Genomic DNA, 56,687 nt, shown 5'->3' on the forward strand with positions numbered 1-56,687 from the left:
TCGGCATCCGCTACGACTTCGGCGAAGGCCCCGACCTGCTCGGCCGTCGCCTGCGCGACATCGACGTGAAACAGGGCCACCTCTACGGTCTCCTGCATCGCGGCCGCGGCCTGCTGCTGGACCGCACCGAACGCCTGACCGTCGGCGGCTGGTCAGACCGGGTCGATTACCTCGCGGACCCCGCCGCGGTACTGGATGTTCCATGCGTCCTGCTACGCCCTGACGGCCACGTCGCCTGGATCGGCGACGATCAGCAGGACCTGGACGACCACCTATCCCGCTGGTTCGGCAAGCCCGCCAACTGATTCGGGGTGCTGTTCCTTTGCAGGGAGCTCTTCACTTGCGTGAACTGTTGACTCGCGGGTCTGTGTCCAGCCGTTCCGTCCCGCCGACCGAGCTTGGGAGACGGGCCAAGGAGGACATGGCGGTCGGCCTTGCCCCCGAACTCGATCGTTACCCGCGCCACGTGGCACGGCGGGCTCAGTGTGCCTTGCCCGAGCTTCCGTATCGGCAGCTCCCTGCAAAGGGGCCGCGCCTGGCAAAGGGACCACACCCTGCAAAGGGAGTACACCCTGCAAAGGGACGACACCATTGGAATTGACATGGCGCATTTATGGAATCGCGATGAGGTCCTTGCCGGTCTTGCTTCGCGCGAGGACTCTTACCTGCGGCCGCCGTTGCCGCTGGAGGACGCCCTCGCCTTTGAACGGCGCAACGGCATCATCCTGCCCGAGTCGTATCGCAGCTTCATCACCGAGGTCGGTGATGGAGGAGCCGGGCCCGAGAACGGTCTGTGGCCGCTTCATCGATCCGCCCGATGGACGGGCCGCGAGCCGGCTTACGGGCCCGGCTATCTTGCCAGGCCGTTTCCATACACCCGTCGCGTCTCCGCAGAGTCCTTCGAGGCCATGGACGATGTCGAAGACTACGAGGACGCGCTCACCGGGTCGTTGATCATCGCCGAGATCGGCTGCGGTGCATTCATTCGGCTGGTCGCGACCGGAGAGGCGAGTGGACAGGCCTGGCGCGACACGGTGGATCAGGGCGGTGCTTTGACGCCTGGGCCGGATTTTGGTGAGTGGTATTTGCGTTGGCTACGTCCAGGCGAGCGGACCACCGGCGGTCGCCAGAGGCTTGTCGGCTGGCATTCGCAGTCGCTTCGCTGGCAGGGCGGGAGTTCTGAGTAAGGGACAGCAGTGGCAATCCCTGCGGAGGGCTGTTTCTGCGGTTACGCTCCGGCCAGGGCAGTGTGGACATGGATTTCGGGGAGGCGGGTGCCGGTAAGGGTGCCGCCCGCCGGAGCACAGCCTCCCCGGGAGCCGACGAGGGCGCGGATGCGCAGGGAGTGGGGACCCCTGCCGCAAGAGGTCCGGGATGCCGTCACTGATCGGACCGGCCCTGTCCAGAGCGTCCAACCGGCTCCGCGCGGTAGTAACGCCGAGTTGGCCGCCACAGTGACCGGCTCGGCGGAGCTGTGTTCGTGAAGCCCGCCCCGAAGGCCGAGGACGGGCATGGCGGCCCCATCAGCTACTCGTTCTCCCTAACCGAGGACGTATTTCGCCCTGGACGCGCGGGCAGACGAGATCAACGCCACGACGGCGGCCAGGGCCTCCAGGGCCTCACCGCAGCATTCCCCCGTCACGCCATCTCCGCGTCACGCCATCCACACCCGCCATCCACTCCTTGTGATCAGGCGGATGCGTTCGGTAGTATTAGCTCATGTGTTCGAGCGTGGTCGATGTGGGGTCGCTGTCCACCGGGGAGTTGGTGGACGCAGCGGCGTCGATCGCGGCCGAACTGGCCCGCCGTGACACCCCCGAATCGGCTGCCGCCTGCATGGAGCAGGCCGAGACCCTGGTCCGTGCCGCCGACGTGCAGGAAAGGACTCTGGCCCGCCTGATCGCGGTGGTGGACGGCGCCGGTGAGATGCGCCGCTGGGGCTATCCGTCCGCTCAGGCGTGGCTGCGCTCCCGGCTGGGGATGCGTGATGCCCGCGCCAAGGAACGCGTCCTGCTCGCGCGCCAGCTGCCACGGTTGCCCGAGACCGCGGAACGGCTGGCCGACGGGACCCTGTCCTGCGGGCACGCGGTCGCGATCGTGCAATCGGTGGCCCGCCTCGACGATGAGGATTGCGCCAGGGCCGAGACGCTGCTGCTGGAGATGGCCGACGACGGGTTCTCCGCGGGGAAGGTCGCCGCGTTCGGGTCCCGGATCCGGGATGTGATCGCCGAACGCGACGGCACCGAGCAGGCTCCCGATGACGCCGCACGCGGCTACCGGCGTTCCTGGCTCACCTCGACGCGGTCGCTGGACGGCGGCCGGTATGTGAAGGGCTGGCTGAACGCCGAGGACGCCGCCGTCCTCGACGGCACCCTGGGGCCGCTGGCCAAGCCTGCCGGTCCCGAGGACCTGCGCGATCTGGCCGAACGCACCGCCGCCGCCCTCACCACCGTCCTGTCCGGCGGCCACCACACCACCAAGGTCACCCTGATCGTGGATCTGGACACCCTCACCGGCGGTGATACCCCCGCACGGCTGCCCGACGGCACCCCGATCCCGGCGGCACAGGCTCGCCGGATCGCGCTGTCGGCCGGAGTATCACCGCTGCTGCTGGGATCTGGTGGTCTCCCGCTGTACTTGGGGCGGCGGGCCCGGTTCGCCAGCCCGGCACAACGCCGCGTCCTGGAAGCCCTCTACCCCACCTGCGCCGTCCAAGGCTGCGAAGTCCCCGGCACGCTGTCTGAAGTCGACCACGTCGACGGATGGGCCCTAGACCAAGGCGCCACCAACATCGACCGCCTCACCCTGTGCTGCGGCTGGCACAACCGCTGGCGCCACACCAACCCCCACCAAACCCACATCCACAAAGACAACAACGGACGATTCATCTACCGACTCCTCCCTCCACCCGACCACCTAGGGAGACGCGCGGAGAATCCGGCATGGGAACAGAACACCGGCAGGCGAGGTCAGACTCGATCTGTCCCCTATCCGCTTGTTCCCGATCCACGCAGCTGCCCGGGCCAACGCAGCCAACCCAACTCCTGTGAACGCGATCCAAGGTCGGGCCACCGGCGTCCTTCCGACCAACGATCCCTAGGACCGTGACTGGTCCGTCAACACAGCCCGCCCGGCTGGATCGGCCAAGACGACCGCGCCGTGCAGATCGAGGACCCTTCCCCTGGGCTCGCAACGGGCCGGGTGGTCATGAGCGCGGCTGTTCGCGGCCGTCCTGCTGTCTGGAGGTGCGGTTCAGAGTGCAGGAGGCTGAATGCTCAACGCCGCTCGATCCTGCCTGACTTGGCAGGGGACCAGGGTGCGCCCGTCCCTGCTCGATCGAGCCAGACGAGATAGTCGACGGAGATCCCGGCGAGGGCGGTCAACTCCACACACCGCAGTCCAGCGGTACGCCGCAGCCTGACATCGAGAACCCGGCGTCGGACGGGCTCACGCGGTCTCGTCACGAGCGCAGCGCCCGGGCGAGCTCCCCGGTCGTCATGACGCCAGGATCGCACCCGGCCTCGTGACCACGGTGGCACTGCGGATACCTGGGACCTTCGACCGCATGCGGGATGGTGAAGGCATGCCGCCACCGGCCCCTGTCGCGACCGATCCTCGCCGCGCCCGACCTCTGCCGCGTCCGACCTCTGGCGCCACCGACCTCTGCCGCGTCCGACCCCTGCTGCCACCGACCTCTGCCGATTCCGAGTCGCCGACCATCGCGCGTCGCCCGTTCGTAGGAGTGGTCCGATGAGCGCACTCGCCGTCGTCACGGGCGCCGGCGGCGGGATCGGGGAGCAGATCGCGGCTGGTTTGGCGCGTACCCGCGCGACGGCCGTGCTCGTCGACCTCGACCGCACCCGGCTGGACCTGCGGGAGGACGTATCCACGATGCCGTTCCAGGAGCCGATCTGGAAACCGAGCCGGTCGACCTCACGGACCTCGCCGAGGTACAGCGGCTCGCGGAGGTAGGGGGCTTGCGGCGCGGATCGGCTCGGCTCGGCTCGCTTCGGCGCGGCGCGGCGCGGCGCGGCTCGCCCTCGGATCGGGGATTGGTGCTGCATCCCACCGGGACTGGCAGTTGGCAGGGGGCCGGTGTGCTGCGGATGGGGGATGCTCTCATCGCGAAGCCAGCGGGGCTGGGGCCGGACCCCGCTCGCTTCGGCGTGGCTCGGTGAGCGCATGCCGTCGACCGTCGTGGGCAATGCCGCGGTCATCATCGCTGCGCCCGACGACCGTACTCCCGACGGGTTCCACCGGTCGCTGGTGACGTACCATCTCGCCCCATACCTACTGCTGTGCCGCCTCGCGGAACGTTCGGCGGCCGAGCCCCGCCGGTCCGTCGTCGGCGGGTCCCCGCGCGGGCTCACACGCATGCCGGTCTATCTTCGACCTCAACCTCGCGCGCGGAGGCGAACTCGGCCGACCGGTCGGCTTCCGCCCCGGTCGCCGCCTGCGCACGCACCAAGGACATGAACGCGATGTTCGCGGGCGCCCTGGCGTCCAGGCTCGCCGGTACGGGCGCGACCGTGAACGGCGCGATCCGGGATCGTCAAGGGCGCCGTTTCGACCCGGCACGATGGTGGCGCGTTGAAGATGTTCGGTGTCAACTGCGGCCTGTTCGCAGCCGGGACCTTCGCCAGCGCCGACACTCCGCTGTGGCTGGCGACGGACGGTGAGATCGAGGCGTGACAGGCAGGTTCTTCCTCAAGCGCCGGCCGTCGAGACCGCACCGCACACCACCGCCCCGGGAGCGCGTGGAACGCCTGTGGCGCGAGAGCGCCCGATTCGTCGGTCCCTGTCCCACAGGCGCGGGTCAAGGGATGAGGGGCGACCGGTTAGGGGCACATACGGTCCGTGCTGGGTGTGGGACGCGATGGTGCGCGGTTGACCGGTCGCCGTAGGGCCTGGCCAACCACACTCACCGCACCCACGATCGTCACTGGACACACTTCGTCGGTGTCGCGAAGGAACGCAGACAACGTTGGTGCCGACACCCGGCCAACTCGGCGCCGACGCCCGCACCAATCCGGTCATCAGGATGCACCTCTGTCACCGACCTCGGCTGTCACCGACCTCGGCTGTTCCGGACCTTGGTCGTTATCGACCTTGGCGTCACCGTCTTCGGCGTCACCGTCCTCGGCGTCAACCTCTTGGCGTCACCGTTCTCGATCGTCACCGTCTTTGACCGGTGTTCATCGCTGCTCATCTACTACGACGATTCCGGTCAGGCGGTCTCGCCATGGGCGGCGTGGGCGGGTGATGAAGGTGCCGAGATCCGCCAGTACGGTGGCGACTCTCAGTGCACCGGGCTGGGCAGGTGGCAGCAGTTGCAGGCCGATCGTTCCGGCGAGCAGGTGGGCCCGTCCGGGGCGGGTTCCGTCGCGTGCGGTGACGGTTCGCAGGCCCATCACTCGCTGGCCGACGCTGCGGCCCCCTGTCATCGACGGGATGATCCCGTACCCGAGGATGATCAGGAGCCGCCATCGTTCGCGTGGTTCCTGGGGCAACGGGTTGCGCGGCATGACGAGCCACTTCAGCACCTCCCGGCCGCTCGGTAGTTGAGGGATGGAAGGCTCGGGGGCCGTTTCGTCCGCGTCGGTCCTGGCTCGTTCGTCCGCGTCGGTCCTGGCTCGGCGATGCTCGCGTATCCCGTTCCAGGCGTCGGGGGCCCAGAACGGCGCGGTCGCGATGAGAAGGATCGTCGTGTCGATCGTCTCTGCCGTGACCCACCGCCAGAAGGTGGTGGCAACGATCTCGTCCGCCATGATCCATGACACCACGGCGAGCACCTCTCGGTGAGGTCTCGTGACACAAACTCGTGCACAAGCTCGTGACACAGAAAGAGCCGTGACACAGAAAGAGCCGTGACACACGCAAAGAGACTCCTGACACAAGAGGTGCCGACCGGTACGCATGGACCTTCCCGAACGTGTAGGGCGTTACGTGGACGCATCAGACGTTCATGGGACGCATAAGACCTTCGCGGGACGCATGGGACGTTCCCGGGCGGCTGTCAGGATGGGGATCATGGGCGCGGGGGAGCTGTACGGGAGAAGGACCGAACAGGACGCGATCGCCGGGCTGCTGGCGGGAGCCCGGGCCGGCACAAGCTCGTCACTGGTGATGCGCGGGGAGGCGGGGATCGGCAAGACGGCGTTGCTCGACCATGCCGCCACGACGGCCGGGGGGATGCGGCTGGTCCGCGGTACGGGGGTCGAGTTCGAGGCGGAGCTGCCGTTCTCGGGGCTGCAGTTGCTGTTGCGCCCGGCGCTGGGATCACTTGCCGCGCTGCCCGGCCCGCAGTGCGAGGCTCTGGAGGGCGCGTTCGGGCTCGGGCCGGCCGCCGGCTCCGAACCGATGCTGGTGGGGCTGGCGGTGCTCTCCCTGCTGGCGGAGCACGCGGACGAGACGGGCCTGCTGTGCCTGGTCGACGACGCGCAGTGGCTTGACCGGGCGTCGCGGGACGCGTTGCTGTTCGCCGCCCGGCGCCTGCACGCCGAGGGCGTGGTCATGATCTTTGCCGCCCGGGACGGCGAGGGGTCCTTCCCGGCCCCCGGCCTTCCGGAGGCGCGCCTGTCCGGGCTGGTACCGGAGGCGGCCGCGGCCATACTCGACCGGCAGCCGCTCGCGCCCGCCGTGCGCTACCGCCTGCTCGCCGAGGCCGGTGGCAACCCGCTGGCCCTGCTGGAGCTGCCGATCGCCTTGGCGGCCGAAGGCGGCAGTACGTTCTCGCCGGGGGCGCTGCCCCTCACAGGCCGCCTGCAACTGGCTTTCCATGGCCAGGTCAGCCGGATGCCGGAGGCCTGCCAGAGCCTGCTCCTGGTGGCGGCGGCCGACGAGACCGGCGAGCTCGCGGTGATCCTGCGTGCCGCCGCCGCGCTGGGGGCGGACGTCGAGGATCTGGCCCCGGCCGAGCGGGCCGGGCTGGTGCTCCGCGGCGACGCCGACGGCACCACGATCCGCTTCCGCCATCCGCTGATCCGCGCCGCCGTCTACCAGCGGGCGCCGCTCGGGCAGCGCCTCGCCGTCCACCGCGCGCTCGCCGCCGCCCTCGGCTCACCCGAGCACGCCGACCGCCGGGCCTGGCACCTGGCGGCCGCCGCCACCGGAGCCGATGAGGAGGCGGCCGCCGCGCTGGAACGTACCGCCACCCGCGCCCGCGAGCGCAGCGGCCACGAGGCGGCCGCGGCGGCATACGAACGGGCCGCCCGCCTGAGCGCCGACCCCGCAGCCAGGGCTCACCGCGAGGCCCTGGCTGCGGAGGCGGCGCTGGAGGCGGGCGATCTGGAGCGTGCAAGAGCCTTCGGGAGCCGCGCGGCCCGCCTGCTGGACCAGGCCCCGGCGGTGAACGCGCGGATCGCCCAGGTGCGAGCGCTCGCGGACTTCTGGCAGGGCGCCTACCCCGCCGCCCACCGGTCGCTGCTCGACGGCGCCGCACTCGTCCGCGACACCGATCCGGGCCAGGCCGCCGAGTTGCTGGTCCAGGCCGTCCACACCTCCTGGTACCTCGGGGAGCGGCAGCTCGCGGCGACGCTGGACCGGCTGGCGGCGCTGCCACTGAACGACGCGGATCCGCTCGCGCCGGTGGGGCCCTTCCTCGTCCACCTCGACCGGGGCCGTACCGAGCGGCCGCCGCCACTGGGCGAGACCCTCGCGGCGGTACGGCGGCGGGGACGGGCCCCCGACCAGGTACTGATGATCCTCTGCGGAGCGGCACTCGCGCTGGGCCAGGACGCCGACGCCTACGAACTCGCGACCGCGCTCGCCGCCGAGCACCGCGCCCGGGGCGGCGCCGGACGGCTGCCGACGGTGCTGTTCTTCATGGTCGAGGGCGAGGTGTTCACCGGACGGCACCTGGACGCGCTCGGCACTGCGACCGAGGCCCTGGGACTCGCCCGCGACACCGGCCAGCGGCAGTGGGTCAGCCAGTTCAGCAGCGTGCTCGCCTACCTCGACGCCGCCAAGGGGGAGGAGGCCGCCTGCCGGCGCAACGCCGAGGAGGGGCTGGCGGGGGCGACCGCCGGGGCCGCCTCCCCCGGCGCGCCGTGGGCGCACTGGTCGCTCGGGCTGCTGGACCTCGGCCTCGGTCGCGCCGAGACGGCGCTCGCCCGCTTCGAGCGCCTGACCCGCGAACCGATGCGCCATCACATCTGCGCCACCCGTTCCACTCCTGATCTGGTGGAGTCGGCCGTACGAACAAGGGCGCCGGAACGCGCCGCCGAGCCCCTGGCGCGCTTCGAACGGTTTGCGGGGTCGGTCCGGCAGCCGTGGGCCGACGCGCTCGTGCAGCGCTGCCACGGGCTGCTCGCTCCCGACGACCAGGCCGAGGCGTTCTACACGGCGGCCCTCGAATTGCACGACCAGGACGGCCGTGCGTTGGAGTACGCCAGAACCGCTCTGCTCTACGGCGAATGGCTGCGCAGGGCCCGTCGGAAGGCCGAGGCGCGCGGGCCGTTGAACGACGCCCTGGAGGTCTTCGACCGGCTCGGGATGCGGCCGTGGGCCGAACGCACCCGCGGCGAGCTGACCGCGACCGGCGCCCCGGACCAGGGCCCCCGGCCCGCCGAGGGCGCGGCCGCCGCTCTCACCCCGCAGGAGCTGCAGATCGCCCGGCTCGCCGTGCAGGGCCTGTCCAACCGCGACATCGCCGCCCAGCTCTTCCTCAGCCACCGGACGGTCGGCTACCACCTCTACAAGGCCTATCCCAAGCTCGGCGTCGCCTCCCGGAGCGAGCTGAAGGATTCCGCCGAACGGCTGGGGCTGTGAGATCTTGGCCCGATGGCCACTCCGGAACAGGTGCTATCGGGACAGCAGGCGCTATCTGGTCAACAGGTGCTATCTGGTCAACAGGCGCTATCGGGGGAGCAGGCGCTTCCTGGGCAGCAGGTGCTGCCTGGACAGATACTCCCGGTCGACGTCGATGAGGTTTCGCCGGTCGAGTTGGGTCCCGGTGTCCTTGTACGAACACTCCCGGGCATGCCGGGGATCAGGACGTGGGTGATCGATCTCGCTCCGGGCGCCGAATGGCCGGACCTCGACGTCCATGAGACCTACGGCGAGGCGTACTACGTCGTGAGCGGCGAGATCATCGAGGGCGACCGCACCCACGGCCCGGGCACCTACGTCGCCTTCGGCCCGAAGACCAGCCACCGGCCCCGTTCAGAGACCGGTGCGCGCGCCTTCGGCTTCAACTACGACGTCACCGACTCCGAGGGCTAGACGTCACCGACTCTGAGGGCTGGACGTCACCGACTCCGAGGGCTACTCGGCGGGCAGCGCATCTCGCATCGCCTTGGCGGAGGTCGCCGGGTCGTAGTCCTCGGGGACGCCCTGGACCAGGATGATGTCGCCCTTGATGTTCCGCGAGCGCAGCGGTGCGATCTCCTGGTACGCGGGCGAGTCCCACCAGGCCCGCGCCTCGGCCATGCCGGGGAAGCCGATCATTACGACGTCCTCGGGCCAGTCGCCCTCCATCACCTCATGCGGCGTGGCGTGTACGAGGAAGCGACCGCCGTACGGCTCGAAGGTACCGGCGATGCGTTCGATGTACTCGGCGACCTCCGGGTGCGGGGCGGCGTCATGCAGGCGGGCGATCGCGTAGGCGGTCATGGTTCCTCCTGGTTGTTCTTGGGAGCTGTTCTTGGGAGTTGTTCCAAGGGCGACCGGGGCGGACCGGCCCAGCGGTCCGCCCCGAGGTGGTCAGGCGCCGGCCGGCACCTTGTCGAGGAAGCCGAGCACCTGGCTGATCCGCCCGTCGGCACCGATCTTCGCGACATCGAAGCCGATGACGACCGGCTCGGCGCCCTCGGGCCCCAGGTGCCAGGTGAACCGAGCGATGTCGTGGTGGGTGTCCACGGCGCCGCCGAGGCTGAAGACCAGCCCGCCGAACTGCCCCTGGACCGCCGCGATGGTGGCGTCGAGCCCGTCCCTGCCCTGAACGGAGACCAGCGGGTCGATGTACACCGCGTCGTCGGCGAAGACCTCCGCCAGAACGGCCTGCCGAGCGGCGGCGTCGGTCTCGTTCCAGGCGGCGAGGTAGCGCTGGACCAGCTCGTTCATGTCGCTCATGTCTTTCTCCTCCGTCGTCGTGCTCTCTTGTGACCACCAAATTAGGGAGCCTGGAACGACGAGGAATCTGACGTGCTTAAGTACTTCCGCCCACCCCTTCAGGTACCCGCCACTGCCCTCCGGGGCGAGGGCGGCGGGCATGAGATCGATCGTTCCGGCCCAGGCAACCGCCGATCCACGTCGCGCCGAGGCAGCCGACCACGTCGTGGCGTTCCAGCGGGTGCCGCCGAGTGCTGCCGTGTCCAAGTCGAGCGCGGTATCTGGAGGTACGTTCCTGATTGCAGGAGACTGAACGCTCAAGGCCGCCCGGGATCCTCTCCAGTGACCGCTCGGTCCTCTCCAGCGACGGGGTGTGAAGGATGCGTCATGCCGACTGGGGCGCGGTGTCCGCGCGGTGGGCCGGGATCCGTAGTGAGGAGATCGACGTCTGCGGCACCGGCGTCCACTACCTGAGCGCCGGCGCGGGCCGGGCGGGTCCGGTTCAGCTACTGGTCCATCCGATGGCGGGCAGCGCTTCGATGTGGCTGGACGTCATCGCGCCGCTGAGCGCGCTCGGGCCGGTCGTCGCGCCCGATCTGCCGGGAACGCTGTTCGGCCACACCGGCACGCCCCATCCCCGGGCGGCCAGGGCCGAGCCGAACGCGCGCTTCCTGCGGGCCTTCGCCGCCCGGCTGGGCATCCGGGACGCGGTCGTCCACGGCTGGTCCATGGGCGCGCTCGTGTCCGTGCTGTTCGCCGAGGCGGCGCCGGAACGGGTCGGGCGCCTTGTGCTGGCGGCCCCCGCGCTGCCCGGTCCATTGCCCGCCGACGAGGTGCTGTTCTGGCGCGTTCTGGGCAGGCCGCTGCTGGCCGCCGGACCACCGGTCGTACGGACCGTGCTGCGCCTGGCCGGTCGGCGGATGCTCGAACTCAAGGGGCGGATGTACGCCGACCCGGACAATTGGCGGGGGAGTATCGCCGGTGACCTGTCGGGGGTGTCGCCGGACATGGTCGCGCTGCTGGCCGGTGAACTGCGCGGCGCGCGGCCGCGGCGGCTCGGCGACGCCGTCACGGCCTTCGCCTCGGTGATGTCGGCGCTGTACGTCGATCGGCGCTCCATCGACCGGGCGATCGACGGAGCGCGCGCACCCGCGCTGGTCCTCTGGGGCGGACAGGACGGCCTGATCACCCGGGGCACCGTCGACGAACTGGTCGAACGCCGGCCCGACTGGGAGTTGTGCGTCTTCGAGACGGCCGGGCACCTGCTGCCGCTGGAAGCACCGGACGACTACGTCCGGGCCGTGGGCCGGTGAGTCGCCCCTCGGACTCCGGGACTTCCGGACTCCCGGACTCCCGGACTCCCGGACTCACTGAGCTTTACGGACGTGCGGGCCTGGCCGGAGTGCGGGCCTGGGTGGACGTGCGGGCCTGGGCCGGTGGGACGCGGCCCGCACGTACCCGAGTTCGCCCCGGCCCCTGTGGACTATCGAAGCCGGGGTGGCTTGTAGTGGCGTTTGTGCATGGGGACGAGCGAGATGCCGTCAGATGCGTTCCAGGACGACCACGGGGATGACGCGGCGGGTTCTGGCCTCGTAGGTGTGGTAAACGGGAGCCAGGTCGGTCATCAGTTTCCAGAGTCGCTCCCGTTCCGGCCCTGTGGCCGTGTGGGCGCGCACGGTGAACTTCTCCGCGAGTATCTGCACCTGGACCTCCGGATTGGCCGCCACGTTGAGATACCAGGCGGGATGGGTGTGGGTGATGGCAGAGCCCGAGGCCACCAGAACGTAGCGGTCGCCGTCCGCTCCGAAGAAAAGGCCGGTGCGGTAGAACTTGCCGGATTTACGGCCCTGATGGGTGAGGACAAGATTGGTCGACCCACCCTCCATGTATCCGCTCTGGCCATTGGTAGCGATATAGCGGCGAACGTGTTCCGCGACCGATGCATCGGGGCTGTCTGTCACTTCTTCGCGAGTATTGAGGTCTGACATTTCCGTTTCCCTTTCTGGGGTTGGAGGCCGCCGTCCCCGGTCGCGTCTTGGCCGGTACGGTGCGTTCTCCGGGACCGGGACCGGGGACGGCGGCCGTGCAGATCACGCCGCGGCGAGACCCTGCGCGAAACCGCCGTCGACCGGTAGTTCGACATTGGTGGTAAAGGTCGCGTCGGCGGCAAGTCCCTGATCGGCCATATCACTGGGCCATACTGCCTAGCCATATCGCCGGGGCATACTGCTCAGCCATATTGCTCGGCCATATCACTTAGCGATACTGCCCGTCGTACCCGCCGATTTCTGCTGACGCGTTTTCTGCTGACGAGGACGAGTCTGCGGGCCGGCGCTTGCGATCGGCTGATGGTCTGCTTGGGGTCGGCCGCTACCAGGCCCCGGTTACCTTGCGCCCATGCGTTTCGGGTACGGGCCCGGTGGCCGTCTGGTCGGACGGCGACGAGCCCGTGGCGCAGGCCAGGGGCCGAGACCTAGTGGTCCGTCGCTCGCCGGGCATCTGCTGCGGGTACTGCACGACGCGGTAGACGTCGGCGTGTTCGCGGCCCTGCCCGCGCCCGCTCGGCGGCGTGTGGCGCGATCTGCTCGGCCTCGTGGGCGACCCGGATCTCTGGGGCGCGCGGCGGCCCGAGGGGTCAGCTGCGGTAGTGCCTGCGGAGGGCTATTCCTGCGGCTACGCCTCCGGCCAGGGCGCCGGCGCCGGCGGCGGCGGGGAGGGCGACCATGGTGACCTTGCGGCCGGTACGGAAGTCGTGGATCGGCCAGCCGTTGTCCTTGGCGTGGTCGCGAAGGTCGGAGTCGGGGTTGACCGCGTGCGGGTTGCCGACGGCGGTGAGCATCGGGAGGTCGTTGACCGAGTCGCTGTACGCGGAGCAGCGCGAGAGGTCGAGGCCTTCGCGCTGCGCCAGGGCCCGTACCGCCTCGGACTTGGCGGGACCGTGCAGGAGGTTGCCGACCAGGCGGCCGGTGTAGACGCCGTCCTGGGTCTCGGCGACGGTGCCGAGGGCGCCGGTGAGGCCGAGGCGGCGGGCGATCGTACGGGCCACCTCGACGGGGGTGGCGGTGACGAGCCAGACCTGCTGGCCGGCGTCCAGGTGCTGGAGGGCGAGGGAGCGGGTGCCGTGCCAGATCCGGTCGGCCATCACCTCGTCGTAGATCTCCTCGCTGAGCTGGACGAGGTCGTCGATCTTCTGACCGGCCACGAAGGCGAGCGCGGCCTCGCGGGCGCTGTGGATGTGCTCGGTGTTCTCGGTGCCGCGGAAGCGGAACGCGGCCTGGCCCCAGGCGAACATCGCCAGGTCGCGCATGGTGAACAGCTTGCGCGAGGCGAGGCCGCGGGCGAAGTAGTAGATCGACGCGCCGCGCATCATCGTGTTGTCCACGTCGAAGAACGCCGCCGCCGTCGGGTCGGGTTCGGGGAGCGGGCTCGGTTCGGCGGCGGCGGCCGCGGCCACCTCGCCCGCGGTCACGTGATCTTCGGTCCGGTCACGTTGCCAGAATCGACGCATGCCCCCGACCTTAGTCAACCGGGCCGGTACGGCTCCTCCTCCGGACGGAATTGCGAGGGTCCTCACCTCGGCTGGTGGCCGCGGCCACCAGCCGTTCACGCAGTTCGGCGCGGAAGCCGGGATCGGGGGTGGTCCCCCGAATCCGGAGCCGCTCCAGTGACGCGGTCTTGATTGACGCGGTCTTGATCCGCCTCGTTCTCATGGCAGCCCCCCAGAGAATGCGGTCTCGTTCCGCAAAACGAGGGGTGGGCGCGCGGGTTACGGCCGCGCGAGTGAGAATCTCATCTCAGGTCGGGCAGCTCAGGTCGGGCAGCTGAGGTCGTCGGGGAGCATTCGGGCGAGCGACCGTACGGCGCGGTACTGCAGGGCCTTGATCGCCCCGGTCTTCCTGCCCATGATCAGTGCCGTCTCGGCGACCGAGAGGCCGTGCAGGAAGCGCAGCACCACGCATTCCTGCTGGTCCGAGCCCAGCAGGCGGACGGCTTCCAAGAGCGTCCGGTTGGTCATCGCGGTCAGGACCGCCTGCTCGGGGCCCTCCTGGGTACGGCCCGGCTCCAGGAGTTCGGCGGTGCAGATCTCCAGCCGGTAGCGGCCCGACTTGAAGTGGTCGGTGATCAGGTTGCGGGCGATGGTGACCAGCCAGGCGCCGAAGTCCTTGCCCTGCCAGCTGAACGTGGACATCCGCCGGAGCGCGCGCAGGAACGTCTCGCTGGTGAGGTCCTCGGCCAGGGGGTGGGCGCCGACCCGGTAGTAGACGTACCGGTAGACGAGGTCCACGTAGTGGTCGTACAGGAGGCCGAACGCCTCGGCGTCGCCGTCGCGGGCCCGCAGGACGAGGTCCTTCATCGGGACGGCCGGACTCGCGTCGGCCGGACTCGCCTCGGTCGAATCCGGGGCGCCCGGACCCGGGGCGCCCGGACTCGCGTCGGCCGGACTCGGGTCGGCCGGGCTCGGGAACGCCCGAGGAAGCGGTGCTGTTCGGACATCGAGGGTCAAGCTGCTCATGCAGTTCTCCTCGGGGCGTACGCGGCCTCCGGCGTGAAATGCCACTGTAGGTACTCACTACGACACGCGGCAATGGTGTCCACTGCGCAAACTGGGGCGCTGTGCCCGTTCACAGAGGTGGACTCTCGCCTCCACAGAGTCTCCGGCGGAGACTTCGGCAGAGACTTCGGGTCTCCGGCGGGGACTTCGGCAGAGTCTTCGGCCTAAGGCGGTTACCCGTCTCAGCCCCGCATCGGGCACCATGGGGCGCGATGGTCTCAGCACTTCTTGCGTTGCCGGCGACCCTGGGTGCCTTAGTGGCCACCGGGTTGCTCGTCATGCGCGCCTACAAGGACCGGCTGCTCTACCTGATCGCCTGGTCGACGACGCAGGTCGGACTGTCGCTGGCGCTGATCGGGATGACGCTCGGCTTCGTCATCGGCTTCAACGGCCCGCTGTTCCGGGTGATCCAGCTGGGCGCCGCGCTGCTCGCGCCGGTCTGGCTGGCACTGGGGATGATCGAGCTGATCGCCCGGTACGTCCAGGTGCGCTTCGGCGCCTGGCTGTTCGCGATCTCCTACACGGTCGTCGCGATGGTCATCATCATGGTCGACCCGGTGCGCGGCACGTTCAGCAAGACGCTGCCCAACCCGCGCGCGACGTACGACGCGCTGCCGCTGCTGCTGATCGACGGCGCGCACGTGCTGGCCGTCATCGCGCTGGTGGCGTGCCTGGCGGTGACCGCGGTGCTGGCGAGCAAGCAGGACCGCGAGTCCGCCGAGCTGCTGATCCCGATCGCCCTGGTCGCGCTGGCCGGAGTGCTGGTCGTCAGCGGTACGCGTGGCTTCCTGCCCGGCCCGCTGGCGGCGATCGCCCTCGCGGGCGCGGCGGGACTGGTCTGGTACGGCGGGATGCGCACGCTCCCGGTGTACGACGATGACGACTACGACGACGGCTATAACGACGGCTATGGCGATGGGCATGGCGATGGGTACCGAGACGACCCCGCCACCGGCTACGAAGAGCAGGGCTACAGCGAGCAGGGTTACGCCGAGCAGGGCTACAGCGCGCCGCGTCCGCCCGAGCCCAGGCCCGAGCCGCAGCAGCAGCGGGGCGGCAAGCACAGCGGTGGCCTGCGGTTCCCCGATCCCGCCCCGGAGGAGCCGGTCCGCTATCCGGACCAGCCCGCCGCGGCGACCGTGATGGACGACGTGCGCAAGCTCGTCCCGGAAGCGGCACCGGTGCCCCCGAGCATGCCGGCGGCACCGCCCGGCGGGGCCGACATGTCGGCGGGCTGCGGCCAGATCACCGTCTACACGCTCCTGGACGGCCGCGAGGAGGCGTTCGACCGGCTGGCCGAGGAACTGGTCCAGGCCGCCCGCGCCGCCGAGCCGGAGACGCTGATCTTCGCCTGCCACGAGGTGGTGAACGCGCCCACCCAGCGGATCTTCTACCGGCTGTTCCGGGACCAGGCCGGCTTCGCGGCGCACGAGCGGCAGGCGCACCTGCGCCGGTTCGCGGCCGAGTCCCGGACGCACGTGATCGCGACCAACGTGATCGACCTCAGGCTGGGCGCCGCCAAGCTGCCCCCGATGCGGCCCGGCCGCGGCGTACCGCAGGCGCCCGCGTCCGAGCGCCCGCTGCGGTGAGCCCGGTGGACGCGGTGAGCCCCGTGGACATCTTGATCACGCTGTACGGCAAGCCCGGCTGCCACCTGTGCGAGGAGGCCCGCGCGGTGATCGAGCGGGTGGCCGGCGACCTCGGCGTGCGCTGGGAGGAACGCGACATCACGCAGTCGGAGGAGGACACCCGGCTGTACTGGGAGCAGATCCCGGTCACCATGATCAACGGAGTCCAGCACGACTTCTGGCGGGTGGACGAGGACCGGCTCCGGAACGCCATCGCGGAACTGCGCGCGACCTGAGCGGTCTTACCCGGCTCGACCTCGGATCTCGGCCCAGCCCTCTTCTTCGGCAGAGAGCTCTTCTACGGCACAGCGGTTTTGGTCGGCGCAGCGGTTTTGGTCGACACAGCCTTGTTTCGCGGCAACTGGAATGTTCCGTCGATCACACCGGCTTCGCACGTGAGTCCCCTTCCCGGCCACTGCCGAACACCGCAAAGCCCCTGGTGGCCAGGGGTTCGGCGGGCGGCTGCGCGGATCCGGCGGAACGGCTTGACCGGGGGCGACTTTGTGCGCGTATTCACAAAGGCTTAACCTGACAGATACGCCCTGGGGGCCTCGACCGTGGCCGTCGCGGCCGGGTCTCGGCCGCACCGGGGCGAGGGGTTCTCGGGCCCCGCCCCCAGCGTCGAGCCCCGAAGAGCAGGCCGTGACACCTCGCCAGAACCGCAACCGCGATCGCGCCGAACGCGGCATCCCCGATGCCACGGTGGCGCGGCTGCCCATCTACCTGCGTGCCCTGCACAGCCTGCAGGACCGCGGCGTGGCCACCGTCTCGTCCGAGGAGCTCGCCGCCGCCGCCGGGGTCAACTCCGCCAAGCTCCGCAAGGACCTGTCCCATCTCGGCTCGTACGGCACCCGCGGGGTGGGGTACGAGGTCGAGTACCTCGTCTACCAGATCTCCCGTGAGCTGGGACTCACCCAGGATTGGGTGGTCGCCATCATCGGGCTCGGTAACCTGGGCCGGGCACTGGCCGGCTACGGCGGCTTCGCGTCCCGCGGCTTCCGGGTGGCGGGACTGCTGGACGCCGACGACGGCATCGTCGGGCAGGAGATCTCCGGGATGACGGTGGAGCACATCGACCGGCTGGAGGACCTCATCGCCGGGCACGGCGTGTCGATCGCCGTCATCGCCACTCCGGCCGGCGCCGCGCAGGGCGTGTGCGACCGGGTGGTCGCGGCCGGTGTGACGAGCGTGCTCAACTTCGCGCCCGTGGTCCTTTCGGTGCCCGAGGGCGTCGATGTGCGTAAAGTCGATCTGTCGATCGAACTGCAGATCCTCGCGTTCCACGAGCAGCGCAAGGCGGGCGGGCCGAACGACCACGTACCACTGCCGGGTGCCGCCGGAACCCCGGGCACGGAGCAGTACGTAGAGACGGTAGAGGCATGAGCGAGTCGGAGGCACGCGGCGCCGTCCGGGCCGAGCACCGCGGCGACCAGGGAAGGCGGTGCCTTCTCGGCGTGTTGGTGACGAGCGGGCGTCACAGCGGTCTTCTACGGCACAGCGGTCTTCTACGGCACAGCGGTCTTCTACGGCAGAGCGGCATGAGCGGGCGGCAGAGCGGCGGGATGAGCGGGATGAGCGGACGGGAATTCGCGCGATGAGCGTCTTGGTGGTGGGGCTCAGCCATCGGAGCGCTCCGGTGGCCCTGCTCGAGCGGGCGGCGATCACCGGGGACGACCTGGTCAAGCTGCTGCACGAGGTACACGACTGCGCGCACGTGGGCGAGGCGGCGATCGTGTCGACCTGCAACCGGGTCGAGATCTACGCCGTCGTCGACAAGTTCCACGGCGGCGTCTCGGCCATCTCCGAGCTGCTGGCCCGCCACTCGGGGATCACGCTCGACGAGCTGTCCCGCAACCTGTACGTGCACTACGAGGACCGGGCCATCCAGCACGCGTTCGCGGTGGCCTGCGGGCTCGACTCGATGGTCGTGGGCGAGGGGCAGATCCTCGGCCAGCTGCGGCAGGCGTTCCGGCTCGGCCAGGACGAGGGCACGCTGGGCCGCGAGCTGCACGACGTCCTGCAGCAGGCGCTGCGGGTCGGCAAGCGCGCCCACCACGAGACCGGGATCGACAAGGCCGGCGCCTCGCTGGTCAGCGTGGGCCTGGACGTGGCGGCGGCGCACCTTGGACCGCTTGAACGGGTCCGGGCGCTGGTCGTCGGGGCCGGTTCGATGAGCGGCCTGGCGGTCGCGACGCTGGCGCGGGCGGGGGCCCGCGAGATCGTGGTGGCCAACCGTACGTACGAGCGCGCGGTACGGCTCGCCGAGTCGGCGGGCGTGCCCGCGCGCGCGATCGAGCTGTCCGGCCTGGACGCCGAGCTGGCGGGCGCCGACCTGGTCATCTCCTGCACCGGAGCGGGACGGGTGCTGACCGTTCCGCAGCTGGAGGCCCAGGGCGTCGGGACCGACGGGCGGCGCCGGTTCTTTCTCGACCTGGCGCTGCCGCACGACATCGACCCGGGGGTACGGGACCTGCCCGGTGCCGTGCTGGCGGGGCTCGACGACCTGCGTACCGCCGAGGAGGCCGCCCACGCGATCGGCCCGGAGGCGATCGAGGCCGTCCGCCGGATCGTAGGCGACGAGGTGGCGGTGTTCCTGGGCGCGGCGCGTGCCGCGGCCGTGGCACCGACCGTCGTGGCGCTGCGCAGCAAGGCCGCCGAGGTCGTCGACGCTGAGCTGGCCCGGCTGTCCGGCCGGCTGCCCGAGCTGGACGACCGGGCCCGCAAGGAGATCACCCAGACCGTACGGCGCGTGGTGGACAAGCTGCTGCACGCGCCGACAGTACGGGTCAAGGAGCTGGCTTCGGCGCCGGGCGGCGACGCCTACGCGGACGCGCTGCGCGAGCTCTTCGACCTCGATCCCAAGGCCCCCGCGGCCGTGGCGCACGCTGACATGGCGCCGGACGATGCCCGTGCCGGGGAGACCCGAGCCGGGGAGACCACCGCTGGGGAGAACAGAGGAGCCTGAGCTGTGACCGCACTGAAGTTGGGGACGCGCAAGAGCCTGATGGCGACGACGCAGTCGCGTCTGGTCGCCGACGCGTTGACCCAGCGTACGGGGCATGCCGTGGAGCTGGTCGGGGTAACGACCGAGGGTGATGTCTCCAAGGCCCTGCTCGCCCAGATGGGGGGCACCGGCGTCTTCGTCAGTGCCCTGCGCGACCGGCTGCTGTCCGGTGAGGTGGACTTCGCCGTGCACTCGCTGAAGGACCTGCCGACCGGGCCCGCCGAGGGGATCGCGTTGGCCGCGACACCGCTGCGGGACGACCCGCGCGACGCGCTGTGCGGCCCCGCCAAGCTGGCCGACCTGCGCCGCGGCGCCAGGGTGGGCACCGGCTCGCCGCGCCGGGTGGCGCAGCTGAAGGCGCTGCGGCCCGATCTCGATGTGGTCCCGATCCGCGGCAACGCCGACACCCGGCTGGGCAAGGTGTCCGGCGGCGAGCTGGACGCGGTGGTGCTGGCGTACGCGGGGCTGACCCGGATCGGCCGGGTGGACGAGATCGCCGAGGTCTTCGACCCGGACCAGATGCTGCCCGCCCCTGGCCAGGGGGCGCTGGCGCTGGAGTGCCGCGCCGACCGCACCGACCTGGTCGAGCTGCTCGGCACCGTCGACGACCAGGCCACCCGCGCCGCCGTCACCGCCGAGCGCATGGTGCTCGCGGTGCTGGAGGCGGGATGCTCGGCGCCTGTGGGAGCATACGCTGCCGAGATAGATCAAAAGCTGCATCTTACGGCCGCCGTCGTCGGCTTCGACGGGAGCCGGCAGATCCGGTTGTCCGCCAGCGGCCACCCCGATGAGGCCGAGCGGATCGGACGCGGGCTCGCGACCGAACTGCTCGACCGGGGGGCCGACCAGTTGATGGGGGAGCGCGAGTGAGCCCCGCGAAGCAGTCCCAGACAGGGCAGTCCGAGACAGGGCGGTCCCAGGCCGGGCAGGCACAGGCCGGGCAGTCCCAGGCCGGGCAGAGAGCCGCCGAGACGAGGGCCGAACAGCCGGCCGACCGGGAGGAGCGTCCGGCCGGCGGCCGGGGTCGGCCGGGTCGCGCTCGTCGGGATGGGCCCGGGTGACCCGGGCCTGCTGACGCTGCGCGCCGCCGAGGCGCTCGGGCGCGCCGACACCGTCGTCGTCGACCGCGAGTCCTGCCACGCCGAGGTCCTGTCGCACTGCCGTCCGGACGTCGAGATCCTCGACACCGCCGAGGGCGACGCGGCCAAGCTGACCGGGCGGGCCGCCAAGTCGGGCCGGCGCGTCGTCCGGCTGTTCCAGGGCGACCCCGGGCTGGCCTGCAACCTGGCCGCCGAGGGCGCCGCGCTGGACAAGGCCGGCATCCCGTTCGAGGTGGTGCCGGGCGTGTCCGCCGTGACCGGTGTTCCCGGGTACGCGGGCATCCCGCTGACCGACGCCAAGCACCGCGAGGTGCGGGTGATCGACGCCGGCGACGGCGGGGTCGACTGGGAGAGGTTCTCCTCGCCCGACGCCACGCTGGTGATCCTGGGCGCCGAGAACGCCGTGGCGGAGGTCTGCAAGGGCCTGATGGCGGTGGGCCGTCCCGACACCACGCCGGCCGCGATGACGACCCTCGGCACGACCACCGAGCAGGAGACCGTGGTCTCCACGCTGCACCGGCTGGCCGCCGACACCAAGGGCATGGAGGTCCCGGCGCTGATCATCGTCGGGGACGTGGTCGGCTGGCGCGACCGGCTGTCGTGGTTCGAGACCAAGCCGCTGTTCGGCTGGCGGGTCCTGGTGCCGCGTACGAAGGAGCAGGCCGCCTCGCTGTCGGAGCAGCTGCGCGAGTACGGCGCCGTACCGGACGAGGTGCCCACCATCTCGGTCGAGCCGCCGCGTACCCCGCAGCAGATGGAACGGGCCGTGAAGGGCCTGGTCACCGGCCGGTTCGAGTGGGTCGTCTTCACCTCCACCAACGCGGTCAAGGCCGTCCGCGAGAAGTTCGACGACTACGGCCTGGACGCCCGCGCGTTCGCGGGGCTGAAGGTCGCGGCCGTCGGCGAGCAGACGGCGGCGGCGCTGGTGGAGTTCGGCGTCCAGCCCGATCTGATGCCGACCGGCCAGCAGTCCGGCGAGGGCCTGGTGGAGGTCTGGCCGCCGTACGACGAGGACCTCGACCCGATCAACCGGGTGCTGCTGCCGCGCGCCGACATCGCCACCGACACCCTCATCGCCGGGCTGACCGACCTGGGCTGGGAGTGCGAGGACGTCACCGCGTACCGCACCGTACGGGCCGCGCCGCCGCCCGCCCCGATCCGCGAGGCGATCAAGGGCGGCGGGTTCGACGCGGTGCTGTTCACCTCCTCGTCCACGGTCAAGAACCTGATCGGGATCGCCGGCAAGCCGCACAACGTGACGGTGATCGCCTGCATCGGGCCGCAGACCGCGCGGACCGCCGAGGAGTACGGGCTGCGGGTCGATGTGCTGGCCGACAAACCGTCGGTATCGGAGCTCGCCGAGGCCCTGGCGGAGTACGGTGCGAAGCGGCGGGCGGCCCAGGTCGAGGCGGGCGACCCGCTGCGCAAGCCGAGCCAGATGCGACGCGGGGCCCGCCGGCGCAAATAAGCAGGGCCCGCCGACGCAAAGAAGCGGGGTCCGCCGGCGCAAGTAAGCAGGGCCACGCACCGGTACCGAAAGAGGGATCATGCCTGCTCAGTTTCCCGTGGCGCGGCCCCGGCGGCTGCGGCGCACTCCGGCGCTGCGCCGCCTGGTCGCCGAGACCCGGCTCGCCCCGGCCGATCTGATCCTGCCGATGTTCGTCAAGGAGGGCATCGGCGAGCCGAACCCGATCGGCTCGATGCCGGGCGTGTACCAGCACACCCGCGACAGCCTGCGCAAGGCCGCGCACGACGCGGTCGAGGCGGGCGTCGGCGGGCTGATGCTGTTCGGGATCCCGGCGGTCAAGGACGGCGCCGGCTCGGGTGCCGACGACCCGGCCGGCGTGGTGCAGACCGCGCTGCGCGACCTGACCGCCGATCTGGGCGACGCGGCCGTGGTCATGACGGATCTGTGCCTGGACGAGTTCACCGATCACGGGCACTGCGGCATCCTCACCCCCGGCGGCGAGATCGACAACGACGCGACCCTGGAGCGGTACGCGTCGATCGCCATCGCGCAGGCGGCGGCGGGCGCGGCCGTGGTCGCGCCGAGCGGGATGATGGACGGCCAGGTCCGCGCGATCCGTACCGCACTGGACGGCGCGGGCTACCAGGACGTGGCGATCCTGGCCTACTCCGCCAAGTACTCCTCGGCCTACTACGGCCCGTTCCGCGAGGCCGCGGAGTGCGCGCCGCAGTTCGGTGACCGGTCCACCCACCAGCAGGACCCGGCCAACGCCGCCGAGTCGCTGCGTGAGGTGTTCCTGGACCTGGACGAGGGCGCGGACATGGTCATGGTCAAGCCGGCCGGGCCGTACCTCGACATCGTCCGCCAGGTCCGCGACTCGGTGGACGTGCCGGTCGCGGCGTACCAGGTCAGCGGCGAGTACGCGATGATCGAGGCGGCGGCGGCCAGCGGCTGGCTGGACCGCGATCGCACGATCATGGAGTCGCTCACCTCGATCCGCCGGGCCGGTGCCGACATCGTGCTGACCTACTGGGCCACCGAGGTGGCTCGCGCCCTGACCCGTACTCGGCCCTGACCCGTACTCAGCCCGGACTCGTACTCAGCACGGCTGAGCCCTTGCCCCGCAGGGGGACGCGCCGAAGTGATCTTCTTTGGTGATCACTTCGCGCTAGTCACTTAGAGTCGTTTTCCGGGGGGCGCCGTGCCCCGGCTTCCGGCGCACCGGCATCATCGTGTCCAAGAGCTCGTGTCCGTTCAGGAGCCGTTTCGGCCCTTGGCGGTCCAGCGGGCCGGCGTACAGCGACTGGGGGGCGATGATGCTGGCGGTCTCGGGGAACAAACGGCAACGGGCGGCCCGCGACCGGATGGCGGCGGCCGCCCGGTCCTATGCGGAGCTGGGCTGGCCCTGCGTACCGGGGGCGCATCCGCCCGCCGGCGGTGACCGAGCGTGCTCGTGCGACCGGCTCGGCTGTCCCGATCCCGCCGCGCATCCGGTGTCGGGGGCCTGGGCGCTGCATGCCAGCGTCGATCCCGAGCTGCTCGACCGCTGGTGGACCAAGTGGCCCGACGCCAACGTCATCCTGCCGACCGGCAGCGTCTTCGACGTCTTCGACGTACCGGCGGCGGCGGGCCAGGCGGCGCTGGCCCGGCTCGACCGCGAGGGCCTGCCGATCGGTCCGGTCGCGTCCGTGGGCGGCGAGCGCTACCTGTTCTTCGTCGCCACCCGTGGCGCCCCGGTCGACGAGGACGAGTGGTGGTCCTGCCATCTCGACTGCTCGCCCGAGAAGGTCGTCGAGACGCCCGGGATGCGGTGGCACTGCCGCGACAGTTACGTACTGGCGCCGCCCTCGGTGCTCCCGAACGGCCGTGAGGTGGCCTGGATCCGCTCGCCCGAGGGCCGGTCGCTCCCTGACCCGCTGCACCTCCTGGAGGTCCTCTCCGACAGCTGTGAGGCTGTGTCGTAGCGGCGCGGTGTCGTAGCGGCCCGCCCGGCCTTACGGTCGCTCGCCTGGCGGCTCGCGGTGCAGCGCGTGGCGTCAGGGAGTGGCGTCAGCGCGGGGTGCCAGGGGCGGTGATGGCGACCTTGCGCCCCCATCCGCTGTAGGTGGTCGAGACGGTCTGGGCATGGGCCTTGTCCGTCCCCTGGATCTTGAACCACAGGTGCACGGGACGGTTCGCGCGGTCGACCTTGAGGGCGAACGCGACCTTCTGGGCGCCCGTCGCCTGCGCGAGCTGCGCGTACAACGCTCCAACCGCCGGGACCTGCGCGAGGTCGCCGGTCGGCGCCGTCCCCCGGTAGACCCCGCCCGCCTCCTTGAACGTGTCGCTCGACCGCAGCAGTGCCGTGACGTTGGCGACGGTGCTGCTCCAGCGCGCGTGCGCGATCAGGCCAGGGAAGCCCGGGGCCTGCCCGTCGACCGGCGCCTGGGTCCACTTCTTGCCCACCATGATGTGGGCGGTCTCGCCCACGATCACGGCCCGGGTGGCGCGCCGGGTGTCGCCCGTGCCGGAGATCGTCATGTTGTACGAGGGGGAGCCTTCGGGCACCACCTTGAGCAGGCCCTTGCCGCTGGCCGCACCGCCGCAGCAGCCCGAGCGCCTGTAGGCGAACGAGGCGCCCGGTGTCCGCGCGGTCGCCTGGGTGATGCCGTCCGCCAGGGCGGCGGCGGCCGGGTCCGTGGGGTCGGGCGGGATGGCGGGCGTGGGCGTACCGCTGGTCGCGGGCGTGGCCGGGGCGGGGTCCCCGTCGCCGCCCAGGTACAGCGCGGCCCCTGCCGTGCCCCCGGCGATGAGCAGGACGGCCACGGCGGCGGCCGCGACGGCCTTGCCACGGCCACGCTCGGGCGCACTGGGGGAGGATGCCACCGGCGCCGGGCCCGCGACCGAGCCGGGGCCTGGGGGCGCGGGAGGCGGTGCCGGTGCGTGGTTCTTGGACGGCTTGGGTGCCTTCCCCGCCTTAGGGGCCTTGGCCGGTACGGGCTCGGGCCGCTGGGCGGTGTCGGCCGTCAGCTCGATGAGGCGGCCGCGTCCCTGCGCGAGCCAGGACGGCCCGTACGCGTCGACCGCGGCGTCCTCCACGGCGCCGAGGAAGTCGGCGGCCGAGGCGGGCCGTGCGGCCGGGTCCTTGGCCAGCCCCTGCCCGACCAGGCCGCGCAGCGGTTCGGGGATCGCCTCCAGCGGGATCGGGGCCTCGCGGTGCGCCTTGCCGATCGCCGACTGGTTGCGGCCGGTGTACGGCTGCGTCCCGGTCAGGCACTCGTAGAAGATCGCGGTGGCGGCGTACATGTCGGTGCCGCTGTTGGCGGGTGTGCCGCCGCCCCACAGCTCGGGCGCGGTGTACGCCGGCGCGGTCCGGGCCTCGGTGCCCACTGGGGCGAGCCCGAAGTCGACCAGCCGGCAGTTGCCGTCGTCGTCGAGCAGGATCTCCGACGGGCGCAGGGCGCCGTGCACGACGCCCTTGCCGTGCGCGGCCGCCAGCCCGAGCAGCGTCCCGCTGAGGATCGCCAGCGCGGCCAGCGGGCCGGTGGAGCCCTGCGTGGCGATCAGGCGCCGCAGGCCGAAGCCGTCGACGCGTTCCATCACGATGGCGGTGCCCTCGGGAGATTCCACCAGCTCGTAGAAGTCCACCACGTTGGGGTCCTCGAGCTGCGACAGGCTGCGGGCGATGCCGCGCAGCCTCGACAGGAACGCCTCGTCGACGTCCAGCCGCGGGTCGAGATACTTGATCGCGACCTTGGTCTGGGTGAGGTCGTCGAGGGCGAGCAGCACACGATTCGGCGTGCTGCCGCCGCCCAGCTCCTGGACGTGGGTGAATCCCGGGACCGTCCAGCCGTCAACCACGATGCGAGCCATCCCTCCGATACGGCCGGCGCCGGATACGAGTACCTACAGAACGCGTACGCGAACGGCACGGGCGCGAACAGACACGAGTGCGAACAGACACGAGTGCGAACAGACACGAGCGCGAACAGCACGAGCGCGAACGCACGAGCGCGAGCAGAACGAGTACGAACAGATGAGCGAGTACGAACCGACCTGAGCGGCGTCCTGGGAGACGCCGAGTTTTTTGTGTACTTGGTGGAATATCGGCCGCTTAGCGCCCTGGTCAAGGGCAGTCGCCAAACTGCAACTGTCAGACTGGACCGGTGACCGATTTCGAAGTCTCCCAGCAGCTGTTCAATAGGGCGAATCGGGTGGTTCCGGGTGGAGTGAACTCGCCGGTGCGGGCCTTCCGCGCGGTCGGCGGTACGCCGCCGTTCATGACCGCCGGGCGCGGGCCGTACCTCACCGACGCCGACGGCAACGAGTTCGTGGACCTGATCTGCTCCTGGGGCCCGATGATCCTGGGGCACGCCCATCCGGCCGTGGTCGAGGCCGTCCAGTCCGCCGCCGCGCGCGGCACCTCGTACGGCGCGCCGACCCCCGGCGAGGTGGAGCTGGCCGAGGAGATCACGGCCCGCGCCCCGGTCGAGAAGGTCCGGCTGGTCAACTCCGGTACCGAGGCCACGATGTCGGCGATCCGGCTGGCCCGCGGTTTCACCGGCCGTACCAAGATCGTGAAGTTCGCCGGCTGCTACCACGGCCATGTCGACGCGCTGCTGGCCGCCGCCGGCTCCGGGGTGGCCACGCTGGCGCTGCCCGACACTCCCGGCGTGACCGGTGCGACGACCGCCGACACGCTGGTGCTGCCGTACAACGACGTCGCCGCCGCCGAGGAGGTCTTCGCCGAGCACGGCCACGAGATCGCCTGCGTGATCACCGAGGCGGTGCCCTGCAACATGGGCGTGGTGCCGCCGCTGCCCGACTTCAACCGGCTGCTGAAGTCGCTGTGCGAGCGCACCGGCGCGCTGCTGATCATCGACGAGGTGCTCACCGGCTTCCGCGCCTCCGCCGCCGGCTGGTACGGGATCGAGGGCGTCGCCGGTGACCTGGTGACGTTCGGCAAGGTGATGGGCGGCGGGCTGCCGGCCGCGGCGTTCGGCGGCCGGGCCGAGATCATGGACCGGCTGGCACCGGCCGGGCCCGTCTACCAGGCCGGCACGCTGTCGGGTAACCCGCTGGCCACCGCCGCCGGTCTGGCCACGCTGCGCAACGCCACGCCCGAGGTGTACGAGGCGATCGACCGTTCGGCGGCGCTGGTCGGGCAGGCCGCGTCCGAGGCGCTGGCCAAGGAGGGCGTCGCGCACCGCCTGCAGACCGCCGGCAACCTGTTCTCGATCTTCTTCACCGACGAACCGGTCGGCGACTTCGCCGCCGCGCAGCGCCAGGACGGCAAGGCGTACGCCGCGTTCTTCCACGCGGCCCTGGAGCGCGGGGTCTACCTGCCTCCGTCGGCCTACGAGGTCTGGTTCCTGTCGGCGGCCCACGACGAGACGGCCCTGGAACGCATCACCGACGCCCTCCCGTACGCCGCCCGCGCCGCCGCTCAGGCCCAGGCCTAGGCGCTAGAGGACGGCGCGCAGGCTGGAGAGGGCCCGGGCCACGGGCTCGGGCCCTGGTGGCCGCAGGGGCGCCCGTACGGACGGGTCGTCGATCAGGCCGAGCTCCGCCAGCGCGGCCTTCAGCACGGCCGGTGCGGGCTCGCTGAAGAGCGCGTTCACCATCGGCAGGAGCGCGTTGTGGAACGCCAGCGCGCGCGCCGCGTTGCCCGTACGCGATGCCTCCGCCATCGCGGCGAACGCCTGGGGCGCGAGGCAGGCCGAGGCGGTGACCGCTCCGGCGGCACCCAGTTGCAGCATCGGGTAGATGTACGGGTCGTCCCCGCACAGGACGGACTTGCCCGCAGGGGCACCCGACAGCACGCCCAAGGCGTCGTGGTCGATCGCCCCAGGGCAGTACTTCATGCCCGCGACGCAGTCGAGCTCCAGTAGCCGCAGCACGGTCTCGACCGTGAGCCGCTTACCCGTCCGGTAGGGGATGTCGTACGGCAGCACCGGTACGTCCACGGCGGCGCCCACAGTGGCGAAGTGCTCGATGACGCCTTCGTCCGAGGGGCGCAGGTAGTACGGGACGACCACCAGCAGGGCGTCCGCCCAGCGCGCGCGCTCGCGGGCCTGCCGGACCGTGTCCTCGGTCCCCATCGATCCGGCACCGACCGTTAACGGTGTGCCGTGTTCCAGGGAGACTCCTCGGCAGACCTCCAGGACGGTCTGCTGCTCCGCCCCGTTCAGCAGCGCGCCCTCACCGGTGGTGGCGAGCGCGACCAGGCCCGCGGCGCCGCCTTCGAGGCAGTGCCGGGCGAGCCGTTCGAGCGACTTGACGTCGATCCCGCCGGCACCCGTGAACGGCGTGACCAGCGGGACATGGATTCCGTTCGGCCTCATGACTCGATGCTCGCCCCGGGAATGTTTTAGGACAATCTAGAACTCCTACCGAACACGCTTTAGAGTTACTAACATGCTGGATCTCGAACGGCTGCGGGCCCTGCACTCCGTGGCGACCTACGGCTCGGTGAGCGCCGCCGCCGACGTGCTGCACGTCACGACCTCCGCCGTCTCCCAGCAACTGGCCAAGCTGGAGCGGGAGACCGGCCAGAAGCTGCTCGAACGCAACGGCCGCGGCGTGCGGCTGACCGACGCCGCCGAGCTGCTGGTCGAGCACGCCGGCCGGATCCTGTCGCTGGTCGAGCAGGCCCAGTCCGACCTGGAGGCGCATCGCGGCTCGGTGGTCGGCCAGCTGTCGCTGGCGGCGTTCCCCACCGCGATCAGGGGGCTGATACCGGTCACGCTGCGCGGGCTCCGCGCCGACCATCCCGATCTGCGCGTCCTCGTCCGCGAGGAGGACCCGATGCGCAGCATGCCGCTGGTCGCCAGGGGCGATCTCGACATGGCCGTCGTCCAGGACTGGAACAACGAGCCGCTGCCGCTGCCCGAGGGCCTGCACAAGGGCATCATCTGCGACGACGTCGCCGACGTCGCGCTGCCGCCCGACCACCCGCTGGCCGGCCGGGACGAGGTCGACCTCAAGGAGCTGGCCGGCGACCCGTGGATCAGCTCCTCGCCCGACAGCATCTGCTGCGACTGGCTGCTGCGTACCCTGCGCTCGGTCGACGCCGAGCCCCGGATCGATCACATGGCCTACGAGTTCGCCACCCAGCTGTCCCTGGTCGGCGCCGGGCTGGGCAACGTGATCCTGCCCCGGATGGGCCGCTGCGACGTCCCCGCCGAGGTCCGCGTCGTACCGCTGCGCTCGCCGCTCAGTCGCCGGATCTACGCCGTGTGGCGCGAGGAGGCGGCCCGCCGCCCCGCCATCCGCGCCGCCGTGGACGCGCTCCGTACCGCCTCGGAAGCGCCCCCGCTGGAGCGCGCCATGGCGGCCGCCCACAGCTGAACGGGAGCCCCGGCTGATCGTCTGGAATCCTGGACGCATGACGCACGAGGTCCCCGGCCGGCACGAGGTCCCCGGCCAGCACGAACTGCCTGACCAGCACGAACTGCCTGACCAGCACGAGCTGGCCGTCTGGCGCGAGCCGGAGCCGATCACGGCGGATCAGGCCGCGGCCAAGGCGCGCGACCAGATCCCGCCGGACCCCTCCGTGGAGGCGTTCGCCCGCGACCTCGCCGCGGCGTTCCCGGATGCCGAGGCCGACCCGCACGGGTCCCGGTACGCCACCGTCCGGATGCCGCCCGAGCATGCCGACGAGATCTCCAACCAGGTGTACGCGCTGGCCAGGGAGCACGGGCTCATCTGCTTCGACCCGTACCGGCGGCTCGTCCACAACCTCTCGCCCACGGGCGCCCATCCCGAGACCCAGCTCCACACCGGCGACGGCATGATCGTGACCGATCCCGATCTCGGGCTCGTACGGGACGTCCTCGGACGGCTCTCGCCCCGGAACCCGTTCGCCGCCCTGGTCCTTTTCGGGCGGCATTTCCTCCAGGTTGCTCCTGAGCCTGGCGGGTACGAGCTGGAATACAAGGACAGCCCTGCCCGCAGGCTCTACCGCACCCACGTCGGCGATCTCGGCGAGGTCCGCCGGGCCTTCCAGGAGTACGCGACCGATGATCGGGCCTTCCTCGACCGGCATCGGTGGGAAGGGTGACCTGGCGGCGCGGGTAACCTGACGACGCGATGACTGACAAGACGATCGTTCACCTGCTGCGGCACGGTGAGGTGCACAATCCCGAGGGCGTCCTGTACGGCCGGCTGCCGGGTTACCGCCTGAGCGAGGACGGGGTCCTCATGGCCAAGGCGGCGGCCAGGTGGTTCGGCGACCGGGACATCGCCGCGCTGTTCTCCTCGCCGATGCAGCGGGCCGTGGAGACGGCCGCGCCGATGGCCGAGGCGTTCGACCTGCCGGTGACGGTGGACGACGGGCTGCTGGAGGCCGACAACCACTTCGAGGGCATGACCTTCGGCGTGGGCAAGGGCTCGCTGCGCCGCCCCGAGCACTGGCGCTACCTGGTCAACCCGTTCCGGCCGTCCTGGGGCGAGCCGTACAACGAGATCGCGGCGCGGATGCGCGCGGCGGTGATCCGGGCCCGCGACGCCGCGCGCGGCCACGAGGCGGTCTGCGTCAGCCACCAGCTGCCGATCTGGATCCTGCGCCTGCACGCCGAGCACCGCCGGCTCTGGCACCACCCGATCAAGCGCGAGTGCGGCCTGGCCAGCGTCACCAGCCTGGCGTTCGAGGGCACCCGCCTGGTCGAGGTCGCCTACTGCGAGCCCGCCTCCGGCATCGCCAGAGGCCCCAGTGTCGCGGGCGCCTGAGGCGCCCACTAGGTTAAGTACTACGTCTTGTAGTAGGAGGGTCCCGTTGAGCCCCCGTGTGTCACGCACCCGTGTGTCGCGTGCCCGTGCGATCGTCGGCGCCGTCGCGGTATCCGCGCTGGTCGCCGGCTGCGCCGGCAACACCGCGCAGAGCGGGCCCGGCGGCAGCGACAACCGCTTCATCGCGGGGGACGGCAACGTCCAGGAGATCAAGCCCGCCGACCGCAAGGGACCGCCCAAGGTCACCGGCACCACGTTGGACGGCAAGCAGCTGTCGCTGGCGGACTTCAGGGGCAAGGTCACGGTCGTCAACTTCTGGGCCTCCTGGTGCGCCCCCTGCCGCGGCGAGGCACCGTCCCTTGAGCAGGTCCACAACGAGACCAAGGCCAAGGGCGTCCAGTTCGTCGGCGTCGCCTTCAAGGACGGCAAGGAGAACGCCCAGGCCTTCGAGCGCAAGTTCAAGGTCACGTACCCGAGCCTGTTCGACGCCAGCGGCCAGATCACCCTCGCCTTCCGCGAGGTGCCGCCCAACGCGATCCCGACCACCCTGGTCCTCGACCGCGAGGGCCGCGTCGCCGCCCGCGTCATCGGCGCCACCACGTACTCCAAGCTGACCCCCCTCATCAACGACACCCTCGCCGGACGCTGATTCACGTGGATCCAGCCAGCACTGTCGTTAGCGGGTCGCTGTTGCTTGCGGCGCCGCTGGCGGCCTTGGCGGGGCTGGTCTCCTTCGTTTCGCCGTGCGTGCTGCCGCTGGTGCCGGGCTACCTGTCGTACGTGACGGGGATGTCGGGCGCGGATCTGGGCGAGCAGCGGCGCGGCCGGCTGCTGGCGGGCGCGGCGCTGTTCATCGCGGGCTTCACCGTGGTGTTCGTGACGGCCGGGCTGGCGTTCGGCGGGCTCGGACGGTGGCTGCTGGAGTACCAGGATCCGATCACGCGGGTGCTGGGTGCGCTGACGATCGTGTTCGGGCTGGCGTTCATGGGGTTCGTCCCGGGGCTGCAGCGGACGATGAAGTCGGGACGGCTGCCGGCCGCCGGGCTGGCCGGGGCGCCGCTGCTGGGCGTGCTGTTCGGGCTCGGCTGGACGCCGTGCATCGGGCCGACGCTGGCGGCGGTGCAGGCACTGTCGTTCACCGAGGCGAGCGCGGGGCGGGGCGCACTGCTGTCGCTGGCGTACTGTCTGGGGCTCGGCCTGCCGTTCGTCGTCACCGCGCTGGCGTACCGGCGGGCGCTCGGTGCCTTCGGCGCGGTGAAGCGGCACTACGCGCTGGTCATGCGGATCGGCGGGGGGATGCTCGTCGCCATCGGCGTGCTGCTGGTGACCGGGCTGTGGAGCGATCTGACGATCCAGTTGAAGTCGTGGATCAGCGGCTTCGAGATGGTGATTTGAGTGATGGCGAAGATTCCGGAGACCGATGTGCCGCCGGAGAACGAGGCGGCGACCAAGGCGGCGGGCACCGAGGCGGCGAGCGAGCCGGCGGGCACCGAGGCGGGCACCGAGGCGGGCACCGAGGCTGGGACTGAGGCACCGGCCGCGCGGCAGGCTCCCAAGGAGGTGCCGCGGACCAAGGGGATGGGCCCGCTGGGCTGGCTCCGGTGGGGCTGGCGGCAGCTCACCACGATGCGCACGGCGCTGATCCTGCTGTTCCTGGTGGCGCTGGGCGCGGTGCCCGGGTCGGTCCTGCCGCAGCGCGGGCAGGCCCCCGAGAAGGTCGCCGAGTACGTCGAGAAGCACGAGACGCTCGCCCCCTGGCTGGACCGGCTCTCGCTGTTCGACGTGTTCGCGGCGCCGTGGTTCGCGGCGATCTATCTGCTGCTGTTCGTGTCGCTGGCGGGCTGCGTGATCCCGCGCGCGTTCGTGCACTACAAGTCGATGCGCGCGCGCCCTCCCGCGGCGCCGCGCAACCTGCTCCGGCTGCCGCAGTCCGCCTCGTACGAGACGGATGCCTCGCCCGAGGAGGTGCTCGCGGAGGCCCGCAAGACGCTGCGCAAGCGCCGCTTCCGGGTCGACGCGGGCGACGGCGCGACCGGCCGAGTGCCCGGAGGGCGGTCGCGCGGCACTTCCGGGAGGTCTGGGGGGTCGTCCCCCCAGAGTGACTCGATCGCCTCGGAGAAGGGCTACCTGGGCGAGACCGGCAACCTGGTCTTCCACCTGGCGCTGCTGGCACTGCTGTTCGCGCTGGGGATGGGCAACTCCTTCGGCTACCGGGGCAACGTGCTGCTCACCGAGGGCAAGTCGTTCGCGAATGCGCTCGCGCAGTACGACCAGTTCGAGCCTGGACGGCAGTTCGACAGCGACGACCTGCCGCCGTTCTCGCTGTCGATGGACGACTTCACGGCCAAGTACCAGACCGACGGCCCGCAGCGCGGTCAGGCGACCGACTACCAGGCCAAGATGCGCTACCGGGAGACGCCGTCGTCCCCGGAGAAGCCGTACAACCTGCGGGTCAACCATCCGCTCGACGTGGGCGGCGCCAAGGTCTACCTGATCAACCACGGGTACGCGCCGGTGTTCACCGTCCGCGACGCGGAGGGGAACATCGCCTACAAGGACGCGGTGCCGTTCCTGCCGATGGACCAGCGCACCTACACGTCCGAGGGCGTCATCAAGGCCCCGGACGCGGCGCCCGAGCAGCTCGCGTTCTACGCCATCCTGTGGCCGACCGCGATGGCGGCCGAGGACGGCAAGCAGATCGTCTCCGCGTTCCCGGCCCCGGTCCGCCCGATGGTGAGCGTCTCCTCGTTCAAGGGCGACATCGGCCTGGACTCCGGCAACCCGCAGTCGGTCTACAAGCTCGAAGGCCTCGGCAAGACCCTGCACCCCATCAAGGACGGGCAGAAGCTGCTGGAGCCGGGGGAGTCGTTCACGCTTCCGGGCAACGCCGGGACCGTCACGTTCGACGGGCTGCGCGAGTGGACCGCGCTGACGGTCAACCACGACCCCGGCCGGGTGCCCGCGCTGGTCGCGGCCGTCCTGGCGATCATCGGGATCGTGGCCTCGTTCATGGTCCGGCGCCGCCGGGTGTGGGTCCGTGCGCGGGCCGGAGAGGGCGGGCGTACGGTGGTCGAGGTCGGGGGGCTCACGCTCGGGCACCCGACCCCGGAGTTCGACGAGATCGTGGCCGCGCTGCGCGGCCCGCAGGAGCCCGGGACCGGTGAACGGCCCGAGCAGCACGACGAGGCCGATTCCGCCGCCCCGTCGGCGACCGAAAATAAGGAGTGACGAGGGTGGGGACGACCGACCTCGCGAACTTGAGCGACAAGCTCATGCTGACGACCGTCGTGCTGTACATCATCGCCATGGTGGCGTACGCCGCCGATCTGGGCTTCGGCCGCCGCCGTGCCGCCACGACGGCGGACGCCGAGGCCGAGGCGAACACCGAGGCGAACACCGAGGCGAAGACCAAGGCGAACGCTGAAGCGAAGGCCGGCGCCAAGGTGCTCGTCGGCGCCGGTGCCTCGGCCAAGGCGGATGACGACGCCCCGGCCGGCGCGAAGCCGGACGAGATTACGGCCGGGAGTGACGAGCCCGCACGCCGCCAGATGGAATGGGGCCGGCTGGCGATCCTGCTGAACGTGGTCGGCTGGCTCGCGCACGGAGGCATGCTCACCACCCGCGGGATGGCCGCCGACCGCTGGCCGTGGGCGAACATGTACGAGTTCCTCACCGCCATCGCGTTCGCCGCCGTTACCGCCTACCTGGTGGTGCTGTGGCGCTTCAAGGCGCGCTTCCTCGGCGCGTTCGTCAGCCTTGCCGCGGTCGTCGCGCTCGGCGTGGCCAACATCTGGCTCTACAGCTCGATCGGCCCGGTCGTTCCGGCGCTCAACTCGTACTGGATCGCCATCCACGTCTCGGCCGCCATCATCGCGACCGGCGCGTTCACCGTCGGCGGTGCCTCGACGCTGCTCTACCTGTTCAAGGCCCGGCAGGAGGCCAAGGAGGCCGCCGGGGGCAGCAGCGCCCTGACGCACCTGCCCGGCGCCGACGCGCTCGACCGGCTGTCGCTGCGGGTCACGATGTTCGCGTTCCCGATCTGGACCGCCGCGATCATCATGGGCGCCATCTGGGCGGACGAGGCGTGGGGCCGGTACTGGGGCTGGGACCCCAAGGAGATCTGGTCGTTCGTCACCTGGATCGTGTACGCGGCGTACCTGCACGCCCGCGCCACGGCCGGCTGGAAGGGCCGCAAGGCCGCGATCCTGTCGCTGATCGGCTTCGCCGCGCTGATGTTCAACTTCTTCGGCGTGAACTACCTGTTCTCCGGCCTGCACTCGTACGCCTGACCAACTCGTACGCCTGACCAACTCGCACGCCTGACCACGGCCGCGTAACCATCACCGCGTCGCGGCCTCACGTTGACTCGTGGCGAGTTCGCCTTCAAGGCCGACGCCAGGGGCGAACTCGCCACGAGTCAACCTAGCCATGAGCCAAGCAGGGCGTGCAGGGTGCGCCGGGAGGCGGCCCGCTAGTCGCCCTCCTGGAGGCGGCGCTCCAGATCGCGCAGGAACGCCGGATCGTCATCGGGCCCCTTCGGGGGCTCGGCGGACGGTCCGGGCGAGCCGGGCGCGCCGGCCGAAGGCCCCGCGACCTGCCGTCCCTCCGGGCCGCGCACCCGGCCGAGTGCGAGCCACAGCAGGGCCCCGGGCAGCAGCCCGAGCAGCACGACCAGGAACCAGCCGAACTTGGGCAGGTGGCGGACGCCTGACTCGTCGGTGGTGAGCACGTCGAAGAGCGCGAACACCCACACTCCGATCAGGATGAGCGAGAGCAGCACATACGCCATGCCCCGAGGGTAGACGGTGACAGATGGGGATGACGCGGTGTCGGCTCACGGCTTACTCTGCTGCGAGGGTCCTGACGCTCGATGGGATACGGGCCCGCTGACAGAGGAGCCCGATGCGCTTCAAAGGCATCCACCGCCGGCCGCGCGACATGAGGGACGACGCGTACGCGCCCTCGCCGCCCGAATCCGGGCAGCGGCCGGAGCGGCGGCGGTTGCGGCCGCGCATGGGCAGGCCGCGCGACCGGTTCGGCCGGTTCCGCCGGGTGGGGCGCGACGACCTCCCCGCGCCACGCAGAGGCTCCGACGCGCACAGTGGTTCCGACACACGCACGGACGGCGACATCGTGCCGAGCGTTCCCGATGGCCGGCACAGGCGTCCCGGAGCGCGGCCCGACGCCCCTCGTGCGCGCGACTACTCCTGGCGTGACTTCGAGCTGGACGACGATCCGCTGCGCGCGGAGCCCCGTCCGCCGGACGCACCCTACGTGGCCGACGGGCTGCGCAACTGTGGCGTCCTGGAGGACGTCCTGCACCGGCAGTGGGACGCCCGGCAGGGCCCGCCGCCACCCGAGGTCGTCCGCGCCGTCGACAGCCTGGCCGCGCTGCCCGAGCAGCTGAAGGAGAAGCTGGCGAGCGGCCTGGAGGGCGTGTACGTCGGCCCCGGCGGCGTACCCCAGCTCGATGACATGGGGCACCTGCGCGACCGTCCGCTGCCCTCCGGCCGCGCCACCTGGGACATCTGCGCCGGCGCGTACGGCGACGGCAAGATCGTGGTGGGCGACCGGCCGTCGCCGACCCCGGACGTGATGATGCACGAGGTCGGGCACGCGCTCGACGACATCGACGGCGGGGACGGCGAGTGGCAGTCCGACAGCGTCGTGTTCCAGGCGCTGTACGACCAGTGCCGGCCCTTCCTCGCCAGCGAGTTCCACAAGCAGCCGGACGCGCTCGGCCGCCGGGAGTTCTTCGCCGACGCGTTCGCCGCGATCTCCGCCCGGCAGCGGCCCGCACTGGTCGATATGCTCGCGGGCAACATCCGGGTCGCGCTCGACGTGATGCTGTTCTTCAACCGCAGGTACGGAATCTGATGCGGGCCGGCGACCGAGACGCGACGGCGCCCGCCGGGCGGGGGCCGCGGGGGCCGGGGGCGGGTCCCCCGGAAGGTTCGAGGACGACCAGCACCGAAGGTGATCGACGATGTACGTGATCCGGCTACCCGACGGGACGCTCCGGGTCCCCCACAGCGTCCTGGCCGGCTCCGTGACGGGCACGGAAGCGGCGGGCACGGATGTGGCGGGGGATGTGGCGGCCACGGAGCCGACGGGTGCGGAGGAGGGGCTGATCATCGCCCAGGCCTACGTGGAGCTCCGGCCCGGCGATCCCGACTACGAGCGCTACCTCGACGGGTCCGTCACCGAGGAGGAGATGGCCGCCAAGCGGCGCCGGTGGCGGGACGAGGACGAGGACCTGGCCCGGGTGTTCGAGGAGTACAAGGCGGGCGAGGAGCACAAGGCGGGTAAGAGCGACGATTGACCGGGCGGATGACAGCGACCGGACGGATGACGCTGACCTGATGGATGACAGCGACCGGACCGATGACGCTGACCGGCGGGTGACCGAAATGAGCAGCCGGGGGGATGGCTGACCGGAGGACCTCCGGCGGGAGTGGGAAGCGGCTCAGCGCGCGGAGTGCTCGGCGACCGGCTCTTCCCCGCGCAGCAGCGCGTGCACCTCGGACTCGCGGAAGCGGCGGTGCCCACCTGGAGTACGAATGCTGCTGATCCGGCCGGCCGCGGCCCAGCGCGTGACCGTCTTCGGATCGACCCGGAAGAGGGCGGCGACCTCTCCGGGGGTCAGCAGGCGCTCGCTGGTGCTCTCCACTGTTTTCTCTCCCCCTTTGTCCCGCTCTCGGTGCGGGTGGACTGTTTCATAGTGTGGCGGGTCAAGACCGATTTCTCCCTTGTTTTCGGAAAAGATCACCGACCGTAGTGCCGCGAGCAGGGGAGATGACGCGAAGTTAACACCGTCTGCGACCCACTTGTCCCATTCGTCCCGGTAATGATCTCCCGTACCGGCCCCGAACGCCCGCCTGACGGCCAGCCGGACGGCCCGGACGGCCCGGACGAGACCTTCCACCGGCCCCTCCGCTCGGCACCGGCGGCCGGGACCGCATAGGCTCCTGACATGCCCGATCTTGTGTCGCTCGCGGAGATCGAGAAGGCGGCGGAGCGCCTGGCCGGGGTCGCGATCCGTACCCCGCTGGTGCCCTTCCCGCAGACGGACCCGGACCGCGAGCCCCTCCTGCTGGTGAAGGCGGAGTCGCTCCAGCCCATCGGCGCGTTCAAGCTGCGCGGCGCGTACGCGACGATGGCGGCGCTGCCACCGGAGGTGCGCGCACGCGGAGTCGTCGCGCACTCCAGCGGCAACCACGCGCAGGCCGTCGCGTACACGGCGCGCGCCCTCGGCGTACGGGCCGTCCTGGTCATCCCGCACACCACGCCCGCGGTGAAGGTCGACGCGTGCATCGCGCTCGGCGCCGAGGTCGTGTACGTGGAGCCGACGATGGAGGCCAGGACCGGGACCGCCGAGAAGCTCGCCGAGGCGCACGGCTTCACGCTGGTCCCGCCGTTCGACGACCCCCGGATCATCGCCGGCCAGGGCACCGTCGGGCTGGAGATCGTCCAGGACCGCCCGGACACCGAGGTGATCCTGGTCCCGATCAGCGGCGGCGGCCTGATCGCCGGGATCGCGGCGGCGGCCAAGCGGGTGAACCCGCTCATCAAGGTGATCGGGGTGGAGCCCGAGCTGGCCGCCGACGCCCGCGCTTCGCTGCTGGCCGGCCGCCCGGTGGCCTGGCCCGCCGAGGACACCGCCCGTACGAGCGCCGACGCCCTGCGCGCGCAGCGGGTCGGCGACCTGACGTTCGCGCACATCCGCGAGCTGGTGGACGACATCATCACGGTGAGCGAGGACGAGATCCAGCAGGCGGTGGGGCGGCTGGCCCGTGAGGTACGCCTCGTCGCCGAGCCGGGCGGCGCGGTCGCCACGGCGGCCTTCCTCTATCGCGGCGCCGAACTGCCGCCCGCGCGCACCTATGTCTCCATCCTGTCCGGCGGCAATGTGGACCCGTCGGTCCTGGCCCGGATCCTCACGGCTCAGACCAGCGGCTCCACGACTCAGCCCGGCGGCCCCACGGCTCAGACCGGCGGATAGACTCGAGGCGCCATGCGTTCCGTACTCTTCTACACCGCAGCGCGGTTCCTGATCTTCCTGGTCACGGCCGCGATCCTCGCCCTGTTCGGTGCCCGCGGGCTGCTGCTGCTCGCGCTGGCCGTGCTCATCAGCGGCGTCGTCAGCTTCGTCCTGCTCACGGGACAGCGCGACGCCATGTCGTCGGCGGTCGTCTCCGGTGTACGGTCACGCCGCGGCAAGTTCCAGCGCACCCGTACCAAGGAAGACGGCTAGAGCTCCGCCAGGTTCGAGCCCCATGCCAGGCACGACGGCCTAAGCTCCACGCCGTGTCGGGCCCGCCTCCACCGGACTCTTAGGGTGGGGGCATGACCCGCGCCTCTCTCGACAAGCAGCCCGCCGACGTCGCGGCAATGTTCGACCGCACCGCCGAGCGCTACGACCTGCTCAACAGCCTGATGACCGGTGCGCAGGACCGGCGCTGGCGCAAGGCGGTCGTACGGGCGGTGGACGCCAGGCCCGGCGAGCGGATCCTCGATCTCGCGGCCGGCACCGGGACCTCGTCGGTGCCGTTCGCCGAAGCCGGGGCCGACACCGTGGCCTGCGACTTCTCCCTCGGCATGCTGCGCGTCGGGGTGCGCAGGCAGGAGGGTGTGCGGCGGCTGAACTTCGTCGCCGGTGACGCGCTGCGGCTGCCGTTCGCGGACGGCTCGTTCGACGCGGTGACCATCTCCTTCGGGCTGCGGAACGTGTCCGACACCGAGGCCGCGCTGCGCGAGCTGCGCCGGGTCGCCAAGCCGGGCGGGCGGCTGCTGATCTGCGAGGTCAGCCATCCGCACAACGCGCTGCTGCGCGCCGGGCACCGCGCCCACCTGAAGGTGGGGCTGCCGACGCTGGCCCGGGTCAGCTCCAACCCCGACTCCTACACCTATCTCGCCGAGTCGACGCTCGCCTGGCCCGACCAGGCGACGCTGGCGCGGCGGATCCAGGCCGCCGGCTGGGACAGGGTGCGCTGGCGCGATCTCACGTTCGGGGTGGTGGCGCTGCATCACGCCGTCAATCCGGGCTGACCCCCAGGCGGCCGGTGCCGAACCCCCATTTCGGACCGGTCCAAAACCGAGGTGGTCGAGAGGTATCCAGAAACGGCCAAGAAGGAATAGACTCCCCTCCGGATCCTTGTGAAGTGCTTCACAAGCGAACGAGCTAAAGAGGAAAGCAGTGAGTGACACCACCCGGCAGGCCGACGTCATCGTCGTCGGGGCCGGACCCGCCGGGGCCTCCACCGCCTACTGGCTGGCCCAGTCCGGACTCAACGTCCTGCTGCTGGAGAAGGCCACCTTCCCGCGCGACAAGATCTGCGGCGACGGGCTGACCCCGCGCGCCGTCCGCGCCCTGATCTCCATGGGCGTCGACATCAACGCCCCCGGCTGGGCCCGCAACAAGGGGCTGCGCATCTACGGCGGCGGCGTCAAGGTCGAACTGCCCTGGCCCGAGCTGGCGAGCTTCCCCGACTACGGCCTGGTCCGTACCCGGATGGACCTCGACAGCCTGCTCGCCGAGCACGCCGCCAAGGCCGGCGCCCACCTGCTGCAGGGTTGCAACGTCACCGCCCCGATCCTGGACGCCCGGACCGACCGCATCATCGGCGTCCGGGCCAAGTACCAGGGCGAAGAGGTCGAGTTCCACGCCCCGCTCGTGGTGGCCGCCGACGGCGGCTCCACCCGGCTGTCGCTGGCGATGGGCCTGCAGCGGCGCGAGGACCGGCCGATGGGCGTCGCCGTACGGCGCTACTACGAGACCCCCCGCCACGACGACGAGTACATGGAGGCGTGGCTCGAACTCTGGGACGGGCAGCGCCTGCTCCCCGGGTACGGCTGGGTCTTCCCGGTCGGCGACGGCACCTCCAACGTCGGGCTCGGCCTGCTCAACACGAGCAAGGCGTTCCAGAACGTCGACTACCGCGGGATGCTCAAGCGCTGGTGCGCGAACATGCCCGAGGAGTGGCAGTTCGGTGAGGAGCACGCCACCGGTCCCGTCCGCGGCGCCGCGCTCCCGATGGGCTTCAACCGCCAGCCGCACTACACCCGCGGCATGCTGCTCGTCGGCGACGCCGGCGGCATGATCAACCCGTTCAACGGCGAGGGCATCGACTACGCGCTGGAGTCCGGCAAGCTGGCCGCCGAGATCATGGTGCAGGCCCTGGCCCGCCGCACGCCCGCGCAGCGCGAGCGGACCCTGTACGAGTACCCGCGCATCCTCAAGGACGAGCACGGCGGCTACTTCACCCTCGCCCGCGTCTTCGTGCAGGCCATCGGAGACCCACGGGTGATGAAGTTCCTCACCGCGCACGGCCTGCCGCATCCGACGCTGATGCGCTTCACCCTCAAACTGCTGGCCAACCTCACCGACCACCGCGGTGGCGACGCGATGGACCGTCTCATCAACGCCATGCAGAAGGTGGCGCCCACGGCATGAGCGGGGGACACGGTGTGAGCGGGCGGCGGCACGAGGGAGTGCTGGTTTCGTGAACGTGGGAAGGGGGCGTCTCAGGGCGCCCTGAACGTCAGCGGGGGCCGGACGAACACGCAGTCCAGACCCCCCGAGGGGAGTGCATTTGTTCACCTTGGCTAGGGTGGCGGACCGTGCTCGTGACAGAAGTCACGAGCGTGTAAAGGGGCACGCCGCCGAGGCGTGCCGGTCCGGCGCCGCGCGACGCCCCGCGCGGCACGTCACCGGGCGCGCCCCGTACAGCGTTGTACGTTCCGAGGAGAGGCAGTAGAGACGATGGATCTCTATGTTCCGATCATCGTGCTGGGGGTGCTGGCGTTCGCCTTCGCCGCCGGATCGGTGCTGATGGCCTCGCTGACCGGGCCCAAGCGATGGAACCGGGCGCGCCTGGACGCCTACGAATGCGGGATCGAGCCGACACCGCAGCCGGTGGGCGGCGGACGCTTTCCCGTGAAGTACTACCTGACGGCGATGCTGTTCATCGTCTTCGACATTGAGATCATCTTCCTGTACCCCTGGGCCGTCGCGTTCGACCGGATGGGGCTCTTCGGGCTGGTGGAGATGGTGCTGTTCATCCTTACCGTGCTGGTGGCGTACGCCTACATCTGGCGGCGCGGTGGTCTGGAGTGGGACTGATGAGGAAGGCGAGCGAGCCATGGGGCTAGAAGAGAAGCTCCCCAGCGGCTTCCTGCTGACCACGGTCGAGCAGGTCGCCGGCTGGGCGCGCAAGAGTTCGGTCTGGCCGGCCACCTTCGGGCTGGCCTGCTGCGCCATCGAGATGATGTCCGCCGGCGACCCCAGGCACGACTTCTCCCGCTGGGGGATGGAACGCGCCTCGGCCACGCCACGGCAGGCCGACCTGATGATCGTGGCGGGCCGGGTGAGCCAGAAGATGGCTCCGGTCCTGCGCCAGATCTACGACCAGATGACCGAGCCCAAGTGGGTCATCGCGATGGGCGTGTGCGCCTCTTCTGGCGGCATGTTCAACAACTACGCGATCGTCCAGGGCGTCGACCACATCGTTCCGGTGGACATCTATCTGCCCGGCTGCCCGCCGCGGCCCGAGATGCTGCTGGACGCGATCATGAAGCTGCACGACAAGATCCAGAACACCAAGCTGGGCGCGCAGCGCCAGGAGCAGATCGCCGAGCTGGAAGTGGCCAAGCGCCGCCAGCTCCCGCTGCTCGGCCAGTCCGGGGGTGTCTCATGAGCTCTCAGCACCCCGAGCAGAAGGCCGAGCAGGCCGCCGACCAGCTGCCCGCGCACACCGAAGAGGAGCGCCGGGAGCAGCCGGTCGCCCGGATGGGCATGTTCGGTGCCAAGACCACCGGCGACACCTCCGGGTACGGCGGGCTGGTCGTACGGCAGAGCCCCAAGGTGTCCACTCCCCGCCCGTACGGCGGCCCCGAGGGTGCCGCGGAGGCGGGCTCGTTCGACGAGATCGCCGACGAGCTGGAGCGGGCCCTGCGGGGGTCGTCCCCGGAGAAGGCACTGCCCGACTTCGGTGACGCGATCGAGCGGGTCGTGGTGGATCGCGGCGAGATGACGTTCTACGTCAGGCGCGAGCACCTGGAGACGGTCGCCCGCACGATGCGGGACGAGCCGACGCTGCGGTTCGAGCTGTGCAGCGGCGTCTCGGGCGTGCACTACCCGCAGGACACCGGCGCCGAGCTGCACGTGGCGATCCACCTGCTGTCGATCACCCACAACCGGCGGGTGCGCCTCGAGGCCACCTGCCCCGACGCGGACCCGCACGTCCCGTCGGTCGTCGCGGTGTACCCGACCGCCGACTGGCACGAGCGGGAGACCTACGACTTCTTCGGGATCGTGTTCGACGGGCACCCGGCGCTGACGCGCATCGAGATGCCCGACGACTGGGTGGGCCATCCGCAGCGCAAGGACTACCCCCTCGGCGGCATCCCCGTCGAGTACCGCGGCGCCGAGATCCCGCCGCCGGACGAGCGGAGGTCGTACACATGAGTCCTTCCACTAAGTACACCGAGTACGACGCCTACGCCGCTGACGAGGCGGCCGAGGGCAAGGTCTTCGACGTCTCGGGCCAGGACTGGGACCAGGTCGTGTCCGGTGCCGACGATGTCGGCGACGAGCGCATGGTCATCAACATGGGGCCGCAGCACCCGTCCACGCACGGCGTGCTGCGGATCATCCTGACGCTCGACGGCGAGACGGTGAACGAGGCCCGGGTGGGCATCGGCTACCTGCACACCGGCATCGAGAAGAACATGGAGTTCCGGACCTGGACCCAGGGCACCACGTTCTGCACCCGGATGGACTACCTGGCGCCGATCTTCAACGAGACGGCGTTCTGCCTGGGCGTGGAGCGGCTGCTGGGGATCGAGGACCGGATCCCGGAGCGGGCGTCCATCATCCGGGTGATGATGATGGAGCTCAACCGGATCTCCTCGCATCTGGTGGCGATCGCCACGTTCGGCCTGGAGCTGGGCGCGACCACGGTCATGCTCAACGGGTTCATCGAGCGCGAGTACACCCTTGACCTCTTCGAGGAGATCACGGGCCTGCGGATGAACATGGCGTACGTGCGGCCGGGCGGGGTGGCCCAGGATCTGCCGAGCGGCGCGCTCAGCAAGGTCGAGGACTACCTGGAGCGGATGCCCAAGCGGCTGCTGGCGCTGCGCAAGCTGATGGACGAGAACCCCGTCTACCTGGCGCGGACCAAGGACGTCGCGTACCTGGACCTCACCGGCTGCATGGCGCTGGGCATCACCGGACCGGTGCTGCGCTCGACCGGCATCCCGTGGGACCTGCGCAAGTCGCAGCCGTACTGCGGGTACGAGACCTACGACTTCGAGACCGCCACCCAGACGGGCAGCGACGTGTACGCGCGCTACCTGGTCCGGATGGCGGAGATGGACGAGTCGCTGAAGATCGTCCAGCAGTGCGTGGAGCGGCTGCGGACGGTCAAGGGCCCGGTGATGATCGAGGACAAGAAGATCGGCTGGCCGGCCCAGCTGGCGATCGGCGCGGACGGGATGGGCAACTCGCCCCGGCACATCGCGCACATCATGGGGACCTCGATGGAGGCCCTGATCCACCACTTCAAGCTGGTGACCGAGGGCTTCCGGGTCCCGGCGGGGCAGGCGTACGTGCCGATCGAGTCGCCGCGCGGCGAGATGGCCGCTCATGTGGTGAGCGACGGCGGGACCCGCCCGTTCCGGGTGCACTTCCGCGATCCGTCGTTCACCAACCTGCAGGCCGTGCCCGCGATGTGCGAGGGCGGAATGATCGCTGACGTGATCGCAGCGGTCGCGAGTCTCGACCCGGTGATGGGAGGCGTGGACCGATGAGGTATCCGCAGCTTCCGTTCGGCGGAATGATCGCTCCGAGCTCATGCGCGGCGGTCGCGAGTCTCGACCCGGTGATGGGGGGTGTGGACCGATGACGAACGAGCAGGCGGCCGCCACTGAGGCGGCCCAGGTGGAGAACGCCCAGGTGGGGAACGCCCGAGTAGCGAACACGCCGTACGAGCCGGCGGAGCGCGAGCGGCTGGAGCGGGACGCGAAGGAGATCATCGCCCGCTATCCCAAGCCGCGCTCGGCGCTGCTGCCGATGCTGCACCTGGTGCAGGCGGTGGACGGGTACGTGTCGCAGCGCGGGATCCGGTTCTGCGCCGAGACGCTCGACATCACGCCCGCGCAGGTGACGGGCGTCGCGACGTTCTACACGATGTACAAGCGCGAGCCGGTCGGGGAGTACCACGTCGGCGTCTGCATCAACACGCTGTGCGCGATCATGGGCGGCGACCAGATCTGGTCCGAGGTGAGCGAGCATCTGGGCATCGGTCACGACGAGGCGACCCCGGACGGCGCGGTCAGCCTGGAGCGGATCGAGTGCAACGCGGCCTGCGACTTCGCGCCGGTGATGACGGTCAACTGGGAGCTGTTCGACGACATGACTCCCGCGAAGGCCAAGGAGCTGGTGGACGACCTGCGCGCGAGTAAGGCTGGTCAGTCGGGTAAGCAAGTGCTTCCGTCCCGTGGCCCGTCGTCGATGTGCTCGTGGAAGGACGCCTCGCGCGTCCTGGCCGGGTTCCCCGACGGGCGCGCGCACGAGGGCGTCCAGGCGGGGCCGCGTTCGCTGGTCGGCCTGGAACTGGCCAAGCAGCGCGGCTGGGAGGCTCCGGCCACCGAGGCCGACCGCGACAGGCCGCACGAGCCCGTACGGCCCGGCGAGGTCACCGACCCGCCGCCGAACGAGCCCGGCAAGCCCATCGGCGGCTCGGTCAAGCCCGGTTCGCAGGAGGGCCGCAACCAATGACCACGCTCACCCCCATCCTCACGAAGGAATGGGACAAGGCCGACTCGTTCACCATGGCGGGGTACGAGCGCGCGGGCGGTTACCGCGCGCTGCGCACGGCGTTCGGCATGGCCCAGGACGACATCATCCAGGCCGTCAAGGACTCCGGGCTCCGGGGCCGCGGCGGTGCGGGCTTCCCCACCGGCATGAAGTGGGGCTTCATCCCGCAGGGTGACGGCAAGCCGCACTACCTGGTGGTGAACGCCGACGAGTCCGAGCCGGGCACGTGCAAGGACATCCCGCTGATGATGGCGAACCCGCACGTGCTCATCGAGGGCATCGTGATCAGCTCGTTCGCGATCCGGGCCAACCAGGCGTTCATCTACGTGCGCGGCGAGGTCCTGCACGTGGTGCGCCGGCTGCAGCAGGCGGTCGCGGAGGCGTACGAGGCGGGCTTCCTCGGCAGGGACATCCTCGGCTCCGGGTTCGACCTGGAACTGGTCGTGCACACCGGCGCGGGGGCCTACATCTGCGGCGAGGAGACGGCGCTGCTGGACTCCCTCGAGGGGTATCGCGGCCAACCGAGACTCAAGCCTCCCTTTCCCGCCGTCGCGGGCCTGTACGGCGGTCCCACTGTCATCAACAACGTCGAGTCGATCGCCTCGGTTCCCTCGATCATCGGGAACGGGCCGGAATGGTTCGCCTCGATGGGCACCGAGAAGTCCCAGGGGTACGGGATCTTCTCGCTGTCGGGGCACGTGACCGAGCCGGGCCAGTACGAGGCGCCGCTGGGCATCACGCTGCGCGAGCTGCTCGAGATGGCGGGCGGGATCCGGGCGGGGCACCGGCTGAAGTTCTGGACGCCGGGCGGCTCGTCCACTCCGATCTTCACCGACGAGCACCTGGACGTTCCGCTGGACTTCGAGTCCGTGGGCGCCGCCGGGTCCATGCTCGGTACGCGGGCACTGCAGATCTTCGACGAGACGACCTGCGTCGTCCGCGCCGTGCTGCGCTGGTCGGAGTTCTACGCGCACGAGTCGTGCGGCAAGTGCACGCCGTGCCGCGAAGGCACGTACTGGTACAAGCAGATGCTCAAGCGGCTGGAGGCCGGCCAGGGCGAGGAGAAGGACCTGGACACGCTCCTGGACCTGTCCGACAACATCCTCGGCAAGTCGTTCTGCGCGCTGGGCGACGGCGCGACCAGCCCGGTCGTCTCGTCCATCAAGCTGTTCCGCGACGAGTACCTGCGCCACTTCGAGCTGGGCGGCTGTCCCTTCGACCCGGCCGCCTCCACCCTCTGGGGAGGTGCGACCAAGTGACCGTGACCAAGGACGAGAAGGCGCTCGAGAAGGCCGTGGAGATGATCGCGGTCACGATCGACGGCTTCGAGATCGAGGTGCCCAAGGGCACGCTGATCATCCGGGCCGCCGAGCTGCTGGGCATCCAGATCCCGCGGTTCTGCGACCACCCGCTGCTGGACCCGATCGGGGCCTGCCGGCAGTGCATGGTGGAGATCCCCGACGCCGGCAACGGGCGGGGCATGCCCAAGCCGCAGGCGTCCTGCACGACCACCGTGATGCCGGGCATGGTCATCAAGACCCAGCTCACCTCGCCGGTGGCCGACAAGGCCCAGCACGGCGTGATGGAGCTGCTGCTCATCAACCACCCGCTGGACTGCCCGGTCTGCGACAAGGGCGGCGAGTGCCCGCTGCAGAACCAGGCGATGTCGAACGGGCGGGGTGAGACGCGCTTCGTCGAGGCCAAGCGGACGTTCCCCAAACCGATCCCGCTGTCCAGCCAGGTGCTGCTCGACCGCGAGCGCTGCATCCAGTGCGCCCGCTGCACCCGGTTCTCCGACCAGATCGCCGGGGACGCGTTCATCGACCTGTTCGAGCGCGGCGCCAAGGAGCAGATCGGGGTCGCCGAGGACAAGCCGTTCCAGTCCTACTTCTCCGGCAACACCGTGCAGATCTGCCCGGTCGGCGCGCTGACCGGCGCGGCGTACCGGTTCCGGTCCCGTCCGTTCGACCTGGTGTCGACGCCGAGCGCCTGCGAGCACTGCGCGTCCGGCTGCGCGCTGCGCACCGACCACCGGCGCGGCAAGATCACGCGCCGGCTGGCCGGGGACGACCCGGAGGTCAACGAGGAGTGGAACTGCGACAAGGGCCGGTGGGCGTTCACCTACGGCACCCGTCCCGACCGGCTCACGCACCCGCTGGTCCGCAATGAGGACGGTGTCCTGGAGGCCGCGTCCTGGCCCGAGGCGCTGACCATCGCGGCCAAGGGCCTGGAAGCCGGACGAGCCCAGGGCGCCGGGGTTCTGACCGGCGGCCGTCCGACGCTCGAGGACGCCTACGCGTACGCCAAGTTCGCCCGGATCGCGCTCGGCACGAACGACATCGACTTCCGCGCCCGGGCGCACTCGCGTGAGGAGGCCGAGTTCCTGGCCTCCTCGGTGGCGGGACGCCCGATCGAGGTGACCTACTCCGATCTGGAGAAGGCGCCCGCGGTGCTGCTCGCCGGCTTCGAGCCGGAGGAGGAGTCGCCGATCGTCTTCCTGCGGCTGCGCAAGGCGTCCCGCAAGGGACTGAAGGTCTTCTCGGTCGCCCCGTTCGCGACCCGCGGCCTGGCGAAGGTCGGCGGCACGCTGCTGCCGGCGCTGCCGGGTGCCGAGGCCGAAGTGCTCGGCGGCCTGGTCGCCGACGGCCAGCGCGACCCCGCCCGTGAGGCGCTGGAGTCGCCCGGTGCGGTGATCCTGGTCGGCGAGCGGCTGGCCGGCAGCCCTGGCGCGCTGTCCAGCGTGATCCGGCTGTCCCAGGTCACCGGCGCCCGGCTGGCCTGGGTGCCGCGCCGGGCCGGTGAACGCGGCGCGCTGGAGGCCGGGGCACTGCCCGGGCTGCTGCCGATCGGCCGCCCGGCCACCGACCCGGAGGCGCGCGCCGAGGTGGCCCGCGCCTGGTCGGTCGCCGAACTGCCCGCCGCTCCCGGCCGGGACGGCGCGGCCATCGTCGCGGCCGGTGCCGCCGGCGAGCTGGGCGCGCTGCTGGTCGGCGGCGTCGACCCGTACGACCTGCCCGACCCCGAGGCGATGCTCGCGGCGCTGGAGGCCACCCCGTTCGTGGTGAGCCTGGAGCAGCGGGTCAGCGCGGTCACCGACCGCGCCGACGTGGTGCTGCCGGTCGCGGCCGTCGCGGAGAAGTCCGGGACGTTCGTCGACTGGGAGGGCCGCGGCCGCCCGTTCGACACCGTGCTGAAGTCCGCCGGGCGGATGTCGGACCTGCGGGTCCTGGACGCCCTGGCCGGCGAGATGGACGTGCACCTCGGGCTGCCGGGACCGGAGGCCGCCAAGCGCGAGCTGTCCGGGCTCGGCGCGTACCGGGGCGAGCGGCCCGCCGCACCGAGCGCGACGCAGGGCGTCGTGCCGCAGCCCGGCGCCGGCGAGGCACTGCTGGCCAGCTGGCGGATGCTGCTCGACCAGGGCCGCATGCAGGACGGCGAGCCCTACCTGGCCGGTACGGCCAAGCCCGTGGTGGCGCGGCTGTCGCCCGCCACCGCCGCCGAGATCGGCGCCATCGGAACCTACTCCGGAAGCACGGGCGCCGGCGACGAGGGCACGGCCGCCACCGTGACGGCCGGGACGGTCACCGTCACGGTCAGCGCCGGGCGCGGCGAGGTGACGCTCCCGCTGGAGATCACCCCGGACCTGCCCGACCGCGTGGTCTGGCTGCCGGGCGACTCCGCCGGCTGCGCGCTGTACCGCGACCTGGGCGTGACCGCCGGAAGCGTGGTCAAGATCTCCACCGGAGGCGCGTCATGAGCGTGAGCATGCCGGCCGTACTCGCGGCCGCGCCGCCCGATCCCACCCTGGAGTCCTTCGGCCGGGACCCGTGGTGGCTGGTCGGCGGCAAGGTCCTGGTGATCTTCGTCTTCCTGGTCCTCACCGTGCTGATGACGATGTGGATCGAGCGCCGGGTGATCGGCCGGATGCAGCTGCGCGTCGGTCCCAACCGGACCGGCCCGTTCGGGCTGCTGCAGGGCCTGGCCGACGGCGTCAAGCTGGCGCTCAAGGAGGACATCGTCCCCCGCCAGGTCGACAAGCTCGTGTTCGTGCTGGCCCCGGTCATCGCGGCCGTCCCGGCGTTCATCTCGTTCATCATCATCCCGTTCGGTCCGACCGTGTCGGTCTTCGGCCACCACACGCCGCTGCAGGGCACCGACCTTCCGGTCGCGGTCCTGCTGGTGCTGGCGATGTCGTCGATGGGCGTGTACGGGATCGTGCTGGCCGGCTGGTCGTCGATGTCGCCGTACTCGCTGCTGGGCGGGCTCCGCTCGTCCGCGCAGGTGATCTCGTACGAGATCGCGATGGGCCTGTCGTTCGTGGCGGTGTTCCTGTTCGCCGGGACGATGTCGACCAGCGGGATCGTCAACGCGCAGGCCGACCGCTGGTTCGTGCTGCTGCTGCTCCCGTCCTTCGTGATCTACGTGATCACGATGATGGGCGAGTCCAACCGGATCCCGTTCGACCTCCCCGAGGGCGAGGGCGAGCTGGTCGGCGGCTTCCACACCGAGTACTCGTCGCTGAAGTTCGCGATGTTCTTCCTGGCCGAGTACATCAACCTGGCGACGCTGTCGGCGCTGGCGACGACCCTGTTCCTGGGCGGCTGGCGCGCACCCGCGCCGATCTCCACGTTCTGGGAGGGCGCCAACCACGGCTGGTGGCCGGTGCTGTGGTTCATCGTGAAGATGGGGCTGTTCATCTTCTTCTTCATCTGGCTGCGCGGCTCGCTGCCGCGGGTCCGCTACGACCAGCTGATGAAGCTCGGCTGGAAGGTCCTGATGCCGGTGTCGCTCGGCTGGATCATGCTGGTCGCCACGGTCCGCGCGTTCCAGCTCGAGGGCTACGACATGCGGCAGATCATGCTGTACGGCGCGATCGCCGCGGGCGTGGTGCTGGCCGCCACGGTCCTGTGGGAGATCATGCGCGGCGACGGCGACAAGGACAAGGAGATCGTCCCGGGCGTGGGCACGGGAACGGCTCCGGGTACGGGTGTCGCGGGCGCAGGCGCGACCGCCGCACCCTCCCCGGTGGGCTCTTTCCCCGTACCGCCGATGGACGCCCCGCACTACCACGGCAGCCGCGCGCAGGCGTCGCAGCCGGTCACGCGTGAGGAGGTCGGAAGTGGGACTCACTGACTTCCTGAACCCGGTCAAGGGTTTCGGGGTCTCGTTCCATCAGATGTTCATGAAGAGCGAGACCGTCCAGTACCCCGAGGTGAAGAAGCCGACGGCCCCGCGCTTCCACGGCCGGCACCAGCTCAACCGCTGGCCGGACGGGCTGGAGAAGTGCATCGGCTGCGAGCTGTGCGCCTGGGCCTGTCCGGCCGACGCGATCTTCGTGGAAGGCGCCGACAACTCCGACGAGGAGCGCTACTCTCCCGGCGAGCGGTACGGGCGGATCTACCAGATCAACTACCTGCGCTGCATCCTGTGCGGGCTGTGCATCGAGGCGTGCCCCACCCGGGCGCTCACGATGACGAACGAGTACGAGCTGGCCGACGACAGCCGCGAGAGCCTGATCTACACCAAGGACATGCTGCTGGCGCCGCTGCGCGAGGGCATGGAGACGCCGCCGCACGAGATGCGCCTGGGCGAGACCGAGGAGGACTACTACCGCCTCGGCCTGCAGTCCGACGAGGGCCCCGACAAGGGCGCGGCCACGGCGGAGAGAGGTGAGTCCAAGTGAGTCCGGAGGTGGTGGCGGCGCAGGTCGCCGACGCCCAGCCGGGAGAGCCGTTCATCTTCTGGATGCTGGCGATCGTGTCGGTCTGCGCCGCGCTCGGCATGATCTTCACGCGCAAGGCGGTGCACTCGGCGCTGATGCTGGCGACCGTGATGCTGTCGCTGGCCGCGCTGTACGCCGTGCAGGGCGCGCCGTTCCTGGCCTTCGTCCAGGTGATCGTCTACACCGGCGCGGTGCTGATGCTCTTCCTGTTCGTGATGATGCTGGTCGGGGTGAGCTCCACCGACTCGCTGGTGGAGACGATCCGGGGCCAGCGGCTCTGGGCGACGATCGCCGCGCTGGGCTTCCTGGTCCTGCTGGGCGCCGGCTTCGGCAACGCGGCGCTGTCGGACTCGGCGGGGCTCGCGGCGGCCAACGGCGACGGCGGCAACGTCGTCGGGCTGGCGCGGCTGCTGTTCGGCAAGTACGTGTTCGCCTTCGAGGCCACCAGCGCGCTGCTGATCACGGCGGCGCTGGGCGCGATGGTGCTGGCGCACCGCGAGCGCACCACCCCGAAGCCGACGCAGCGCGACCTGTCCGTGCAGCGGTTCGCGTCCGGTACGCACCCGGGCCCGCTGCCCGGCCCCGGGACCTACGCCCGGCACAACGCGGTCGACATGCCCGCGCTGCTGCCCGACGGCAGCATCTCGGAGCTGTCGATCAACCCGGTCATCGCGGCCCGTACCGACACCATCGAGCGGCACGCCGACCTGTACGGCGAGACCGAGGAGCACGCGTTGGAGCAGGACGTGGCCCGGGTCAAGGCCGTGACGGAACAGGCGAAGGACGCCGGCCCCGGGGCGGAGTCCCGTGAGGTCAAGGCCGGCACCCCGGTCGAGGGTGGCGCCGAGGGCGGCACCGACTCCGCCGCCTCCTCCGCGACCGAAGGCGAGGGCGGTCAATGAGTCCGGGGCACTACCTGGCGCTCTCGGCGATCCTGTTCACCATCGGCGCCGTCGGCGTGCTCGTACGCCGCAACGCGCTCGTGGTGTTCATGTGCGTCGAGCTCATGCTCAACGCGACCAACCTGGCATTCGTGACGTTCGCCCGGATGCACGGCAACCTCGACGGGCAGATCATCGCGTTCTTCGTGATGGTGGTGGCCGCGGCGGAGGTCGTGGTCGGCCTGGCGATCATCATGACCATCTTCCGGACCCGCAGGTCCTCGTCGGTCGACGACGCGAACCTGCTGAAGTACTGAGAGGCCAGGGATGAAAGCGGAAGGCATCCAGGCCCTGGCCTGGCTCCTGATCGCCCTGCCGCTGGCCGGCGCGGCCGTGCTGCTGCTGGGCGGGCGCCGTACCGACAAGTGGGGCCATCTGCTCGGCGTCACGATGTCGCTGGCGTCCTTCGTGGTCGGCGCGGCGATGTTCGTCCAGATGCTCGGGTACGGACCCGAGGAGCGGCGGCGCACGGTCCACCTGTGGGAGTTCTTCGACGTCGGCGCGTTCAAGGTCGACATGGGTCTGCTGGTCGACCCGCTGTCCATCAGCTTCGTGCTGCTGATCACCGGTGTGGGCTCACTGATCCACATCTACTCCATCGGCTACATGGCCGACGATCCCGACCGGCGCCGGTTCTTCGCGTACCTGAACCTGTTCGTGGCGGCGATGCTGCTGCTGGTGCTGGGCGACAACTACCTGGCCATGTTCATCGGCTGGGAGGGCGTCGGTCTCGCCTCGTACCTGCTGATCGGCTTCTGGCAGTTCAAGCCCACCGCGGCGACGGCGGCCAAGAAGGCGTTCGTCGTGAACCGGGTCGGTGACATCGGCTTCCTCGCGGCGATCATGCTGATGTTCGGCACCTTCGGCACGGTCGGGTTCGAGCAGATCCTCGGCGAGGGCGCCGAGCACCTCGGGCTCGCCACGCAGCTGAGCTCGGGCACCGCGACCGCGCTGGGGCTGCTGCTCCTGCTCGGCGCGTGCGGCAAGTCGGCCCAGCTGCCGCTGCAGTCCTGGCTGCTGGACGCGATGGAGGGCCCGACCCCGGTGTCGGCCCTGATCCACGCCGCGACGATGGTGACCGCGGGCATCTACCTGATCGTCCGGTCCGCGCCGATCTTCGAGATGTCGGAGACCGCGCAGCTGGTGGTGACGATCGTCGGTGCGGCCACGCTGCTGGCCGGTGCGATCATCGGTTCCGGCAAGGACGACATCAAGAAGGCGCTGGCCGGCTCGACGATGTCGCAGATCGGCTACATGCACCTGGCCGCCGGGCTCGGCAAGGCCGGGTACGCGATCGCCATCGCGCACCTGATCGCGCACGGGTTCTTCAAGGCGGGGCTGTTCCTCGGCGCCGGCTCGGTCATGCACGGCATGAAGAACGACGTGAACATGCGCCACTACGGCGGCCTGCGCGCGATGATGGTCGTCACCTGGGCCACCTTCGGGCTGGGCTACCTGGCGATCATCGGGTTCCCGCCGTTCTCCGGCTACTTCACCAAGGACGGCATCATCGAGGCGGCCTTCGCCAAGGGGGGCACCTCGGGGCTGATCCTCGGATCGTGCGCGCTGCTCGGCGCGGGCATCACCGCGTACTACATGTCGCGGGTCATGTTCATGACCTTCGCCGGTGAGAAGCGCTGGGACGAGGGCGTGCACCCGCACGAGTCGCCCAAGGTGATGACCGTTCCGCTGATCCTGCTCGCGGTCGGTTCCGTCGGCGCCGGCGGTTTCCTGGTGCTCGGCGGCTTCTCCGACTTCCTGGAGCCGGTCGTGGGCCACCCGGAGGAGCACCACGCGTTCAACCCGCTGGCTCCGCCCGGTCTCATCGCCCTCGGCCTGATGGTCGTCGGCGTCGCGATCGCGTGGCGCCAGTACGGGGCGCGCAAGGTGCCGCGTGAGGCGCCCGCCGGCTCGTTCGTCACGGTCGCGGCCCGCAAGGACCTCTACGGTGACGCGCTGAACGAGTCGCTGCTGATGCGTCCCGGCCAGTGGCTCACCCGGCTGGCGGTCTGGTTCGACGGCCGGGGCGTCGACGGCCTGGTCAACGGCCTGGCGGCGGGTGTCGGCGGTAGCTCCGGACGCGTCCGGCGGCTGCAGACCGGCTTCGTCCGTTCGTACGCCCTGTCAATGTTCTTCGGCGCTGCGATCATCGTCGCCGCGCTGCTGGTGGTGACCGTCTGATGGAAGACTTTCCCTGGCTGAGCGTGCTCATCGCGCTCCCCGCTCTGGGCGCGCTGCTGGTGAGCGTGCTGCCACGGGGGCGCGAGACGCTGGTCAAGCAGGTCGCGCTGGGCATCTCGCTGCTGGTCGCGCTCGGCACGTTCGCGATGGCCGCGGGCTTCGACAGCGGCGGGTCGCGCTTCCAGTTCGAAGAGAAGTACTGGTGGATCCAGACGTTCGGGGTGCACTGGGCGGTCGGCGTCGACGGCGTCGCGCTGGTGCTGATCCTGCTGTCGGTCGTCCTGTTCCCGCTGGTCTTCCTGGCCTCCTGGAACGAGGCGGAGCGTTCCGGCGGAGTCGATGTACCGCCCGAGGGGGCGGCGGGGCGTAGCCAAGGGGGTGAAGCACAGCGGTCGGTGAAGACGTACTTCGCCTTGCTGCTGGGCCTGGAAGCGATGCTGATCGGCGTCTTCGCGGCGACCGACGTCTTCCTGTTCTACGTCTTCTTCGAAGCGATGCTCATCCCGGTGTACTTCCTCATCGGGTCCTACGGCGGCGCGCAGCGCTCGTACGCCGCGGTGAAGTTCCTGCTCTACTCGCTGTTCGGCGGGCTGCTGATGATCGTCGCGGTCATCTGGCTCTACCCGCTGTCGGCCAAGCCGACCAGCGAGGGCGGGCTCGGCCACGGGACGTTCCTGTTCAGCGAGCTGAGCACGATGAACATCGATCCGACCACGGCCAAGTGGCTGTTCGTCGGCTTCTTCGTCGCGTTCGCGATCAAGGCGCCGATGGTGCCGCTGCACACCTGGCTGCCGGACGCCGCGCAGCAGGCGCCGCCCGGCGCGCTGGTGCTGATCGTCGGCATCATGGACAAGGTCGGCACGTACGGGATGCTGCGGTTCTGCCTGGAGCTGTTCCCCGGGGCGTCCAAGTGGGCCACCCCGGTCGTGCTCGGCCTCGCGGTGCTCAGCATCATCTACGGCGCGGTCCTGGCCATCGGCCAGGTCGACCTGAAGCGGCTGGTCGCCTACACCTCGATCTCGCACTTCGGCTTCATCGTGCTGGGCATCTTCGCGATGACCAGCACGGCGCAGTCCGGTGCGGCGCTCTACATGGTCAACCACGGGTTCTCGACCGGGGCGCTGTTCCTGGTGGTCGGGTTCATGATCGTACGGCGCAGGTCGGCCCGGATCGCCGACTACGGCGGGATGCAGAAGGTGGCGCCGCTGCTGGCCGGGACGTTCCTGATCGCGGGACTGTCCGGGCTGTCGCTGCCGGGGCTGTCGCCGTTCGTCTCGGAGTTCCTGGTCTTCACCGGGACCTTCGCCCGCTACCCGGTGCCCGCGCTGATCGCGACCATCGCGATCGTGCTGGCCGCCGTCTACATCCTGTGGACGTACCAGCGGACGATGGGCGGCCCTGCCCCGGAGCGGACCGAGGGGCTGACGGACCTGTCCCGCCGCGAGCTGTGGGCGATCGGCCCGATGCTCGCGATCATCGTGGCGATGGGCTTCTTCCCGCAGCCGGTCCTCAACGTGATCAACCCGTCGGTGGAGAAGACGATGGTCCGGGTGGACCAGCGAGATCCGGCACCGGAGATCACCGGCAACGTCGCTGAGAACGGAGCCCGTCCATGACCCCCACCCAGGTGAGCGCGGCCGTCGCCGCGTTCGGTGCCCCGGGCGGCGAGGGCACGCCCATCCAGGCCCCGCACATCGAGTACGGGCAGCTCGGGCCGCTGCTGCTGGTGTTCGGCGTGGCCATCCTCGGCGTGCTCGTCGAGGCGTTCGTCCGGCGGTCCTGGCGGTTCCCCGTACAGGTCGTGCTGGCCGCCGGCGGGCTCGGCGGCGCGTTCATCTGGACGATCGTGCTGGCCGTGGGGGACGTCCCGTTCCATGTCGCGGCCGAGGGCGCGCTCGCGGTGGACGGCCCGACGCTGTTCCTGCAGGGCACCATCCTGGTGCTGGCCCTGATCAGCCTGCTGCTGATCGTCGAGCGCAAGCAGGGCCACTTCGCCGCGCAGGCGGCGGCGCTGCCGGGCAGCGAGGCGGAGCAGGAGACGATGTCGGCCGGGATCACCCAGACCGAGGTCTTCCCGCTGATGATGTTCGCGGTCGCCGGCATGGTGATGTTCCCGGCGTCCAACGACCTGCTCACGATGTTCGTGGCACTGGAGATCCTGTCGCTGCCGCTGTACCTGCTGTGCGGGCTGGCCCGCCGCAGGCGGCTGCTGTCGCAGGAGGCCGCGCTCAAGTACTTCCTGCTCGGCGCGTTCTCCTCGGCCTTCTTCCTGTACGGCGTGGCGCTGCTGTACGGCTACGCCGGTTCGGTCCGGCTGTCGGTCATCGCCGCGCAGCTCAGCAAGGGCGCGGGCAGCGAGACGCTGCTGCTGGCCGGGGTGGCGCTGCTGTCGGTCGGGCTGCTGTTCAAGCTCGGCGCGGTGCCGTTCCACATGTGGAAGCCGGACGTCTACCAGGGCGCCCCGACCCCGATCACCGCGCTGATGGCGTCCTGCACGCTGGTCGCCGCGTT

General features: G+C 70.8%; 52 protein-coding genes and 1 pseudogene (2 of these 53 running past the window's edge). 43 read left to right on the plus strand and 10 right to left on the minus strand.

Annotated elements, in window-relative coordinates; genetic code table 11:
• The 4 genes from rox to ACH34Q_RS18240 all read left to right on the plus strand — a co-directional run.
• A protein-coding gene (gene rox, locus ACH34Q_RS18225) for a rifampin monooxygenase (protein WP_395984284.1) crosses the window boundary here: on the plus strand, positions 1-305 show its final stretch. The gene continues 1,120 nt to the left of window position 1, outside the view; only the last 305 of its 1,425 coding nucleotides appear in the window; its start codon lies off the left edge, out of view; its stop codon occupies positions 303-305.
• A 129-nt stretch (positions 306-434) separates the two neighbouring features.
• The gene (locus tag ACH34Q_RS18230; protein ID WP_395984141.1) at positions 435-1,187 is read left to right on the plus strand and encodes an SMI1/KNR4 family protein; all 753 of its coding nucleotides are present in this window, start codon (positions 435-437) and stop codon (positions 1,185-1,187) included.
• Positions 1,188-1,719: 532 nt separating this feature from the next.
• Positions 1,720-3,108 carry a DUF222 domain-containing protein gene (locus ACH34Q_RS18235; RefSeq protein WP_395984142.1) on the plus strand — a complete coding sequence of 463 codons (1,389 nt, stop codon included), beginning with the start codon at positions 1,720-1,722 and terminating at the stop codon, positions 3,106-3,108.
• A gap of 642 nt (positions 3,109-3,750) precedes the next feature.
• Positions 3,751-3,972, plus strand: a complete 222-nt coding sequence (locus ACH34Q_RS18240; RefSeq protein ID WP_395984143.1) for a hypothetical protein — start codon at positions 3,751-3,753, stop codon at positions 3,970-3,972.
• Positions 3,973-5,195: 1,223 nt separating this feature from the next.
• Here ACH34Q_RS18240 and ACH34Q_RS18245 read toward each other — a convergent pair.
• Complete coding sequence (locus ACH34Q_RS18245; protein ID WP_395984144.1) at positions 5,196-5,783, minus strand: hypothetical protein; 588 nt, start codon at positions 5,781-5,783, stop codon at positions 5,196-5,198.
• 247 nt (positions 5,784-6,030) lie between these two features.
• Here ACH34Q_RS18245 and ACH34Q_RS18250 point away from each other — a divergent pair, with 247 nt between their 5' ends.
• Both ACH34Q_RS18250 and ACH34Q_RS18255 read left to right on the plus strand, forming a co-directional pair.
• Positions 6,031-8,769: a helix-turn-helix transcriptional regulator gene (locus tag ACH34Q_RS18250; RefSeq protein WP_395984145.1), complete on the plus strand. Its 2,739-nt coding sequence runs from the start codon at positions 6,031-6,033 to the stop codon at positions 8,767-8,769.
• A 210-nt stretch (positions 8,770-8,979) separates the two neighbouring features.
• Positions 8,980-9,222 (plus strand): hypothetical protein, encoded by a 243-nt coding sequence (locus ACH34Q_RS18255; protein ID WP_395984146.1) that lies wholly within the window; start codon positions 8,980-8,982, stop codon positions 9,220-9,222.
• Positions 9,223-9,264: 42 nt separating this feature from the next.
• Here the strand turns inward: ACH34Q_RS18255 and ACH34Q_RS18260 are convergent, their stop codons facing one another.
• The gene (locus tag ACH34Q_RS18260) at positions 9,265-9,612 is read right to left on the minus strand and encodes a DUF1330 domain-containing protein (protein ID WP_395984147.1); all 348 of its coding nucleotides are present in this window, start codon (positions 9,610-9,612) and stop codon (positions 9,265-9,267) included.
• A gap of 90 nt (positions 9,613-9,702) precedes the next feature.
• The gene (locus tag ACH34Q_RS18265) at positions 9,703-10,071 is read right to left on the minus strand and encodes a nuclear transport factor 2 family protein (protein ID WP_395984148.1); all 369 of its coding nucleotides are present in this window, start codon (positions 10,069-10,071) and stop codon (positions 9,703-9,705) included.
• Positions 10,072-10,430: 359 nt separating this feature from the next.
• Between ACH34Q_RS18265 and ACH34Q_RS18270 the strand changes: the two genes are divergently transcribed.
• A complete protein-coding gene (locus ACH34Q_RS18270; RefSeq protein ID WP_395984149.1) occupies positions 10,431-11,363 on the plus strand; it encodes an alpha/beta fold hydrolase in 933 nt (310 codons plus the stop codon).
• Positions 11,364-11,591: 228 nt separating this feature from the next.
• On the opposite strand, the gene ACH34Q_RS18275 is transcribed toward ACH34Q_RS18270, so the two are convergent.
• From ACH34Q_RS18275 to ACH34Q_RS18285, 3 genes are all read right to left on the minus strand, one after another.
• A complete protein-coding gene (locus ACH34Q_RS18275; protein ID WP_395984150.1) occupies positions 11,592-12,038 on the minus strand; it encodes a nitroreductase family deazaflavin-dependent oxidoreductase in 447 nt (148 codons plus the stop codon).
• 647 nt (positions 12,039-12,685) lie between these two features.
• Entirely contained in the window at positions 12,686-13,558 is an 873-nt protein-coding gene (locus ACH34Q_RS18280) for an HAD family hydrolase (protein ID WP_395984151.1), read from the minus strand.
• Positions 13,559-13,858: 300 nt separating this feature from the next.
• Positions 13,859-14,563: a sigma-70 family RNA polymerase sigma factor gene (locus ACH34Q_RS18285; RefSeq protein ID WP_395984152.1), complete on the minus strand. Its 705-nt coding sequence runs from the start codon at positions 14,561-14,563 to the stop codon at positions 13,859-13,861.
• Positions 14,564-14,859: 296 nt separating this feature from the next.
• Here ACH34Q_RS18285 and ACH34Q_RS18290 point away from each other — a divergent pair, with 296 nt between their 5' ends.
• From ACH34Q_RS18290 to ACH34Q_RS18325, 8 genes and pseudogenes are all read left to right on the plus strand, one after another.
• Entirely contained in the window at positions 14,860-16,191 is a 1,332-nt protein-coding gene (locus tag ACH34Q_RS18290; RefSeq protein WP_395984153.1) for a putative quinol monooxygenase, read from the plus strand.
• Between the two features lie 23 nt (positions 16,192-16,214).
• On the plus strand, positions 16,215-16,466 hold the full coding sequence (locus tag ACH34Q_RS18295) for a glutaredoxin family protein (protein WP_395984154.1): 252 nt from the start codon (positions 16,215-16,217) through the stop codon (positions 16,464-16,466).
• Between the two features lie 406 nt (positions 16,467-16,872).
• Positions 16,873-17,613: a redox-sensing transcriptional repressor Rex gene (locus ACH34Q_RS18300; protein WP_395984155.1), complete on the plus strand. Its 741-nt coding sequence runs from the start codon at positions 16,873-16,875 to the stop codon at positions 17,611-17,613.
• Between the two features lie 211 nt (positions 17,614-17,824).
• On the plus strand, positions 17,825-19,195 hold the full coding sequence (locus tag ACH34Q_RS18305; RefSeq protein WP_395984156.1) for a glutamyl-tRNA reductase: 1,371 nt from the start codon (positions 17,825-17,827) through the stop codon (positions 19,193-19,195).
• A 3-nt stretch (positions 19,196-19,198) separates the two neighbouring features.
• Positions 19,199-20,104 carry a hydroxymethylbilane synthase gene (gene hemC, locus ACH34Q_RS18310; RefSeq protein ID WP_395984157.1) on the plus strand — a complete coding sequence of 302 codons (906 nt, stop codon included), beginning with the start codon at positions 19,199-19,201 and terminating at the stop codon, positions 20,102-20,104.
• Between the two features lie 153 nt (positions 20,105-20,257).
• Positions 20,258-21,802 (plus strand): annotated as a pseudogene (locus ACH34Q_RS18315) (uroporphyrinogen-III synthase); the annotation flags it as partial.
• 79 nt (positions 21,803-21,881) lie between these two features.
• On the plus strand, positions 21,882-22,877 hold the full coding sequence (gene hemB, locus ACH34Q_RS18320) for a porphobilinogen synthase (RefSeq protein ID WP_395984158.1): 996 nt from the start codon (positions 21,882-21,884) through the stop codon (positions 22,875-22,877).
• A gap of 241 nt (positions 22,878-23,118) precedes the next feature.
• The gene (locus ACH34Q_RS18325; protein WP_395984285.1) at positions 23,119-23,766 is read left to right on the plus strand and encodes a bifunctional DNA primase/polymerase; all 648 of its coding nucleotides are present in this window, start codon (positions 23,119-23,121) and stop codon (positions 23,764-23,766) included.
• A gap of 85 nt (positions 23,767-23,851) precedes the next feature.
• On the opposite strand, the gene ACH34Q_RS18330 is transcribed toward ACH34Q_RS18325, so the two are convergent.
• Positions 23,852-25,654 carry a protein kinase gene (locus tag ACH34Q_RS18330; RefSeq protein WP_395984159.1) on the minus strand — a complete coding sequence of 601 codons (1,803 nt, stop codon included), beginning with the start codon at positions 25,652-25,654 and terminating at the stop codon, positions 23,852-23,854.
• A gap of 293 nt (positions 25,655-25,947) precedes the next feature.
• Here ACH34Q_RS18330 and hemL point away from each other — a divergent pair, with 293 nt between their 5' ends.
• Entirely contained in the window at positions 25,948-27,243 is a 1,296-nt protein-coding gene (hemL, locus tag ACH34Q_RS18335) for a glutamate-1-semialdehyde 2,1-aminomutase (protein ID WP_395984160.1), read from the plus strand.
• 3 nt (positions 27,244-27,246) lie between these two features.
• Here the strand turns inward: hemL and ACH34Q_RS18340 are convergent, their stop codons facing one another.
• Entirely contained in the window at positions 27,247-28,125 is an 879-nt protein-coding gene (locus ACH34Q_RS18340; RefSeq protein WP_395984161.1) for a dihydrodipicolinate synthase family protein, read from the minus strand.
• 73 nt (positions 28,126-28,198) lie between these two features.
• Between ACH34Q_RS18340 and ACH34Q_RS18345 the strand changes: the two genes are divergently transcribed.
• Genes ACH34Q_RS18345 through ccsB form a run of 7 tightly spaced genes read left to right on the plus strand, consistent with a single transcriptional unit; the run spans position 28,199 to position 34,800 of the window.
• A complete protein-coding gene (locus ACH34Q_RS18345; RefSeq protein WP_395984162.1) occupies positions 28,199-29,131 on the plus strand; it encodes a LysR substrate-binding domain-containing protein in 933 nt (310 codons plus the stop codon).
• A gap of 37 nt (positions 29,132-29,168) precedes the next feature.
• Positions 29,169-29,843, plus strand: coding sequence for a hypothetical protein (locus ACH34Q_RS18350; protein WP_395984163.1), 675 nt, complete (start codon positions 29,169-29,171; stop codon positions 29,841-29,843).
• 29 nt (positions 29,844-29,872) lie between these two features.
• Positions 29,873-30,511, plus strand: a complete 639-nt coding sequence (locus ACH34Q_RS18355; protein ID WP_395984164.1) for a histidine phosphatase family protein — start codon at positions 29,873-29,875, stop codon at positions 30,509-30,511.
• Between the two features lie 58 nt (positions 30,512-30,569).
• Positions 30,570-31,160, plus strand: coding sequence for a TlpA family protein disulfide reductase (locus ACH34Q_RS18360; RefSeq protein ID WP_395984165.1), 591 nt, complete (start codon positions 30,570-30,572; stop codon positions 31,158-31,160).
• Between the two features lie 41 nt (positions 31,161-31,201).
• On the plus strand, positions 31,202-31,906 hold the full coding sequence (locus ACH34Q_RS18365) for a cytochrome c biogenesis CcdA family protein (RefSeq protein ID WP_395984166.1): 705 nt from the start codon (positions 31,202-31,204) through the stop codon (positions 31,904-31,906).
• Between the two features lie 3 nt (positions 31,907-31,909).
• Entirely contained in the window at positions 31,910-33,739 is a 1,830-nt protein-coding gene (locus tag ACH34Q_RS18370; protein WP_395984167.1) for a cytochrome c biogenesis protein ResB, read from the plus strand.
• Between the two features lie 5 nt (positions 33,740-33,744).
• Positions 33,745-34,800 carry a c-type cytochrome biogenesis protein CcsB gene (gene ccsB / locus ACH34Q_RS18375; protein WP_395984168.1) on the plus strand — a complete coding sequence of 352 codons (1,056 nt, stop codon included), beginning with the start codon at positions 33,745-33,747 and terminating at the stop codon, positions 34,798-34,800.
• A gap of 182 nt (positions 34,801-34,982) precedes the next feature.
• Here ccsB and ACH34Q_RS18380 read toward each other — a convergent pair whose 3' ends face one another.
• Positions 34,983-35,300 carry a PLDc N-terminal domain-containing protein gene (locus ACH34Q_RS18380; RefSeq protein WP_395984169.1) on the minus strand — a complete coding sequence of 106 codons (318 nt, stop codon included), beginning with the start codon at positions 35,298-35,300 and terminating at the stop codon, positions 34,983-34,985.
• Positions 35,301-35,413: 113 nt separating this feature from the next.
• On the opposite strand from ACH34Q_RS18380, the gene ACH34Q_RS18385 reads away from it, so the two are divergent.
• Together ACH34Q_RS18385 and ACH34Q_RS18390 are read left to right on the plus strand one after the other, a co-directional pair.
• Positions 35,414-36,388 (plus strand): hypothetical protein, encoded by a 975-nt coding sequence (locus ACH34Q_RS18385; protein WP_395984170.1) that lies wholly within the window; start codon positions 35,414-35,416, stop codon positions 36,386-36,388.
• A gap of 109 nt (positions 36,389-36,497) precedes the next feature.
• Entirely contained in the window at positions 36,498-36,833 is a 336-nt protein-coding gene (locus ACH34Q_RS18390) for a hypothetical protein (protein WP_395984171.1), read from the plus strand.
• 144 nt (positions 36,834-36,977) lie between these two features.
• Here the strand turns inward: ACH34Q_RS18390 and ACH34Q_RS18395 are convergent, their stop codons facing one another.
• Positions 36,978-37,181: a BldC family transcriptional regulator gene (locus ACH34Q_RS18395; RefSeq protein ID WP_021593176.1), complete on the minus strand. Its 204-nt coding sequence runs from the start codon at positions 37,179-37,181 to the stop codon at positions 36,978-36,980.
• Between the two features lie 303 nt (positions 37,182-37,484).
• Between ACH34Q_RS18395 and ACH34Q_RS18400 the strand changes: the two genes are divergently transcribed.
• The 18 genes from ACH34Q_RS18400 to nuoN all read left to right on the plus strand — a co-directional run.
• Positions 37,485-38,513 carry a threonine/serine dehydratase gene (locus ACH34Q_RS18400; RefSeq protein ID WP_395984172.1) on the plus strand — a complete coding sequence of 343 codons (1,029 nt, stop codon included), beginning with the start codon at positions 37,485-37,487 and terminating at the stop codon, positions 38,511-38,513.
• Positions 38,514-38,525: 12 nt separating this feature from the next.
• Entirely contained in the window at positions 38,526-38,765 is a 240-nt protein-coding gene (locus ACH34Q_RS18405) for a DUF4229 domain-containing protein (RefSeq protein ID WP_395984173.1), read from the plus strand.
• A gap of 92 nt (positions 38,766-38,857) precedes the next feature.
• Entirely contained in the window at positions 38,858-39,559 is a 702-nt protein-coding gene (locus tag ACH34Q_RS18410; protein ID WP_395984174.1) for a demethylmenaquinone methyltransferase, read from the plus strand.
• Positions 39,560-39,707: 148 nt separating this feature from the next.
• Positions 39,708-40,964: a geranylgeranyl reductase family protein gene (locus ACH34Q_RS18415; protein ID WP_395984175.1), complete on the plus strand. Its 1,257-nt coding sequence runs from the start codon at positions 39,708-39,710 to the stop codon at positions 40,962-40,964.
• A gap of 309 nt (positions 40,965-41,273) precedes the next feature.
• Positions 41,274-41,633: an NADH-quinone oxidoreductase subunit A gene (locus tag ACH34Q_RS18420; protein ID WP_395984176.1), complete on the plus strand. Its 360-nt coding sequence runs from the start codon at positions 41,274-41,276 to the stop codon at positions 41,631-41,633.
• 19 nt (positions 41,634-41,652) lie between these two features.
• The gene (locus tag ACH34Q_RS18425; protein WP_395984177.1) at positions 41,653-42,207 is read left to right on the plus strand and encodes a NuoB/complex I 20 kDa subunit family protein; all 555 of its coding nucleotides are present in this window, start codon (positions 41,653-41,655) and stop codon (positions 42,205-42,207) included.
• Positions 42,204-42,977: an NADH-quinone oxidoreductase subunit C gene (locus ACH34Q_RS18430; RefSeq protein ID WP_395984178.1), complete on the plus strand. Its 774-nt coding sequence runs from the start codon at positions 42,204-42,206 to the stop codon at positions 42,975-42,977. Before ACH34Q_RS18425 ends, ACH34Q_RS18430 begins: the two co-directional genes overlap by 4 nt.
• Positions 42,974-44,323: an NADH-quinone oxidoreductase subunit D gene (locus ACH34Q_RS18435; protein WP_395984179.1), complete on the plus strand. Its 1,350-nt coding sequence runs from the start codon at positions 42,974-42,976 to the stop codon at positions 44,321-44,323. Before ACH34Q_RS18430 ends, ACH34Q_RS18435 begins: the two co-directional genes overlap by 4 nt.
• A 91-nt stretch (positions 44,324-44,414) precedes the next feature.
• Positions 44,415-45,293 carry an NADH-quinone oxidoreductase subunit NuoE gene (gene nuoE, locus ACH34Q_RS18440; protein WP_395984180.1) on the plus strand — a complete coding sequence of 293 codons (879 nt, stop codon included), beginning with the start codon at positions 44,415-44,417 and terminating at the stop codon, positions 45,291-45,293.
• A complete protein-coding gene (gene nuoF, locus ACH34Q_RS18445) occupies positions 45,290-46,591 on the plus strand; it encodes an NADH-quinone oxidoreductase subunit NuoF (RefSeq protein WP_395984181.1) in 1,302 nt (433 codons plus the stop codon). Before nuoE ends, nuoF begins: the two co-directional genes overlap by 4 nt.
• Positions 46,588-49,089 carry an NADH-quinone oxidoreductase subunit G gene (locus ACH34Q_RS18450; protein WP_395984182.1) on the plus strand — a complete coding sequence of 834 codons (2,502 nt, stop codon included), beginning with the start codon at positions 46,588-46,590 and terminating at the stop codon, positions 49,087-49,089. The genes nuoF and ACH34Q_RS18450 overlap by 4 nt, the downstream gene beginning before the upstream one ends.
• Positions 49,086-50,465: an NADH-quinone oxidoreductase subunit NuoH gene (nuoH, locus tag ACH34Q_RS18455; RefSeq protein ID WP_395984183.1), complete on the plus strand. Its 1,380-nt coding sequence runs from the start codon at positions 49,086-49,088 to the stop codon at positions 50,463-50,465. Before ACH34Q_RS18450 ends, nuoH begins: the two co-directional genes overlap by 4 nt.
• A complete protein-coding gene (gene nuoI, locus ACH34Q_RS18460; protein WP_395984184.1) occupies positions 50,452-51,015 on the plus strand; it encodes an NADH-quinone oxidoreductase subunit NuoI in 564 nt (187 codons plus the stop codon). Before nuoH ends, nuoI begins: the two co-directional genes overlap by 14 nt.
• Complete coding sequence (locus ACH34Q_RS18465; protein ID WP_395984185.1) at positions 51,012-51,956, plus strand: NADH-quinone oxidoreductase subunit J; 945 nt, start codon at positions 51,012-51,014, stop codon at positions 51,954-51,956. Before nuoI ends, ACH34Q_RS18465 begins: the two co-directional genes overlap by 4 nt.
• The gene (nuoK, locus tag ACH34Q_RS18470) at positions 51,953-52,252 is read left to right on the plus strand and encodes an NADH-quinone oxidoreductase subunit NuoK (protein WP_395984186.1); all 300 of its coding nucleotides are present in this window, start codon (positions 51,953-51,955) and stop codon (positions 52,250-52,252) included. The genes ACH34Q_RS18465 and nuoK overlap by 4 nt, the downstream gene beginning before the upstream one ends.
• A gap of 10 nt (positions 52,253-52,262) precedes the next feature.
• Positions 52,263-54,176, plus strand: a complete 1,914-nt coding sequence (gene nuoL / locus ACH34Q_RS18475) for an NADH-quinone oxidoreductase subunit L (protein WP_395984187.1) — start codon at positions 52,263-52,265, stop codon at positions 54,174-54,176.
• The gene (locus ACH34Q_RS18480; protein WP_395984188.1) at positions 54,176-55,792 is read left to right on the plus strand and encodes an NADH-quinone oxidoreductase subunit M; all 1,617 of its coding nucleotides are present in this window, start codon (positions 54,176-54,178) and stop codon (positions 55,790-55,792) included. The genes nuoL and ACH34Q_RS18480 overlap by 1 nt, the downstream gene beginning before the upstream one ends.
• Positions 55,789-56,687: the 5' portion of an NADH-quinone oxidoreductase subunit NuoN gene (nuoN, locus tag ACH34Q_RS18485; RefSeq protein WP_395984189.1), read on the plus strand. The gene runs 694 nt beyond the window's last position; 899 of the gene's 1,593 nt are visible here — the first part of the coding sequence; the start codon lies at positions 55,789-55,791; the stop codon falls past the right edge of the window. Before ACH34Q_RS18480 ends, nuoN begins: the two co-directional genes overlap by 4 nt.

The organism is Actinomadura sp. 9N407 (genome assembly GCF_044326315.1).
GTDB lineage: Bacteria > Actinomycetota > Actinomycetes > Streptosporangiales > Streptosporangiaceae > Spirillospora.

Bases quoted from the DNA above. Each gene is read 5' to 3' on its own strand.
- ACH34Q_RS18235 (WP_395984142.1), top strand. From the start codon at position 1,720: ATGTGTTCGAGCGTGGTCGATGTGGGGTCGCTGTCCACCGGGGAGTTG.
- ACH34Q_RS18240 (WP_395984143.1), top strand. From the start codon at position 3,751: ATGAGCGCACTCGCCGTCGTCACGGGCGCCGGCGGCGGGATCGGGGAG.
- ACH34Q_RS18250 (WP_395984145.1), top strand. From the start codon at position 6,031: ATGGGCGCGGGGGAGCTGTACGGGAGAAGGACCGAACAGGACGCGATC.
- ACH34Q_RS18255 (WP_395984146.1), top strand. From the start codon at position 8,980: ATGCCGGGGATCAGGACGTGGGTGATCGATCTCGCTCCGGGCGCCGAA.
- ACH34Q_RS18260 (WP_395984147.1), bottom strand. From the start codon at position 9,612: ATGACCGCCTACGCGATCGCCCGCCTGCATGACGCCGCCCCGCACCCG.
- ACH34Q_RS18265 (WP_395984148.1), bottom strand. From the start codon at position 10,071: ATGAGCGACATGAACGAGCTGGTCCAGCGCTACCTCGCCGCCTGGAAC.
- ACH34Q_RS18270 (WP_395984149.1), top strand. From the start codon at position 10,431: ATGCGTCATGCCGACTGGGGCGCGGTGTCCGCGCGGTGGGCCGGGATC.
- ACH34Q_RS18275 (WP_395984150.1), bottom strand. From the start codon at position 12,038: ATGTCAGACCTCAATACTCGCGAAGAAGTGACAGACAGCCCCGATGCA.
- ACH34Q_RS18280 (WP_395984151.1), bottom strand. From the start codon at position 13,558: ATGCGTCGATTCTGGCAACGTGACCGGACCGAAGATCACGTGACCGCG.
- ACH34Q_RS18285 (WP_395984152.1), bottom strand. From the start codon at position 14,563: ATGAGCAGCTTGACCCTCGATGTCCGAACAGCACCGCTTCCTCGGGCG.
- ACH34Q_RS18305 (WP_395984156.1), top strand. From the start codon at position 17,825: ATGAGCGTCTTGGTGGTGGGGCTCAGCCATCGGAGCGCTCCGGTGGCC.
- hemB (WP_395984158.1), top strand. From the start codon at position 21,882: ATGCCTGCTCAGTTTCCCGTGGCGCGGCCCCGGCGGCTGCGGCGCACT.
- ACH34Q_RS18325 (WP_395984285.1), top strand. From the start codon at position 23,119: ATGCTGGCGGTCTCGGGGAACAAACGGCAACGGGCGGCCCGCGACCGG.
- ACH34Q_RS18330 (WP_395984159.1), bottom strand. From the start codon at position 25,654: ATGGCTCGCATCGTGGTTGACGGCTGGACGGTCCCGGGATTCACCCAC.
- ACH34Q_RS18340 (WP_395984161.1), bottom strand. From the start codon at position 28,125: ATGAGGCCGAACGGAATCCATGTCCCGCTGGTCACGCCGTTCACGGGT.
- ACH34Q_RS18345 (WP_395984162.1), top strand. From the start codon at position 28,199: ATGCTGGATCTCGAACGGCTGCGGGCCCTGCACTCCGTGGCGACCTAC.
- ACH34Q_RS18350 (WP_395984163.1), top strand. From the start codon at position 29,169: ATGACGCACGAGGTCCCCGGCCGGCACGAGGTCCCCGGCCAGCACGAA.
- ACH34Q_RS18355 (WP_395984164.1), top strand. From the start codon at position 29,873: ATGACTGACAAGACGATCGTTCACCTGCTGCGGCACGGTGAGGTGCAC.
- ACH34Q_RS18370 (WP_395984167.1), top strand. From the start codon at position 31,910: ATGGCGAAGATTCCGGAGACCGATGTGCCGCCGGAGAACGAGGCGGCG.
- ACH34Q_RS18380 (WP_395984169.1), bottom strand. From the start codon at position 35,300: ATGGCGTATGTGCTGCTCTCGCTCATCCTGATCGGAGTGTGGGTGTTC.
- ACH34Q_RS18385 (WP_395984170.1), top strand. From the start codon at position 35,414: ATGCGCTTCAAAGGCATCCACCGCCGGCCGCGCGACATGAGGGACGAC.
- ACH34Q_RS18390 (WP_395984171.1), top strand. From the start codon at position 36,498: ATGTACGTGATCCGGCTACCCGACGGGACGCTCCGGGTCCCCCACAGC.
- ACH34Q_RS18400 (WP_395984172.1), top strand. From the start codon at position 37,485: ATGCCCGATCTTGTGTCGCTCGCGGAGATCGAGAAGGCGGCGGAGCGC.
- ACH34Q_RS18405 (WP_395984173.1), top strand. From the start codon at position 38,526: ATGCGTTCCGTACTCTTCTACACCGCAGCGCGGTTCCTGATCTTCCTG.
- ACH34Q_RS18410 (WP_395984174.1), top strand. From the start codon at position 38,858: ATGACCCGCGCCTCTCTCGACAAGCAGCCCGCCGACGTCGCGGCAATG.
- ACH34Q_RS18420 (WP_395984176.1), top strand. From the start codon at position 41,274: ATGGATCTCTATGTTCCGATCATCGTGCTGGGGGTGCTGGCGTTCGCC.
- ACH34Q_RS18425 (WP_395984177.1), top strand. From the start codon at position 41,653: ATGGGGCTAGAAGAGAAGCTCCCCAGCGGCTTCCTGCTGACCACGGTC.
- ACH34Q_RS18430 (WP_395984178.1), top strand. From the start codon at position 42,204: ATGAGCTCTCAGCACCCCGAGCAGAAGGCCGAGCAGGCCGCCGACCAG.
- ACH34Q_RS18435 (WP_395984179.1), top strand. From the start codon at position 42,974: ATGAGTCCTTCCACTAAGTACACCGAGTACGACGCCTACGCCGCTGAC.
- nuoE (WP_395984180.1), top strand. From the start codon at position 44,415: ATGACGAACGAGCAGGCGGCCGCCACTGAGGCGGCCCAGGTGGAGAAC.
- nuoF (WP_395984181.1), top strand. From the start codon at position 45,290: ATGACCACGCTCACCCCCATCCTCACGAAGGAATGGGACAAGGCCGAC.
- nuoH (WP_395984183.1), top strand. From the start codon at position 49,086: ATGAGCGTGAGCATGCCGGCCGTACTCGCGGCCGCGCCGCCCGATCCC.
- nuoK (WP_395984186.1), top strand. From the start codon at position 51,953: ATGAGTCCGGGGCACTACCTGGCGCTCTCGGCGATCCTGTTCACCATC.
- nuoL (WP_395984187.1), top strand. From the start codon at position 52,263: ATGAAAGCGGAAGGCATCCAGGCCCTGGCCTGGCTCCTGATCGCCCTG.
- ACH34Q_RS18480 (WP_395984188.1), top strand. From the start codon at position 54,176: ATGGAAGACTTTCCCTGGCTGAGCGTGCTCATCGCGCTCCCCGCTCTG.